71 protein-coding genes and 1 other RNA gene (1 of these 72 running past the window's edge) are annotated in these 55,661 nt (G+C 40.7%); 18 read left to right on the top strand and 54 right to left on the bottom strand.

Annotation, left to right across the window (positions count from 1 at the left end):
* Nucleotides 1-155: 155 nt before the first annotated feature.
* The 38 genes from E0H94_RS14615 to E0H94_RS14805 form a co-directional block, all read right to left on the bottom strand.
* Complete coding sequence (locus E0H94_RS14615; RefSeq protein ID WP_131327178.1) at nt 156-530, bottom strand: hypothetical protein; 375 nt, start codon at nt 528-530, stop codon at nt 156-158.
* Entirely contained in the window at nt 527-967 is a 441-nt protein-coding gene (locus E0H94_RS14620) for a lysozyme (RefSeq protein ID WP_131327179.1), read from the bottom strand. Before E0H94_RS14620 ends, E0H94_RS14615 begins: the two co-directional genes overlap by 4 nt.
* Nucleotides 954-1,247, bottom strand: coding sequence for a holin (locus E0H94_RS14625; protein WP_131327180.1), 294 nt, complete (start codon nt 1,245-1,247; stop codon nt 954-956). The genes E0H94_RS14620 and E0H94_RS14625 overlap by 14 nt, the downstream gene beginning before the upstream one ends.
* 77 nt (nt 1,248-1,324) lie before the next feature.
* Nucleotides 1,325-1,552: a hypothetical protein gene (locus E0H94_RS14630; protein WP_131327181.1), complete on the bottom strand. Its 228-nt coding sequence runs from the start codon at nt 1,550-1,552 to the stop codon at nt 1,325-1,327.
* Nucleotides 1,549-1,767, bottom strand: coding sequence for a hypothetical protein (locus E0H94_RS14635; protein ID WP_131327182.1), 219 nt, complete (start codon nt 1,765-1,767; stop codon nt 1,549-1,551). Before E0H94_RS14635 ends, E0H94_RS14630 begins: the two co-directional genes overlap by 4 nt.
* A 10-nt stretch (nt 1,768-1,777) precedes the next feature.
* Nucleotides 1,778-2,710: a hypothetical protein gene (locus tag E0H94_RS14640; RefSeq protein ID WP_131327183.1), complete on the bottom strand. Its 933-nt coding sequence runs from the start codon at nt 2,708-2,710 to the stop codon at nt 1,778-1,780.
* Between the two features lie 82 nt (nt 2,711-2,792).
* Nucleotides 2,793-3,161, bottom strand: a complete 369-nt coding sequence (locus tag E0H94_RS14645; protein WP_131327184.1) for a hypothetical protein — start codon at nt 3,159-3,161, stop codon at nt 2,793-2,795.
* Nucleotides 3,161-3,592 (bottom strand): Sbal_3080 family lipoprotein, encoded by a 432-nt coding sequence (locus E0H94_RS14650; protein WP_131327185.1) that lies wholly within the window; start codon nt 3,590-3,592, stop codon nt 3,161-3,163. The genes E0H94_RS14645 and E0H94_RS14650 overlap by 1 nt, the downstream gene beginning before the upstream one ends.
* A gap of 39 nt (nt 3,593-3,631) precedes the next feature.
* Entirely contained in the window at nt 3,632-5,860 is a 2,229-nt protein-coding gene (locus E0H94_RS14655) for a hypothetical protein (protein WP_131327186.1), read from the bottom strand.
* Nucleotide 5,861: 1 nt separating this feature from the next.
* A complete protein-coding gene (locus tag E0H94_RS14660) occupies nt 5,862-6,479 on the bottom strand; it encodes a glycoside hydrolase family 104 protein (protein ID WP_205679304.1) in 618 nt (205 codons plus the stop codon).
* A gap of 8 nt (nt 6,480-6,487) precedes the next feature.
* A complete protein-coding gene (locus E0H94_RS14665; protein WP_131327187.1) occupies nt 6,488-7,816 on the bottom strand; it encodes a hypothetical protein in 1,329 nt (442 codons plus the stop codon).
* A 1-nt stretch (nt 7,817) separates the two neighbouring features.
* Nucleotides 7,818-8,486, bottom strand: a complete 669-nt coding sequence (locus E0H94_RS14670) for a DNA transfer protein p32 (RefSeq protein ID WP_131327188.1) — start codon at nt 8,484-8,486, stop codon at nt 7,818-7,820.
* 1 nt (nt 8,487) lies between these two features.
* Nucleotides 8,488-8,943, bottom strand: coding sequence for a GNAT family N-acetyltransferase (locus E0H94_RS14675; RefSeq protein WP_131327189.1), 456 nt, complete (start codon nt 8,941-8,943; stop codon nt 8,488-8,490).
* Nucleotides 8,940-9,515, bottom strand: a complete 576-nt coding sequence (locus tag E0H94_RS14680) for an aspartyl/asparaginyl beta-hydroxylase domain-containing protein (RefSeq protein ID WP_131327190.1) — start codon at nt 9,513-9,515, stop codon at nt 8,940-8,942. The genes E0H94_RS14675 and E0H94_RS14680 overlap by 4 nt, the downstream gene beginning before the upstream one ends.
* Nucleotides 9,516-9,632: 117 nt before the next feature.
* Nucleotides 9,633-11,033, bottom strand: a complete 1,401-nt coding sequence (locus E0H94_RS14690) for a packaged DNA stabilization protein (protein ID WP_131327192.1) — start codon at nt 11,031-11,033, stop codon at nt 9,633-9,635.
* Nucleotide 11,034: 1 nt separating this feature from the next.
* Nucleotides 11,035-11,649 (bottom strand): hypothetical protein, encoded by a 615-nt coding sequence (locus E0H94_RS14695; RefSeq protein WP_205679305.1) that lies wholly within the window; start codon nt 11,647-11,649, stop codon nt 11,035-11,037.
* A 33-nt stretch (nt 11,650-11,682) separates the two neighbouring features.
* On the bottom strand, nt 11,683-12,033 hold the full coding sequence (locus tag E0H94_RS14700; protein WP_131327194.1) for a hypothetical protein: 351 nt from the start codon (nt 12,031-12,033) through the stop codon (nt 11,683-11,685).
* Nucleotides 12,026-12,895, bottom strand: coding sequence for a hypothetical protein (locus tag E0H94_RS14705; RefSeq protein ID WP_131327195.1), 870 nt, complete (start codon nt 12,893-12,895; stop codon nt 12,026-12,028). The genes E0H94_RS14700 and E0H94_RS14705 overlap by 8 nt, the downstream gene beginning before the upstream one ends.
* Nucleotides 12,896-12,921: 26 nt before the next feature.
* Nucleotides 12,922-13,209, bottom strand: a complete 288-nt coding sequence (locus tag E0H94_RS14710) for a hypothetical protein (protein ID WP_131327196.1) — start codon at nt 13,207-13,209, stop codon at nt 12,922-12,924.
* Nucleotides 13,187-13,657: a hypothetical protein gene (locus E0H94_RS14715; protein ID WP_131327197.1), complete on the bottom strand. Its 471-nt coding sequence runs from the start codon at nt 13,655-13,657 to the stop codon at nt 13,187-13,189. The genes E0H94_RS14710 and E0H94_RS14715 overlap by 23 nt, the downstream gene beginning before the upstream one ends.
* A 4-nt stretch (nt 13,658-13,661) precedes the next feature.
* The gene (locus E0H94_RS14720; protein WP_131327198.1) at nt 13,662-13,958 is read right to left on the bottom strand and encodes a DUF2829 domain-containing protein; all 297 of its coding nucleotides are present in this window, start codon (nt 13,956-13,958) and stop codon (nt 13,662-13,664) included.
* Between the two features lie 62 nt (nt 13,959-14,020).
* The gene (locus tag E0H94_RS14725) at nt 14,021-15,247 is read right to left on the bottom strand and encodes a P22 phage major capsid protein family protein (RefSeq protein WP_131327199.1); all 1,227 of its coding nucleotides are present in this window, start codon (nt 15,245-15,247) and stop codon (nt 14,021-14,023) included.
* A 3-nt stretch (nt 15,248-15,250) separates the two neighbouring features.
* Nucleotides 15,251-16,078 (bottom strand): hypothetical protein, encoded by an 828-nt coding sequence (locus E0H94_RS14730; protein ID WP_131327200.1) that lies wholly within the window; start codon nt 16,076-16,078, stop codon nt 15,251-15,253.
* The gene (locus E0H94_RS14735) at nt 16,068-18,329 is read right to left on the bottom strand and encodes a portal protein (protein WP_131327201.1); all 2,262 of its coding nucleotides are present in this window, start codon (nt 18,327-18,329) and stop codon (nt 16,068-16,070) included. The genes E0H94_RS14730 and E0H94_RS14735 overlap by 11 nt, the downstream gene beginning before the upstream one ends.
* 3 nt (nt 18,330-18,332) lie before the next feature.
* Nucleotides 18,333-19,664, bottom strand: coding sequence for a terminase (locus E0H94_RS14740; RefSeq protein WP_131327202.1), 1,332 nt, complete (start codon nt 19,662-19,664; stop codon nt 18,333-18,335).
* Nucleotides 19,648-20,175, bottom strand: coding sequence for a DUF2280 domain-containing protein (locus E0H94_RS14745; protein WP_131327203.1), 528 nt, complete (start codon nt 20,173-20,175; stop codon nt 19,648-19,650). Before E0H94_RS14745 ends, E0H94_RS14740 begins: the two co-directional genes overlap by 17 nt.
* 58 nt (nt 20,176-20,233) lie before the next feature.
* Nucleotides 20,234-20,875: a putative metallopeptidase gene (locus E0H94_RS14750; protein WP_131327204.1), complete on the bottom strand. Its 642-nt coding sequence runs from the start codon at nt 20,873-20,875 to the stop codon at nt 20,234-20,236.
* On the bottom strand, nt 20,835-21,311 hold the full coding sequence (locus E0H94_RS14755) for a hypothetical protein (RefSeq protein ID WP_131327205.1): 477 nt from the start codon (nt 21,309-21,311) through the stop codon (nt 20,835-20,837). Before E0H94_RS14755 ends, E0H94_RS14750 begins: the two co-directional genes overlap by 41 nt.
* A 55-nt stretch (nt 21,312-21,366) precedes the next feature.
* Nucleotides 21,367-21,975: a DUF2335 domain-containing protein gene (locus tag E0H94_RS14760; RefSeq protein WP_131327206.1), complete on the bottom strand. Its 609-nt coding sequence runs from the start codon at nt 21,973-21,975 to the stop codon at nt 21,367-21,369.
* Nucleotides 21,956-22,195: a hypothetical protein gene (locus E0H94_RS14765; protein WP_131327207.1), complete on the bottom strand. Its 240-nt coding sequence runs from the start codon at nt 22,193-22,195 to the stop codon at nt 21,956-21,958. The genes E0H94_RS14760 and E0H94_RS14765 overlap by 20 nt, the downstream gene beginning before the upstream one ends.
* Nucleotides 22,196-23,172: 977 nt before the next feature.
* Nucleotides 23,173-23,586, bottom strand: a complete 414-nt coding sequence (locus E0H94_RS14770) for an antiterminator Q family protein (RefSeq protein WP_131327208.1) — start codon at nt 23,584-23,586, stop codon at nt 23,173-23,175.
* An 11-nt stretch (nt 23,587-23,597) separates the two neighbouring features.
* The gene (locus E0H94_RS14775; protein ID WP_131327209.1) at nt 23,598-23,987 is read right to left on the bottom strand and encodes a hypothetical protein; all 390 of its coding nucleotides are present in this window, start codon (nt 23,985-23,987) and stop codon (nt 23,598-23,600) included.
* A complete protein-coding gene (locus E0H94_RS14780) occupies nt 23,988-24,401 on the bottom strand; it encodes a DUF1064 domain-containing protein (protein WP_131327210.1) in 414 nt (137 codons plus the stop codon).
* Entirely contained in the window at nt 24,398-25,351 is a 954-nt protein-coding gene (locus E0H94_RS14785; RefSeq protein WP_131327211.1) for a helix-turn-helix domain-containing protein, read from the bottom strand. Before E0H94_RS14785 ends, E0H94_RS14780 begins: the two co-directional genes overlap by 4 nt.
* Complete coding sequence (locus tag E0H94_RS14790; RefSeq protein WP_131327212.1) at nt 25,348-25,656, bottom strand: hypothetical protein; 309 nt, start codon at nt 25,654-25,656, stop codon at nt 25,348-25,350. The genes E0H94_RS14785 and E0H94_RS14790 overlap by 4 nt, the downstream gene beginning before the upstream one ends.
* Nucleotides 25,653-25,967 (bottom strand): hypothetical protein, encoded by a 315-nt coding sequence (locus E0H94_RS14795; RefSeq protein ID WP_227548652.1) that lies wholly within the window; start codon nt 25,965-25,967, stop codon nt 25,653-25,655. The genes E0H94_RS14790 and E0H94_RS14795 overlap by 4 nt, the downstream gene beginning before the upstream one ends.
* Nucleotides 25,968-26,028: 61 nt before the next feature.
* Nucleotides 26,029-26,349 carry an XRE family transcriptional regulator gene (locus E0H94_RS14800; protein ID WP_131327214.1) on the bottom strand — a complete coding sequence of 107 codons (321 nt, stop codon included), beginning with the start codon at nt 26,347-26,349 and terminating at the stop codon, nt 26,029-26,031.
* An 8-nt stretch (nt 26,350-26,357) separates the two neighbouring features.
* Entirely contained in the window at nt 26,358-26,588 is a 231-nt protein-coding gene (locus E0H94_RS14805; protein WP_131327215.1) for a hypothetical protein, read from the bottom strand.
* Between the two features lie 132 nt (nt 26,589-26,720).
* Here E0H94_RS14805 and E0H94_RS14810 point away from each other — a divergent pair, with 132 nt between their 5' ends.
* The 9 genes from E0H94_RS14810 to E0H94_RS18775 all read left to right on the top strand — a co-directional run bounded on the left by E0H94_RS14810 (nt 26,721) and on the right by E0H94_RS18775 (nt 31,719).
* Entirely contained in the window at nt 26,721-27,392 is a 672-nt protein-coding gene (locus E0H94_RS14810) for a LexA family protein (protein WP_131327269.1), read from the top strand.
* Nucleotides 27,393-27,605: 213 nt separating this feature from the next.
* Nucleotides 27,606-27,857, top strand: a complete 252-nt coding sequence (locus E0H94_RS14815; protein WP_131327216.1) for a hypothetical protein — start codon at nt 27,606-27,608, stop codon at nt 27,855-27,857.
* Nucleotides 27,854-28,123, top strand: a complete 270-nt coding sequence (locus tag E0H94_RS14820; RefSeq protein ID WP_131327217.1) for a DUF3820 family protein — start codon at nt 27,854-27,856, stop codon at nt 28,121-28,123. Before E0H94_RS14815 ends, E0H94_RS14820 begins: the two co-directional genes overlap by 4 nt.
* Nucleotides 28,124-28,135: 12 nt before the next feature.
* Entirely contained in the window at nt 28,136-28,897 is a 762-nt protein-coding gene (locus E0H94_RS14825) for an ERF family protein (RefSeq protein ID WP_131327218.1), read from the top strand.
* Between the two features lie 20 nt (nt 28,898-28,917).
* A complete protein-coding gene (locus E0H94_RS14830; protein WP_131327219.1) occupies nt 28,918-30,180 on the top strand; it encodes a hypothetical protein in 1,263 nt (420 codons plus the stop codon).
* 139 nt (nt 30,181-30,319) lie between these two features.
* Nucleotides 30,320-30,592: a hypothetical protein gene (locus tag E0H94_RS14835; RefSeq protein ID WP_131327220.1), complete on the top strand. Its 273-nt coding sequence runs from the start codon at nt 30,320-30,322 to the stop codon at nt 30,590-30,592.
* Nucleotides 30,592-31,134, top strand: coding sequence for a hypothetical protein (locus E0H94_RS18770; protein WP_227548654.1), 543 nt, complete (start codon nt 30,592-30,594; stop codon nt 31,132-31,134). Before E0H94_RS14835 ends, E0H94_RS18770 begins: the two co-directional genes overlap by 1 nt.
* A complete protein-coding gene (locus E0H94_RS14845; protein WP_131327221.1) occupies nt 31,127-31,498 on the top strand; it encodes a hypothetical protein in 372 nt (123 codons plus the stop codon). The genes E0H94_RS18770 and E0H94_RS14845 overlap by 8 nt, the downstream gene beginning before the upstream one ends.
* Nucleotides 31,498-31,719, top strand: a complete 222-nt coding sequence (locus E0H94_RS18775) for a hypothetical protein (RefSeq protein ID WP_131327222.1) — start codon at nt 31,498-31,500, stop codon at nt 31,717-31,719. Before E0H94_RS14845 ends, E0H94_RS18775 begins: the two co-directional genes overlap by 1 nt.
* Here the strand turns inward: E0H94_RS18775 and E0H94_RS14855 are convergent.
* Nucleotides 31,629-32,930, bottom strand: coding sequence for a tyrosine-type recombinase/integrase (locus tag E0H94_RS14855; RefSeq protein WP_131327223.1), 1,302 nt, complete (start codon nt 32,928-32,930; stop codon nt 31,629-31,631). The two genes, E0H94_RS18775 and E0H94_RS14855, sit on opposite strands and share 91 nt — an antisense overlap.
* A 218-nt stretch (nt 32,931-33,148) precedes the next feature.
* Here E0H94_RS14855 and E0H94_RS14860 point away from each other — a divergent pair, with 218 nt between their 5' ends.
* From E0H94_RS14860 to E0H94_RS14875, 4 genes are all read left to right on the top strand, one after another.
* Nucleotides 33,149-33,823, top strand: a complete 675-nt coding sequence (locus E0H94_RS14860; protein ID WP_227548655.1) for an HAD-IA family hydrolase — start codon at nt 33,149-33,151, stop codon at nt 33,821-33,823.
* Complete coding sequence (locus E0H94_RS14865; protein WP_131327224.1) at nt 33,816-34,256, top strand: RNA-binding S4 domain-containing protein; 441 nt, start codon at nt 33,816-33,818, stop codon at nt 34,254-34,256. The genes E0H94_RS14860 and E0H94_RS14865 overlap by 8 nt, the downstream gene beginning before the upstream one ends.
* 148 nt (nt 34,257-34,404) lie before the next feature.
* The gene (recA, locus tag E0H94_RS14870; protein WP_131327225.1) at nt 34,405-35,451 is read left to right on the top strand and encodes a recombinase RecA; all 1,047 of its coding nucleotides are present in this window, start codon (nt 34,405-34,407) and stop codon (nt 35,449-35,451) included.
* A 75-nt stretch (nt 35,452-35,526) separates the two neighbouring features.
* Nucleotides 35,527-36,120 (top strand): regulatory protein RecX, encoded by a 594-nt coding sequence (locus tag E0H94_RS14875; protein WP_131327226.1) that lies wholly within the window; start codon nt 35,527-35,529, stop codon nt 36,118-36,120.
* 35 nt (nt 36,121-36,155) lie between these two features.
* Here the strand turns inward: E0H94_RS14875 and ffs are convergent.
* Nucleotides 36,156-36,252, bottom strand: an RNA gene (gene ffs / locus E0H94_RS14880) — signal recognition particle sRNA small type.
* Nucleotides 36,253-36,537: 285 nt separating this feature from the next.
* Between ffs and E0H94_RS14885 the strand changes: the two genes are divergently transcribed.
* A complete protein-coding gene (locus tag E0H94_RS14885; protein ID WP_131327227.1) occupies nt 36,538-37,422 on the top strand; it encodes a YbgF trimerization domain-containing protein in 885 nt (294 codons plus the stop codon).
* Between the two features lie 39 nt (nt 37,423-37,461).
* Here the strand turns inward: E0H94_RS14885 and lpxA are convergent, their stop codons facing one another.
* The 12 genes from lpxA to rimO all read right to left on the bottom strand — a co-directional run bounded on the left by lpxA (nt 37,462) and on the right by rimO (nt 49,762).
* A complete protein-coding gene (lpxA, locus tag E0H94_RS14890) occupies nt 37,462-38,250 on the bottom strand; it encodes an acyl-ACP--UDP-N-acetylglucosamine O-acyltransferase (protein WP_116758994.1) in 789 nt (262 codons plus the stop codon).
* 7 nt (nt 38,251-38,257) lie between these two features.
* A complete protein-coding gene (gene fabZ, locus E0H94_RS14895) occupies nt 38,258-38,734 on the bottom strand; it encodes a 3-hydroxyacyl-ACP dehydratase FabZ (RefSeq protein ID WP_104442206.1) in 477 nt (158 codons plus the stop codon).
* A 7-nt stretch (nt 38,735-38,741) separates the two neighbouring features.
* Nucleotides 38,742-39,812, bottom strand: coding sequence for a UDP-3-O-(3-hydroxymyristoyl)glucosamine N-acyltransferase (gene lpxD, locus E0H94_RS14900; protein ID WP_131327228.1), 1,071 nt, complete (start codon nt 39,810-39,812; stop codon nt 38,742-38,744).
* 3 nt (nt 39,813-39,815) lie between these two features.
* Nucleotides 39,816-40,310, bottom strand: coding sequence for an OmpH family outer membrane protein (locus E0H94_RS14905; protein ID WP_131327229.1), 495 nt, complete (start codon nt 40,308-40,310; stop codon nt 39,816-39,818).
* 47 nt (nt 40,311-40,357) lie between these two features.
* Nucleotides 40,358-42,829, bottom strand: a complete 2,472-nt coding sequence (gene bamA, locus E0H94_RS14910; RefSeq protein ID WP_131327230.1) for an outer membrane protein assembly factor BamA — start codon at nt 42,827-42,829, stop codon at nt 40,358-40,360.
* A 37-nt stretch (nt 42,830-42,866) separates the two neighbouring features.
* Entirely contained in the window at nt 42,867-44,222 is a 1,356-nt protein-coding gene (rseP, locus tag E0H94_RS14915) for an RIP metalloprotease RseP (RefSeq protein WP_131327231.1), read from the bottom strand.
* Between the two features lies 1 nt (nt 44,223).
* On the bottom strand, nt 44,224-45,420 hold the full coding sequence (ispC, locus tag E0H94_RS14920) for a 1-deoxy-D-xylulose-5-phosphate reductoisomerase (RefSeq protein ID WP_131327232.1): 1,197 nt from the start codon (nt 45,418-45,420) through the stop codon (nt 44,224-44,226).
* Complete coding sequence (locus tag E0H94_RS14925) at nt 45,421-46,245, bottom strand: phosphatidate cytidylyltransferase (protein WP_131327233.1); 825 nt, start codon at nt 46,243-46,245, stop codon at nt 45,421-45,423.
* Nucleotides 46,246-46,248: 3 nt separating this feature from the next.
* Entirely contained in the window at nt 46,249-47,001 is a 753-nt protein-coding gene (gene uppS, locus E0H94_RS14930) for a polyprenyl diphosphate synthase (RefSeq protein WP_131327234.1), read from the bottom strand.
* A 5-nt stretch (nt 47,002-47,006) separates the two neighbouring features.
* Nucleotides 47,007-47,561 (bottom strand): ribosome recycling factor, encoded by a 555-nt coding sequence (frr, locus tag E0H94_RS14935; RefSeq protein ID WP_116758987.1) that lies wholly within the window; start codon nt 47,559-47,561, stop codon nt 47,007-47,009.
* A 79-nt stretch (nt 47,562-47,640) separates the two neighbouring features.
* Nucleotides 47,641-48,369 carry a UMP kinase gene (gene pyrH, locus E0H94_RS14940; protein WP_016167716.1) on the bottom strand — a complete coding sequence of 243 codons (729 nt, stop codon included), beginning with the start codon at nt 48,367-48,369 and terminating at the stop codon, nt 47,641-47,643.
* 49 nt (nt 48,370-48,418) lie between these two features.
* Nucleotides 48,419-49,762: a 30S ribosomal protein S12 methylthiotransferase RimO gene (gene rimO / locus E0H94_RS14945; protein ID WP_131327235.1), complete on the bottom strand. Its 1,344-nt coding sequence runs from the start codon at nt 49,760-49,762 to the stop codon at nt 48,419-48,421.
* Between the two features lie 351 nt (nt 49,763-50,113).
* On the opposite strand from rimO, the gene glnL reads away from it, so the two are divergent.
* Nucleotides 50,114-51,223, top strand: a complete 1,110-nt coding sequence (gene glnL / locus E0H94_RS14950; RefSeq protein ID WP_131327236.1) for a nitrogen regulation protein NR(II) — start codon at nt 50,114-50,116, stop codon at nt 51,221-51,223.
* A complete protein-coding gene (gene glnG, locus E0H94_RS14955; RefSeq protein ID WP_131327237.1) occupies nt 51,210-52,685 on the top strand; it encodes a nitrogen regulation protein NR(I) in 1,476 nt (491 codons plus the stop codon). The genes glnL and glnG overlap by 14 nt, the downstream gene beginning before the upstream one ends.
* 35 nt (nt 52,686-52,720) lie before the next feature.
* Here glnG and E0H94_RS14960 read toward each other — a convergent pair whose 3' ends face one another.
* Nucleotides 52,721-53,047, bottom strand: a complete 327-nt coding sequence (locus E0H94_RS14960; RefSeq protein WP_131327238.1) for a hypothetical protein — start codon at nt 53,045-53,047, stop codon at nt 52,721-52,723.
* 137 nt (nt 53,048-53,184) lie between these two features.
* On the opposite strand from E0H94_RS14960, the gene E0H94_RS14965 reads away from it, so the two are divergent.
* Nucleotides 53,185-54,090, top strand: coding sequence for a LysR family transcriptional regulator (locus E0H94_RS14965; RefSeq protein WP_131265420.1), 906 nt, complete (start codon nt 53,185-53,187; stop codon nt 54,088-54,090).
* A gap of 248 nt (nt 54,091-54,338) precedes the next feature.
* Here the strand turns inward: E0H94_RS14965 and map are convergent, their stop codons facing one another.
* Complete coding sequence (gene map / locus E0H94_RS14970; RefSeq protein WP_131327239.1) at nt 54,339-55,136, bottom strand: type I methionyl aminopeptidase; 798 nt, start codon at nt 55,134-55,136, stop codon at nt 54,339-54,341.
* A gap of 324 nt (nt 55,137-55,460) precedes the next feature.
* On the opposite strand from map, the gene brnQ reads away from it, so the two are divergent.
* Nucleotides 55,461-55,661, top strand: partial view of a branched-chain amino acid transport system II carrier protein gene (brnQ, locus tag E0H94_RS14975; RefSeq protein ID WP_131327240.1) — the 5' portion only. The gene runs 1,092 nt beyond the window's last position; the window shows 201 of its 1,293 coding nt (coding positions 1-201); it begins with the start codon at nt 55,461-55,463; the stop codon falls past the right edge of the window.

A 55,661-nucleotide genomic window follows, 5' to 3' on the forward strand; every position in this document is an offset into this window, starting at 1 on the left:
TCTTGTCCAACTTTTTGGGGTTAGATCACTTGAGAGCTTTCACAATAGCACCATGTTTCGCCTTACAGTCATTATATTTAGCGACTGTATCAATCGACCAAAGCAAAACTTCTTTACCTTGTCCAGACTCTAACTTTTGCAAATCTGGACAGCCCTCAAGGAGGTTCGCTGGAATCACTGGTGATAAGTGAGTTGATTGCTGACACCCCGTCAACGTCAAAACACACATTGTTATACACAGGACGATCAATGATCTTTTGCACTGTACGTGTAACCGTTTCGACTTGCACACGCTGTTCTGATTTTGCTTTTTCATAGTCTGCACTCACCTGATTAATTGCGTTTTGTTTTTCAGTCAGAGCTTTTAGTTGCTTCTGTTCAATTTCCTGAAGTTTGGCAATACACTTAGAATCTGCATCTTTAAGCTTTCCGCCCAAGTGGTTGGTGTAAGCCAGCTGCCCAATGCAGATAGATAGAAGGATTCCGATTGCGATCCAATATTTGAACTTCCAAAGTAGGGTTAGAATCATTTTAAAAATAACTCCATTTCCGTTTCCCGACGTTTAACCAAGCCGCTCATGACTTTACCGCCAGCTTTATTCCATTTTAAAAACTCTGCCGCAGCACCTTTATAGTCTTTAGCATTGAGCTTTTTAAGTAATGTGGAGCTACGTAGGTTTGTTTCACCCAAGTTATAGGTAAATGAAACCAAGGCATCAAACTGGTTTTGATTAAGTGGAGCTTTTACCAATTGATTCACAGCATTTTCAAAAGTGATCAAATCATTACGCAAATATTGCTCAGCCTGTACTTTGGTGCATTTTTCACCGCGCTTTACTCGCACACCATTTGGGTATTTAATGGTGCCAAAACCGATGGTCCACACACCCACACCATCGTCATAAGCACTTAAGCGCAACCCCTCAAAACCCTTGATTAATTCAACGCCATCATTACTGGTCTTCATTCGCTTCCACCTTGTTTTTAATGAACCGTTCTGCCTGAGCTTCAACAAATTGACTGCCAAGCGTTCCTAAAAATGCCCCCAAGCCCAAAATGGCAAGCATGTTTAAATCCGATATCCAGATGAGCGCCCCGCCCGCCCCCAAGGTTGTGAAACCGTTCAAAATTGCACGACCAATCACGATGCGCCATGTTAGTTTTTCAGTGCTTACAAGTACCTTAGCCATCGCAATTACGAACCCCATCAGAATTAATTGAAGTGCCACTTTTTCATGCTCTTGCATGTAACCCCCTTTAATTTTTTGGTAATAAAAAAGCCCTAGGCTTATTAGGCACTAGGGCTTGTGGTTGTTTGCTGTGTTTAAAGTTGGGTAATTATTTCTTTTAGCTGATCAACGGTTTCTGCGTTATCAATTTCGGTTTGAATCACTGCAAACTCATCACGAATAATCTGTCGTTGTGCTTCCGCTTGCTCTGCTAATATTGGAATTGTTGCTTCAATATCGAGTTGTCTAAATAGATCTGCTCGTTTATTTCTGCGCTTGTCGTGTGATATTTCTTTTGCTTTGTCTAAGTTGACCTGAATCATGCACCCACCCCACCTGTTAGCAATGAATCTTCAATAGTCCAAGCATCACGAAAAGTTCGATCTTCAGGAATTTCTGAATCTTCAACGATGGCAAAAGCTAAACCTGTTGGAACGTCTTTTAATGCTATTTTTTCAATAGTCATAACCTTAAGAGCTTCTGGAGATGGATGAATAATCGAAATACCACCGTTGTCATTTTTATAAATAATCTTCATTAACTCATCCTTATCTAAACACTGTTACTGAAACTGTTGGGAAATCCTGAAGTGCGCTTGAGCCACCGGAGCTATAGCCTGTCTTAACTTTGAAAGATGTTGTTGTATTCACATCAGCAGTATTAGAGAACGCTGAACGAGCAAATCCGACAGCATCACCCTGAACTGTGCCATCCCACACATAATTTGCATCTGGCATTGCTGTTGTTAGGTTGACTGTGTAATCCCCAACACCATTGTCTGTAATACTTGAAACATTACCACTAGCTCTAATTGATACTGTACCTGTGCCGTTAAAGTTTACCCAAGCTCTGCAAGCATGCATTGGAGCATCGCCGGATGCATTTAAATGGTTTTTAACACCTGCTAGCAGTTTCTTTGGTGTAACTGTGCGTAGGTCGTCTGTCGCTGTGTTGGTTTCTGCTTGAGTTGCGATTTCAGCGACACCAATTTGCGTTTCAGTTGCTTGTGGAACGCCTGTATGAGGTAATTCAGGAAAGTAAACCGGATCAATCTGCACATTTTCATCAAGTGGAGCAACTCCACCTGCATAACCTTTTTGATTGCCAAGAGCTGTGTCCACATAAACATCAATTTGCTCTTTGATTTCGGTTAATTGCAGAACACCATCACTTACAGTTTGCTGAAACGATGCAAACTCGGATTGTGTGACATAGCGCGAAATCTGATCAATATCATCAACTATGGCGTTATTGCTATCAAGAATTTGAAGGCGATAAGCGCCATCACCCAGAAAGATTTTAGCCTTTCCGTTTTGATCAAGAATGACCGGATTAGGGTTTGCTACCGTTCCAGCCATGGTGGTGTATGTGGTTTTTGGTGTTGTGGTGCCTGCTGCATAGGTGTAAATTTTGCCACCTGCTAACGGCTTGCCATCAAAACCAAGACATTGAAAACTGACGTTTGTTGCGAGTGTTGCCATGTTTCACCTGTGAATAAAAAACCACCCGAAGGTGGTGGATATATGATTTAATTTTGTAATAAAAATACTGCTGGTGTTTTCCCTATTCTTGCTTGAATATAACTCTATGCTCGTTAATATTGTCAGGAGTTGAGCGCAATTCACCACCATCAGCTCTAGGATCATCTTTATCAACCAAGCGAAATTGATACTCAAAGCTTGGCATTCTTCCTGGAATAGCGGGTTGTGTGGTCGATGTAATTGGTATGGCAATCTTATTCTTACTTTCAGCAAAAGCATTAGCTCTTAAAATTACATCTGATTTAAGTTTTGATGTATTGGTAAATACACCACCTGCTGACATTTGAGAAATCATGTAGGTGTTTGTCCCAGTTGGAACAATGTTAGCGGTTGCGCAACCAGTTAAAATCAGCACACTAATAACCAGCACTTTGATTTTCATGAATTTCATTATTGAATTTCCCCAATCAACTGATCAACCAATGGCTCTATTTTGGACTCATTGCTTTTATATTTTGTCGGGTTTAATAATCCACCAGCATGTAATTTATATTCGGCTAAGCCAATCTTTTTGTCACCCTTATAGATGCTTAATTGCGCGCTAGTAAGTACCATTGAAAAGTCCCATTTTTGATATGCCACATACCTTAATGAGTATTCGCACTGTTCTGGCTTTTCACCACTATACACATGGGTTGCTATATTGTGATATTCCAAGCGAGAGGTGATAATTTCCTCAAGATTTTGAACTATGACTTTTGGATTGTGCTTTACACAAATTTTCCGAATACTCTCTCCAGCAGTTAGTTTTACAGGCGCAATGTTTGTTGTTGCACACCCAGCAAGAGACGAAACAACCAAAATTAAGAATATTTTTTTCATAAAACCCCCATAGTTATGAGGGATTTTATAGCACAAATATTAGTCTTTTGCTGCGTTGGCACCACCAATCAAGCCAAGCTTGGTTAATTGCTCAATCAGGTTTTTATCACCATCACTTAATAAAACCTTATTTACCACTTCAGTGGATGCTTTCGCGTCGCTGGTGATATTAGATTTTAATGCTCGACTCACTTTTACAGAGTCAGCAACATCTTTAAGCGGAGATAAAAGAACACGTACACCAGGCTTATTAATGATTCCTCCAAGGAAGTTCATTAATGCTGCTGAGGTGTTTGAGTTATTCACATAAGAGTGAGCTGGCTGTGTCACTAGGTACTGACCAGCCATGCCAATATCCTTGATTTTTGCCACCTCATCAGGGGTAAATAAGGTATTGAGTCGACGATCCCCGATTGCATCAAGTGCACGCTTCATACCTGCGGGGCTAAACTGCCCATTCTGATTAATTGCTTTTTCAGAAATATGCTTGATCACTTGCCCTTTAATGTCTGCAACTGACTGTGGATTAACATTGTTAAGCAGATCTACTGTGCGTTGGATTTCATTCACATTTCCATTTAGAAAATGCTTTTGAAATAGCTTATCCGGTTCAACGCCTTTTATCGCATCTTGAAGCAATGGGATTCCTTCAATCTGCTGAGCATTAAATTTATAAGCATCACGTGCAAACTGATAGCCTTGTGCCGCATCATTACCACCACCAGAGAGCAATCCTTGCATAGCTTCATTTTGCCGACCTTCTAGTGCATCACGGACCAAGCCAATCGAATGAGTTGAGCTAGATGGCTGACCGTTCATAAGTGATGATTTGTACTCACGATTGAGAATTTTGATAAGCTCCTCAGATTTACCTAAGGTAAATGCGTTTGGATTCTTTTCAATATCACCAATAATCCTCTTAATGCTTGGCGGCAAACTAGACATAGCATATTGCTCATCTAGTCGTGTAATTGCGTCATTTGTAAATCCACGCCCATCAAGAATCACATCATTGCCAGCCGACTTTCTGGCCGTATCATAAGCAGCACCAATAAACTCTTTATTTTGAGCTTGCTGGCCTCTTAATGCATCAATGGCACCACTTGTAGCACCATAAGCATCATCAGCTTTTCCACCAGTTTTAAGCGCCACATCGTCAAGCAATCCCGACAATACTTGATTGTCTTGAATAAGCTTGTTACGTAGTGGATCACCAGCACCTTGAATTTTTGCGAGTTCAGCTTCTTTTTGCCATAACTGCGGGCTACCAGTAAGCTGTGCTTGAGTTGGTCGAATACCAAGTCGATCAAATACTACTTTTCTGGCCAATGCTTCTTTGTTTACAGCTTTGCCAGATTTTAATGCCGCACCAACATCCTTGCGAAGTCCAGCAACAATATCATCAGACAGATCACTGATTTTTACATTACTTTGCTTTAATGCAATTTCGATTTGGTCGTCAATGGCTTGATTTACTCGAGCCTGCGTTGCAGCTTTAGCACTTGGAACGGTGTTTCTAGCAATCTTTGATACAGCCTCGCCAGCTTTTTGCCCAACCGCAGCACCTAAAGCACCACCAATAGCACCGGATCTCATGCTTTTTAAGCGCTCAGTATTATTTTCATGAATACCAGTTGCGCCAATCAATCCGCCTACGGCGGCATTTTTCCCAAGGAAATCAGCTCCAGCTTTTGAAATTAGCTTTGCGCCTGAAGGCAATGTTCCGCCCGCTGCCGCCAGTGGTGCAGTCATTACCATGTTTGCTCCAATACGACCAACATCAACACCTTGGTTATTTGCCTTACGTACAGTGTTGTGAGCGTCATTAATGTTCTTATAGGTCTTGGTTACACCTTCGTAAGAATCGGTTGGCAGGTTGGTTCCAGCAACCGCATTAATGCCTTGGTTTACTTTGTCTTTCGTGTACTGAGCAGCTTGAACGAATGGAATGCCGATATCAGCCATACCAAGCAAGCTAGATTCCCAAAATTGGGTTGGTCCTTGCTTTTTAAGTGCCTCTTGCTCACGTTTTTGGCGTGCCTCTTTTGTATTGTCGAATGGCTGATAGTTGCTTTTGGGTTTTGAGTCGACAAACTTAACCTTTAAGCCAAAATTTTGAGCAATCTCGTTTTGGCTATATCCAGCTGCTCTTGCTTGCTTGATCTGCCCAGCGGTTTTTGGATCTTTGATAATGTGATTCCAGATCTCGGAATCTTTGTACCCAGCTTGCTTTGCACTGGCGATTTGATTTTGAATTTGTGAAGCCACATTAACCTCCGGCTATATCATTCCATGCGACTAATGCAGGGCGTGAATCGGTTTGTGGTTGCTCTCCGGTAATCTCGGAAAACTTTACTGTTTGTGGTCTGGATGGCTTGGTGGATTGACCCGATATCTCTTTCCATGCCACCGCTTGCACTCGTTGCGGCTGTGATGAAGATCCACCAAGAAATTTATCAATTTCCGCTTGTGAGCGTTTGGGTTGGGCATATGGAGATGATGGGAGTGATGCCCACGTGCCACCAGACTTTCGCACCGCTGTTTGAAAGTCGCCTTTTAAGACGTATGGAAGTACACCATTCTGCATAAGCAGTCCGATTGCTGCGATATCCTGAGATTGAGGGGAAAAGTCCCTCAATCCATAACGCCCAGAAGCATCATCCCATGTGTCTTTTATGAATTGATAGCGACCAGCAGCCGTGGTGACATTCATCCTCCCATTGGTCTGCTTGAACTGTTTTCTCACATTTGGGTGTGCTGATAGATTTCCAAAGCGCTCGTTTCCAAAAATTGTGTTATAGCCATGCTTTACACCCTCAGCACTAGCAATCACATCAAGCATTTTTCGAACATTTGGATTGTTTAAATATTGCTGAGGGCTTGCCATGTTTTCACCTATTGAAAGAACGACGATAAGGCTGGTCTATTGCTAGCACTACTTGATGGGATCTGGCCTTGTTGTAACTGGTTTCCAGATCGGCTATTGATTTCACGGTACTTATTGGTTATCTGCTCAATCATCTGTAATGCTGCAAGTCGTGTTTCGACTGGTTTGGTATCATCTGCTAATTCACCAGCCATCTCACGATACATTTGCACGTCTTTGTCAGATTGCGGACCCGACATTTTTGGTTGTAATGCAACTAACTGCCCAGCCAGTGTTTTTAACTGTGCTGTAGCTTTTGACCCCTCTGTTGAGTAGCCAACTGCATTACCAAGAAAATCAACACCAGCACCGGCATAACTTCCGGTTGCCTTTGGAAGCAGCTTTTTAACTTCTGGAAGAATAGTGTCAATCCGGCTAATTCGCATTGTTTCCTCATTCTGCGCTTGTGCTTGCGGATTACTTTTGCTTGATGTTAATTGGGTTCCACTCTGATCTACGGCTGGGCGCGCAGTACCATCCTTGTAGACAATCCATAACTTACCATTCGCCTCTTTAATTTCACCTTGACCAGCTTTAATTTCTGCTTGCTGCTGATCAAACTCAAGGCGTTGCTGCTGAATTTCACGATTTTTGTCTGCGGTTGCGGCATTAGTGTCTGTGTTGTAAATACTCGCATTAGTGGTGCGAACATTATTGTTTTCAGATGTAGTGTTATCGCGGATATTGTTACCTACTGAGGTCTCATTATCTAATCGATTATCAGCACTTGTAAAAACAAGGCTTGCTGGATCCTTCGCATTTGCAAATGTCACACTTTGCGCATAAGCCTTAACCTGCTCTGGATTCATGACGCTGAGCAATTGATATTGCTGGCTATACTCATTGTCGCCAATCAATCCGACTCGTCTTGCCGCATCAAGACCAATGATTGCTGCGCCTTTATCCCCAGTCATTGCAGCTTGTTGAACCGCAGACTGAATGGCACTAAGTTGCTTTTGAGAGTTTTCTAGCTTAAAACCACCACCCTGCTGATTATTCTTGAATGCTTCGCTATCAGTCTTACCAATCTCAGAAATGTCTTTTTGCTGCTTAATCGCGGCATCAATCTGGGCTTGTTTTTGAGACTGTAATTGCGGCATTACATAGCGAGCGAATGGCGATTGCTTTCCAATTTCAAGCATCTTATCCAGATCGCCACTGGCCTCTTTATAAATTCGAGACAATTCACCATCAGTTTTATTTTGGGTGTAGAACTGAGCGAGCTTAGAGCCTTGATCGAGCATCCCCATCATGTCTGGGGATTTGACCTGTAATGGTAATGTGTAATCAAGAGCCATATTAAACCACCCCGTTGTTTTTCATCATTGCGTAGCTTGTTGCTAAGCTGCCAAGATTATTTGCTGTGTTTGCCCAGTTGTTTGCATTTGCAACTTGCCCAGCGGCAATAGCATTTGCTCCAGCCATGGTGTTATTTGCCACTGCTTGGCCAGTCTGCATGCCGGCATTTCCTGTTTGTGCAGCTGCGTTTTGACCCATGCCGATGATGTTAGACAGTCGGTTGTATCGGTTGGTCTGGTCGGCATTGAATCGGTTGTATGCATTGCTATACTCTTGGCTTGCTGACTGCTGACCATAATCCTGCAATGCTTTTAATGTGGCACCACTTAATAAGCCACCCTTAGCGGCTGCACTCGATTGAATTGAATCCTCACCTTGTTGCAGTCGGAATTGATAACTCGGGTCGTTGTAAATATCTTGCCCAGTGTAGGTTTGGTTGAAATAACCATTAGCACCCATCTGATCCATCATTTGAGAAAGTGATGTTGTGCCAGCCTGTTTGTAGGGATCTAAATCTTGACGGGTCTGGTCATACATATCCCATTGAATTTGACTCGCTGCATCCGCCGATGCTGCTTGTGTTTTTGCTGCTTTGCTGGCTTGTTTACTTGAATAAGCCGACCCAGCAGCACCAACTACTGCTGCGCCAACCATTGCTGCTGCTACCATATTAATCTCCAAGCCATGTCGAGTAATAAGTCTCAACAGGCGCATATCCTAATTTTTCAAAAAGCCAGGATGCATCTTTATGCATTTTTGAACCAACAAACATGCGTTGAACACCACGCTGCTTAAGCTGCTGCTCTACAAATTTAAATAGCTGGAATCCTGCACCATCACCACGATGTTCAGGCAGCACATAGAAGATATCCATCTGACAAGTTAGACAGGTTGAGTAATGCAAGCCGGGTGCAATAAACCCAATGAAGTAGCCAACCAATTCGCCCGCTTTGCGCAAAGTCACGAAAAGCAATCCACCTTGATGCTCTGCTGCAATGTATTTATCAAATTGCGGGGAAAGCGGCACTTTGTCTTGATTAAGCGCTAATTCTTGGTAATGAATTGGTAGTAATGGTTTTAGGTAATCAAGGTTTTGCTCAAAGCTCTCTACATGTGCTGTAATCATTTTTTCACCTTAATATCCACAACCATTGAGATTCGATCAAAAGCTGAATTGTTGATTACTTCATGCTCGAGCTTGTTGTTAAACCAAAATACATCACCAGTGCGCATATCAATTTGCTCATCATCAGCACGTAAAATACAACCTGGTGCAGACTGCAAGACAACATGAAAACGAGTGTAATATTCAGTATGCTCAGGCGTGTCGGCATGTGGGTAAATTTGACCACCCGGAGCAATTTTATTAATCATTACTCGGCCTAATCGCTCACCCTGCACCAATGCCATCAAGCCAAACACCAAAGAGCGTGCCTCATGCAAAATATCAAATGCTGGGTAATTGATACTTTCATGCTGATCAAAATGAGATTCACCTTGTTTGTATTTTTCCAGTTCTTCTTCTTGATCAAATACGCGTTTTTCAGGGAATCGAAGCATGATTGATTCAATTTCACCAAATGGACCCTGTGGGTAATCACGAAGATAGGTGTCTTCTTTCCATAGATCGGGGCGGCGCTTAATTGCTAGAACAAGTGCATTCACATCTGCTGGTGGTAAAAAATGGAAGTGCTTCATATTAATATCCGTTCAGCTTATTGATTGCTGTTGCTAGTTCTGAAAAAAATAAAAGCCAGACTTGTGAGATCTGGCCATTAACAATCATTGGTTGATTTATAGGGGGTTCTAATTTCTTCATCGTATCCTCGCTTTAGCACCTGTAATCACAAGTCGAACTGGATCACTCATGCGAATACGGAAAACTCGCCCAAATGATTGTCCAAGCCTTCTAAAAATTACCCGGTTTGTGTATTGGCCAATCTTTCCAAGTGATTGCTGTCGGCTGAGTGACCACGTCTTCCCACGATCATCAGACCAATCCAGAATAACCTGCGGATCAATATTTGATTCCTGCCCAACCTGAGCAATCAATTCCAGCTCATCAAAAATCAGTCTTGATGTGTGAGGATTGATCACCGGTGTTATGCGCTCTCGCAGGATTGATGCACCATCATCAGTCTGTGAATCTGGCGTGAGTTGGTAAATATTTCCATTCAGTCGATCGCCAACTAAATGCATATTCATAAAAAAACTATAACTTGATGCCCTGTGATGCTCATGATTGAATGTTTCTGGATTGTGATAGCTACGCTCATGCCACATGCTTGTTGTTAGGTCAAAACACCATGTTTTTTTTGCGGTTGGGAATGTCATCAATAAAAATGAGTGGCCATGTTCCTGATATGCAAATGAGTATGCGTCATCAATCCGTGAATATGATGCAATTTCATATTCAATTGCATGATTTGAAATGCGCTGTGCCTGATAGCCATTTGTCATGATGATTTGACCACGGCCGGCATCTGTTTGAGTCAACCAAACAAGACTTGCACCAAACTGGCAGACGGAATCCTTAGCAATACAGCCAATTGGCAGGAATGCTCCAGACATGCGCTGAAATGGCATGTTTGCATCACCAGTACTTGACCAGATTTCTGTGGTTTTTTCACCAATTAACCAGAGTTGACCGCTGCTTGTAACCGTGCGAACGAGATCGTCTGACTTGGTTTCTGCTGTAGCGTAATTAAGTGCAGTGGTTTCCGTATTAAGCAGCCCAGACCATTGGATCTTCCCAGACTTTGGCACAGTCCAAACAAAACGAGAATCCAGAACAGTGACATCTGCTGCTCCAAAAAACTCACCGCCTATTATTTCTGTAAGCGTGTTGTTTGCTATGGTGTATTTATATGCCTTGCTTGCCACGATCATGACATGCAGTGAGTTATCAGCAAATGTGACGCGATTTACACCAGCAATATCACCAATCATCAAGATTGCGCCAATCTTATTAATCGTATAAAGCTTACCGCCAGCAACAACTAGGATCCGATCTGTTAAAGCGTACATGCCACGAATTGAGCCAGTTGCGAACTCATATTTTTTAATAAGCCCGGGGGTCGGTATGAGTGCTGAAACTTGCGGTGTATTTCCACTTTCAACTGCTTGTGGATATAGATTGATTGTGCGCTGACAGTCAATTGACCAATCTTCTAAGTGATATGACTGACCAACAATAGGGATATCAACAGAAGCCATATTAAACCCCTACTGGTAAATCATTCTTTGCGTAAAGTGGAGTCACATTGCTGCGTTTTAGCATTTCAACTGCTTGTCGCTGATTGATAATTAGCATTTGTGTTGGCTCAATACCAAACATTGGCACCAGCTCAATAGCAAGCGTGAGAATCAATGGTCGCTGATAATTAGACGGAATAACCAATTCATCTTGAGCCACCAACTCAGACGGAAGCGAGTAAGTCTTAATTTTCAACTCATTGCCATCTGCAAAAACATTGAATGTCCAATTTGGAGATCCAATGGAATAAGTCACTTCAGCATCAGTTTTACTGCTATTTGTATCCCGAACAAGCGTGATCTCTCGATCATCAAGAAGTGCTTTTTCTTGCACACCTTGAATATTTGCAAGTACCGCACCAGATGGACCCACCACATATGCACCGGTGCCAGATAGCGGAATCACAACATCAGTCGCTTTGTAGATATAGAGTCGCTGAGTTGCCCACTGTGAAAGCAACCCCTCCAAGAAAATCAAAGCATCAGCAAGCTCATCACCCTGTATACTTTCGCCAGCAGCAAGAACACCAAGCTGTTTAAGCGACATTTCAATAATTCTGCCAACCAGCATTTTCATGCTCCATAAAAAACCGCCTTTCGGCGGTCATGTTCAATTTGATTCGGTTATGACTTCACTCAGTCCAAGTTCTGCTAACTTGGGTGCCCAGTGATCATTTACAGCGTTGTATTCACTTGTCAGAGTCACAACAGACTCAATCAGTCGATCCAGCGCTTCAAGTTGTTCTGTTGTTAGAATCTGATCAAAACCTTGGCGTGATTTGAATGCTTGATAATCTTCTTCCACCCAAGCCCATGAATGTCCACCAAGGTATTTCCTACCGTTAGAATCTTGCAATAAAACTGATAGACTATCAGGGCCTTTGCCAAGAATTTCAGCTATACCATTTATGATTGGAGCATCTTCAATTGTAGCGATGTGAATAATAGCTAAATTAGACATATTTACTAAACTCCGCTGTAATTCGCGCAATCTCAGAATCAGATAATGCTTTATTGATCATCAGATAATGCGAAAAATCTTGAGTGATTGTGTGATTTGCAGCAATGCTTTGATTCTTTAAAACAGTTACACCACTCGAGCTTGCTCTAATAATTGTCGCATTGCTTAAAGCTGTATTGCTGAACTGCAAAACATCATCAACAGCATCAAATTTTGCGTATTTTGATTTTGCGCCTTGTGTAAGGGTTGGGCGTTTTATAGATGTGGTTTGGTATGCGTGGTTACCTGCAATTTCTTTGATTGAAATGTTTGAAAAAGTACATTGGTTTGTGCTTCTTGTGAAAAAAGTTATAGCTGCTGATGTGATAGCTGTAGCAAAAAATCTAGCTGTACCATTTCCAGCCAAGGCACAGTTTGCTGCAGATGATGGGTTGAAAATCCACTGCGAAGAGCCGCCATTCAATGAAACATTGCCACTTCCAGAGAAATTACTAACGGTAAATTCAACAATATATGTTTTTCCAGCTACTGAATTAGCACCAGTCGCATAACTATTAAAAGCCTGCCCACCTATTGGTACAGAATCAAATCCATTTACTGTGTTTAGTTTATCGCTAAGTTTTAAGTCTTTTGATTTATCTAAAATCAATCCCTCAGCCTGACCAACTGCTCCAGCAATTGTTCCTGCTGCATCCTGATAAACCGTACTTAAATCATTGTTGTCTAGATATGCACCCTGACTCCCATCACTAAACAGCGATTTGATGAATTGGTGGATGTTGTTTGGTGCACCTATTACAGCGCAACCGGGTGTCCAAATTCCTGCACCGCCAATGACGGTGCTTGACGGCGTTTTGATCATACAAGACCTTTAATATATAGATACTCTTACTTGAACATTTGCAGATGATTGACTACAAATCCATAATTTGGGACCAATCCCAACCGACACTGATGAATTTTGATGCCAATAATCAGAGTTTGGATCTGGAGCAGTATCACCAACTGCATAGCTAAAGTCACCGCCAATCGATGTAACATGCGCTGAGTTTGTGCCGTCTGTGATTGACACTGGTGTTCTTGATAGTGTGAGTTTGCGCCATATCTATTCGTCCAGCTTTTAATGATTAATGACTGAATGATGATTTGCTCATCAGTTTGGATTAGCAGTTTCATGATCTAGAAGAAGCTTCGCTAATACTGGCTTTCTATCACTTGCTTGATAAGTCACTTCGGCATCGTCAAGAAGCTTTTTGAGTTCATCTGCCGATATGTCTTCGAGTTCTTTGAGTCGAATCTGTTTGCGAAGCTCGGTATTTTCAGCCATGCCATCTGTAATGACTTGATTAAGACGTTTGATTTCAGTGTTTGCGGTAACAAGCTCTTGCTTAACCTCAACCAGTTCTTGTGTGGCCAACTCAAATCGCTCTTGAGTGATGAAGCTGTCAGGATTTACTTCACTTGTAGATCCAAGCTCAACACCAATTTCACGCTCAGGTAAATCAGCAAAATCAACAGCACCCTGCTCACGTAACTCACGCTCTTCTTCTACATTTTCCACTACGATCATTTCGTAGTTAGTCTGGTTGCCTGTGTATAAGGCTCTTGGGAATTCTTTAGGCATTTTATTACTCCAATACAAACCAGTCTTCAGCAAGCATATCTGTTTGGCTCGCAAGCCAACCAACTACCATTGAACCATCAGCGGCGTTCATATCAATATGGCTTGTAATAGTAACTGGAGCCTCAAAGCCACATTTTTCATAAAAACTATTTGGCTCTATATTATTAACTACACGACCCGGTGTTAGGATTAACCACATTCCCTTCCCATTCCAGCCACTACGTGCAACCTTCTTGCCTTGCTTTAAAGCCCAGATTGCAGAACCAAAATCAATCGTTGCTAGCTGTTTTTCATTTGACATTTTCATTACTCCAAAAATGACGACGCCCGCATATAGTGGGCATTTTGTCGTCATGGTTTTAATTATTCAGTGATACGGCATGCAAAGTCACGAACGCGTGTGAAGCCCCACATGATGTCGATACGAGTCTGAGTAGATAGGGTGTTGAAGTTGCCAGATGATTGGACAGTGAAACGTAAGCCATTTGCAGAGTATGAATAACCAAACTCTTTAGGCGTTACGATTTTCGCTGGAACAAATGCAGCTGTGAATGCTGATTCTTGGAATAGCAAGTTTTGCACATAGCCTGTGCTTGCTGCGCCATAGAAAGTAATTGCAGCACCATCAACAGCACTCGCATTTACTGTTTTGTTTGGCATTACTGGTGTGATTTCTGGATAAATATCAATATCCGCTGTAGCACCAGCAGAGGTCACATCTGCAACAATAACGAACTGCTGTAAGTCTTTGGTTAATTCACCAGTAAGCGGATGAGTTTTATAAACACCAGCAATAGTGAAAATCTGACCTGCTTTAAATGTATCCGCAGCAGCCAAGCCTTTGATCGACAATTTGCTGCCTGTTTGACTCGCGCCATTCACAGTTACGCCAGTAACCTTGTTACCGTTGTACAGTGTAGGCAGGTTAATTACTTCATCCCAATCTGCACCAGATGCACGACCAAGATTGGTTTCACGGTACTGGTCACTGATGTTCTTCGGCTGGAATAGTGCCTTGCTTGAATCAATCAATTCCATGTTGAGATCGGTTGAGATCAAACCTTGACGATTGCCTTCAGGCGCTAATGCTTTTTGCAGTTTTGCGCGTGCTTGGTTTAAGGTTTTGATTGAGTTCGGCGTTGTACCCGGTGTACCAACAAGATAAGGCGTGCGAATAATTGCATCCTTAATCATGCGCGCTTCAATGCTTGAACCGAGCGTTTGGATTTGCGGTTTAAATACACGCTCAACATATTCACGACGGCGCGGATCTGAAGCATCCAGTTTAAACACGTTTTCAAGATGTGTGGCTTCAAATGCTGCATGCACATGGTTGCTAATTTTTAGCGATACCTTGCGCTCTTTCCATGCGTCAATGGTTCCACCTTCAGCAAGGACGTTACCATCATAGATGCGACTTACACCAGGAATGCTGATTGATACTTCATCACCAACATCATAACCATTTACTTTTTTATCAAACTCACTCTCTCGTGAGCGATTGACTGCCATCACAAACGGGCAAGATTCTTCAAGGATTGCTGCGGCTTCTTGTGCAAAAACCTGAGCTGTATTGACTGTATTAGCCATAAATTATTTACCTTTCTTAAGTGTTTTTAAGTGTGCAACTGCTTCGCTGTCGCTCATCGTTTGCATGTCGCGTGAAGCTGGCGCATTTGCTTTAACTGGATTGATTGGTGGTGGTGCTTTGCTGGTTTTTGGAGCAGTAGACGTTTTGCTGAATGAGTCGACTTTTTCACTTAAAAGACGAGCAGCTTTAAGTTTTGATGACTCAGATACAAGTTCATGAAAGCTTTCATCTTTAGCCAATTCATACAGCAATCGTGTTTGAGTTTTTGCGTCATACCCAAATTCTGCAGCAAGCTCATCAAGAGAAATCGGCATAGGTAAATCACGAGCAAGCCCACTTTGAACAACCTTGTCAAAATCTGGTAATTCTGTGGATGCTTCAATTAGAGCAGACTCAAATGCCGCCTGTTTCTCTACTTGTGTTTGCTGTGTTTTATCCTGCTGAAGTTTCGCCAAAACACGATCTTCAGCCTGCTTGACGTAATATTCTTGCTGGGCTTTTTGGAATTCTGAGTAATCTTCAAAATCCTCAATTTGTGGAGCAGTGGTGCTTTGTGGTGCGCCTTGCTTAGCTTTAAGCTCTTCAAGTTCACGCTTATATTCCGCACGCTCACGAGCCAATTGCTGAATTCGCTCTTGTGCTCGATTGCGCTTCTTCTCACCCTCTTTTTCAGCTTCCTGCTTGGCTTTTTCTTCATCTGATAATTCAGTGTTTTGCCCGCCTTCAGGTTGCTGATGAGTCTGCTCAGTTTCTGTTTGTCCTGTTTCGACTTCTGCGGCTGTGTTTTGCGTAGCGCCTGTATCTACGTTGTCGTCAGTTTCAAACGTCATTTTGTTGCTCCATATTTGGCAATAAATCGCCACCATTTTTGATCAATGCGCTTTCCTTAATCTGATCAGGATTAAGAGCGAAGTTTGGTTGAGCACTTTCTTCAGGCATTAAAAAACCCTGCTCAGTGGCAGGGCTTTCAATTCCTTGTTGCGTCATGTCTGGTGGTGGCTCAAGCCCTCCAGACTGCGGGTATTCGTTATCATCAATGGCTTCGGTTGGTGCATATTGATCAACATCCTCGCCTTGTTGCAACCAATCTTGTGGTGCATTACTTAAATCGATTTGTTGTTTCATTAACTCAACCATGCCGCGCAACTCCTCAACATCAGCACGACCAGAGTTATTGATTTGAGCAACCTTGATTGCCTGCTCAGCATTCATTATTGCTTTTTTAATCTCAACCTCTCGATCAGCCTTTTTATCATTTAACGCTGCTTGAGTTGCCTGTAGATCCTGTGTGAGTTTTTGAATCAACTGATCCATCTGCGTGACTTGTGCCTTGATGTGTGGTGGTAACTCTTTACCATCATCAAGCAAAGATGGGTCCATACGCTTCTTCACGCGCTCAGCAATTGCTTTAGCGTTCACCAGTGGAGAATCCTTCAGGATTAAATCACCAGCAATCTGCGCCAATTCAGGGTTGAATTGCAGAAGTTGCAACATAATCTGGAATGACTGTTCGCGTTGAGTGTTGAAGCTTGGACCAGTATCCATTCGAACATCATAGCGACCTACAGTTAAGTCATTTAGCAGTTTGCCTTCGGCTTTCTGATACTCATCGGGACTGTTTGGCTGTGCATTCAACTTAACAAGCTCATCTTCACCATCATTGCCCACAATACGGCGTGTTATTTCCGTGTCGTACAGCAATGGGTATAAACCAACTAAAATACGGCCAGCGTGACGCAAGGCCTTATTTAGATTGTCTTGAAAGTGGAAATGCGCTGTATCAGCTTGACGCTGCAATAAACCAATCGCACGACCTGATTGCTGATTTACATCCTGCCCCATTTGCGGCGAATGCATATTTAACGTATCTGCAATCAATTGCTGCGATGTAACGGCGGCATTTAAAATACCAGATGGCGGTTGAGCTGCGCCGAGTTTAAATGGCGCCGGTCTTTGATTGCCCTGATCATCCAAGAAATTATAGTAAACCGCAGCATATTTACTCGGGTTTTCCCACTGATCCTCAAAACCATTCACACCTTGAGCATCTGCAACAGTAATATCATCTTGGTTCTTTTGCAGAATATGTGCTTCTGTTGACTTCCAGTAGTTGAATAGCCGCTGAGCATCTTTGGCAAAGTGAATCAATGAGAATACATTTCGATTCTCACCAATCCATGTGACCTCGCCATAAACTGGAATGATGGGGATATACTTCCCTGGGAAAACACCAGTTTCAAGCACTCGACTACCAGTCAACTTAGCCCACTTGATTTCAGTACGATATGTTGCACGTGATTGCACAACAAAATCATCAAGCACACCATCAAACTGATCTTTTAATTCGGATCTAAAACCTATAGTTCCATCATTAAGTAGTAAAAGCTCATCTTTTACTTGCTCAATATAGAAATACTCAGCAATCAACAATGAATCTTTGGTTTTGTCATTCCAGTCAAGATCCTCATCAAGTTCAAAATCAACAGGATCCTTTCCGTATTGATCCTCAGTGACTGATTTTTTAACCCATTCACATACCAGGCATTTCGTCATGTCTGAACCATCAAGACGACGACTCATAGGGTCAATCAACACAGCCTGCGGGTTTTCCACTGGTATGAATTTAGGTTCCTGATTAAACGAATCCTCACTCACATAATCGGTGGCTAGACGCAAGAATCCAATACCACCAAAAACAGCATTTTCCGCTGCCTGATCGTATGTATCCTCCGCATTGGTTGCTTCCTCGGTGTCTTTGATTAAGCCACCGAGGATCTTAGCAACCTCCAAATCAGCGTCACTATCAACAGGTACAACCTGAATCTGCGGTCGGTTCTGCCGCATGGTGTTGATTTGCTGACGCACAAAAGTTCGAGCAAGATTGATCTCAAGTGTTGGCTTGCTTTCAGCTTTGCGCTTGGCTTTCGCATCATCATCCCACTGAGCACCTTTTATGGTGACAAACTCTTTATCCTCAGTGGCACGGTCATACGTTTCTTTCCAGTAAGCTTTCGCCTCCTTCATGAATGCCTTTGCATCAGCCAAGATCTTCTCATGCTGTTTTTTATCATCTGTTGCCATGTTTTATCCTTGCCAACTACCTTGAGTCCTAGTGATTGGTTTTGCTTTCACCACAGGTGCTTTAATTGGGAATAAATAAACGATTGGGTATGTGCCGGCATCATTCATGTGGTCAAATCCAGCCTTCTTATCTGGCTGTCCATGCTCATCATAAATTTGACGTTCTTGACACTTAGCAAAGTGCGAGCACTTATTCACATTCACATACAAACGCCTTTCACTAAATGTATTACACAACATGCCATTCATTGAGTTGATGCGGTCTTTTACGGCGGGGTTTGATGCATTTACATAAACCTTAAAACCTGCTTGTTTCAGCATCGAGATATCTGACTTATTTGCACCAACCGTTTTTCGGTTATCGCCAGAGGCATCTGGATAAATGCCAATCTCATAATCTGGATAACGCTCCTTAATCGCTTCAATCATTGCGGGTGTATCAAACAGATTCACAAACTCATCAACTGCATGCATGGTGTCACCACGACGCACATAAACCACCGCAGCCATTTTGGTGACGTTAAAGTCCATGCCAATGTGAAGCGTATCGCCTTCTTTTACTGTTTCATCTGAGCTATTTAAAACCCGGTTAAAACAGTAGTAGATAACACCCTGATAACTCTCAAAGCTAGCCTCATATTCCTGACTGAATGTTTTCGGATCCATCTTGCGCTTAGCAACAATGATTTCCGATTCAGGAATATTCCCACCTTGTAGTGATGTGTAAGAAAAGCTGCGGCAGTCAGGTTCGTGTTCAGGCTGACCATCCATAAATGTGTCATAGCAATGGTTAAATCCTTTCGGTGTGCCAATTCTTAAAACATGACCACCAACACGCTGTTCACCATTGATAATGTATTTGCAAGTTGAAAGCATTGGACGAAGTACTTCCTCCCACGCCGCCCATTTACAGTCTGCCCACTCGTCAATAATTAGAAAAAATAGACCAGATCCACGGAGGTCATCATAGTTATCTAAGCCAACAACACGCATAACGTGACCACTTTTTAAAGTGATCGTGCATTCAGTTTCGTTTGGCTTTCCTGCACGCCATGATGGTGGAATTGCTTGTTTTAATCGCTTCCAGAAAACACGCTTGGCCTGTTTGAAGGTTGGAGCTGAATACCAAATTTCATCCTCAACAGATACGTTCCACTTAGCAGCCAATCTCGCAGCACGGCGCATTTCGGCTTTTGCTAAAAAAGTCTTACCAAAACGACGTCCACATACAGCATCACGAAAACGTGCTTCAGGTTGCCATCCCCATAAGTAAATGTTTGCCTGCTTTGGTGTGAGCTTTACAGCACCGTTATTTGGCTCAAAGAATTGGCTCATTTGGAATTTCCTCATCAGGGTTCAGGCTGATTTTGTAATCTTCCTCTGGAGGTCTGCTTTCAGGTGGATTTACTTCACGCTTGAGTTTTTCAAGCTCAAGACGTTTCATCTCAATTTCAATCTGCTCTTTTTCAGATAGCTCGCTTGTTCCAGTGGTGCTCCCCATTTGAATCAAGCTTTGAGCCTGTTTTAAGACTTTAGCTCTCATGACTTTATTTTTTGAATAATCCTCATACATCCCTTGAAGCTCTTTAAAATGGAAGGCCTTGTTAGCAATAGGGATGTTTTCAGTATTTTCTTTAAAGTCTTTGCGCGTTCGATCAAAAAGCTCTTTTAATTTCTTGCTTAGATTCTTGCCCATTGATTTTGTTGGGTCGTAAGCCGAGACTTGTTGACGTTCGATCTCAATACCAAATTCTTGTTTTACAGCATCAGCTACCTGTTGAGGTGTATCAAAGCAAGCAAGAGACTGAACTATAAAGATTTTTATAGGCTCCCTTAGTGTTGCCATAAACACCCCTTTGTAAAACTACGTAAAACAAGACAGGCAAAAAAATGAGCCATCAGGCTCAGTTAATTAGACAAGTCCCGCAACACGCAGCGATATTCTTCTCTGATACAAACGGCGCTTGCTTAGCAACCTCAACAAGCCTTTTTACGTTCTCGTTTGCTCCCCAGCGTTTGACCACGCCGATAAACTCTTCAACGTCATGACCTGCTAAGTAATGCTTAGGCAAGCCAGTGTGGTCGCTATAGATGATTTCACCATCTTCATCACGCTCAACACCAATGTGATAAAGCTCATGCTCGATCAAAGCACAGAAGTCACGGTCATTAGAGTTTTCACAAAAGCTTGCATCAATGGTGATTAGATAAACTGGAACATAACCAAACCAGTCACGCATCTGTTGCTCCTGGCGTGCTTTCTTCCACCCACCTTGGTTAAACATCACCTTTTCACACTGACCAAGCACCATGCGTTTCTTTGCCATGCATGCAGATGATGCCCAAGCAAAGGCTAGGAAAGTTTCGTCATCATGAAGTAGCTCAGCAATATGGTCATGATCTGGATTATGAAGTTCACCGCCCGGCGTTAAGAAATTTTTAATCACCCAGTCTTTTAATTCCACGGCGGGTGCAAGTCGAATTGCTTCTTCTTCCTCCGCCTGATCAATCAGATCCGTTGGCGGGAATGGTCTGATCTGGTCCATTGAATGATTCTCTCTTTAAGTTTTTGAGCCATTGAGATGCAAATTGAGCTTCTATCTGTAATGGGCCAAATTCATCAATCTTGTATCTATTGGCAGACTCTAAGCGAACAACGGTAAAACCCATTTCGGCAGCATGATCATATCGATCCATACTCCAAGCTTTATTTGCTAATTTGCCACGGCGACCACCCGACCAAGGACCGCCAGATATTTCAACCAAAATTCGATGCTCAATTAAATGGAAATCAAACCGCCAATGCTTAGTAGATTTGAACTGGAATTTCTTCTCGTACTTGATACCTAGGATATTTAAAGCCTGTTCAAATTCTTCTTCTGCTTCTAGATATGTATCTTTGGCCTTAGGTAATGGTTTTGCTCTGGGTTTAGTTTTAGGTGGGCGCTTTTTGGTTTTCCAGAAGTAGTCGTTTTCGTTCATAAATTGCGCCCATTAAAAAACCACCCGAGGGTGGTTTGCATTTTGCTCATTTGTTTTAAGGTGTATCAGGTTTTGTTGCTTCCGCTGGACTCTCACTCTCAGCAGTAACAGCTTTTTCATGAGTAGGTGTTTTCTGAAGAAACAAAACACTGGCCATTGCAACCATGATCCCAACACAAGCTCCAGCTATAATAATATGGCCAAGGATGGCAAAAAGAATTGCAGCACACAAAATTAAAATTGAAATAATAAATGCAAAAATTTGACCCCTGCTCTTAATATCAATTTCACGCGACCTAGCTAGGTTAAGAGCATCTTGCTCACGAATATTTGCATCATTGACTTTTACAGCTTCGGTAATTTTTTTATCAGTTAAATCAATCTCAGACCGTTTAACTTCCATCTGAAATAGCTGATTCTGAATTATAGCGTCCATGAGCTTTTCACCAACACCAGGTAAGATTCGCTCATAAGCCTCTAAATAATCAGGAGGAATAAAGGGTGATTCAACTCTCTTCTGTTCTATTCGAAGAAGCGCCCGCCCTATCTCCGGTTTAGGTATTTTTTCTGCTTTATCAACTTTTGGATTTAAAATTATTTCAGGCTCAGGGACGTCTGTTGCTTTGTAGTCTACGTCCCCATCATTATTCTGCGTATTTGGCATGCGTTACCGATCTATCATTTGGATTTTGACAAAGTTGATTGAAAGCAGAAGTCTGGGTATCAGCAATAGTCTTCCAACTCGAAGCCATATCTAGAGTTGCCCCCAATCGCACAACCTCAACAGTAGCAGGAGTGATAAAGTGTGCTGTATGTTTAGTCTCTTCCGGTGACATTTCATAAGCACTGCGCATACCTAATAGGAATACCTTAGCAAGACTCATGACATTTTCTCCTTAGACAAAAATACCCTATATGTCTTTCAACACTAGGGTTATCCACAACTATATTCACTATTTACAGTTGCGTCAATATGGAGTAACTACGATACTTGCGGTTTGTTTGGTAGCGGTTTCGCCTGAAGCTACGTTGTGACGCGCTTTACATGCGGTAATATTTTTTGATCGCGAATATTCACTATTTACAGTACAAATACATTGTTACACTTACATAATGAATTACGTACGGTCTTTGTCAACATCACCACCAATAAGAAAAGAAAAACCCCTCAACATCTAGAATGCGAGTGGTTTTTATATGCCGTAATACGTTCGGCTAATCTTTAACTTCTTTCAAACATTCTCGACACACTTTGACTTCTTCATCATCAACCGTGTAATCAACTTCAGTCGCACCATGCAAGCCAAATAAACACATTAAAAATCGGAGCATTACTTTTCTCCATGCAAAAAAAAGCCCACTTCAGCAGTAGATTGATGTGGGCTTAAACTAAGGACCTTGGAGGGTCATTTGGAAACTACAGCTGTTTCTAGAAGTGATCATGCATACTTGTTCGTGAATTTTTTGTGAAAAATTAAAACAAACCAGTATTAATGAATTATCCCTAATTAGAATCTGGGTGGCGGCATTCAACTTAAACCACTACGAATAAGGGTACCGCCATAGGTGCCCCGCTATTGCTTACACAAAAACATTTCCCAAGGCATAAAAAAAGCCCACAAATTATATTGTAGGCTATTAAAATTTAAAAAGATTAGTCAGGGAACTATCAACTAAATCTGACGCGCATATTGCAGAAAATCTAAACAGATTGCAATACCCAAATGCATATAAAATACATATTCATAGAAATTTATATTTCAGAATGCAAAAAGCCCACCTTTCGATGAGCTTTTATATACTGGTGAAAGCATAACAACTTGCCACCATATCAGAAATTTAAACCAAGTGTGCTGCACTGTCAAGATTGCAATACATCTATCTTCCCATCTAAATACGCAAGCCCCTTATCAATCTCTGATCTTACTAATGCCTTACTGCATTTATGAGCATTTGCGATTGAGTTATAAGACCATTCATTTTCATAATAAAGTATTAAATACCATGCTCTTGAGGCTAAATATTCACGGCTATCATTGTGCATTGATGAGAGTAATTGGCTTACCTGCACTGCCTCAAAATCATTAATCTCGCATGCTATAGATACGCGACTTGCACGAACTCTGCTTTTGTCATTTTGGTCAATTAGTATTGCTAATGGATTGGCTGTTACATTGAATTTTACCGATCTTACCCACAACCCATACTGTTCCAACCATTGATGGGCAGAACGCTTTGACCATGCCATCACCCCTGCTTTGACTGCTACATTCATACGATCACCCCCTAGAAAAGCAAAATTAAAAGCAACATCACAAAAATTAAAATAGATTGTGAAATAATTATTGCGAGGTTCAGATCCTTAATAGCTTCACTCTTAACTTTTTTTTCGACCACTACCTCAACTTCTTTCTCAACAGCAATACGCAAAACCCCTACCTGCCTAATCACAGGCTTCACCCCAGATTTAGGAATGATCACCAACTTCCCATCATCGAGAGCACAAGTCACACTATCCTTCATATCAAGCAATACCCTTGCACTCCTGTACCTTGGCTTCTGCGGGATATACCCAACCAACACTAATGGCGAGATAAGAGGAAGGCCATCCATATTGACATCCACATAAACGCGATCATTTTTTTTATAAATAACATCTGATAGATCAAATCTCATTCAAACCTCTCTTACATCTATGTTGTGCACTGTTTTCATCAAGTGTTTTTTGTTGCGATAACTCGCTAATTTTCTTGTCGCTACTGACTTCACATCTTCCACTACAAACTCTCCAGTAATGCGGTAATACGTGAAATCAGCAAAATATCGTAATGCTGGTTTTGCTCTTTTCTCCCCTTCAATCTTTGTCTTCGGTGCCAATTCAAATTTGGTGTGATGTTTTAAGTCTCGGATCTCACCACGTTGCTGCATTACCTTAAGTTCGATGTACCGCCGATGCTCCTTTTTGCTATCAAAGGTCATTCCATCTAATTCAACTTTTTCTGCTTTAAACTTGTTCCCTTTGCCTTTCCCCTTCGACTGGTTGGGCTTTGGGAACATTTCACGGTACTGGGCAACGCTGATTGAACTCATGCCACCTCCAGCAAGGAGCCAGAGAAACCAACCTGTTTTAGATATGATTCCCATTTTTTAGCTTGGGTTGGATCTTCAAGTTTCACGGCGATGCGTGCTGCGAGTTTTTCAAAAGACTCACCTGGTTCGCTGTACTTGCCTGCAAACTCTGGATGGTATGCAAGTTTCTGTGCGAAGGTCGCAATCTGTTTTTCAGAAAGGTGTCTTGGATTATTCGCTGCAGGTGTTTTGCTGTATCCCATTTTGGTGTCTTGCGAGTACTTGTTGCGATATGCGTTCAGCAGCCAATCAGCAAAGTGGAAGTTCATGAGTTCATCACAAAGGGATTTGTCTTGGTTGTAAAACTCGAATGCTCGTTTTTCTCGTTCTGCCCATTTCGCAGTCAAGATGGTTTTTGGATCGATGCTGTCATCGGCCAAAGAAATTTCTTCTCGAAGTTTTTTGAAGCAAAGCCAATCTTTTTTATTTTTAGATTCATCTGGAAGATTCTTTGGTAGATTCCGTGTCCCATTGTTGGGACTGTTAGGTGGGATTGTTGGGACTGTTTCAAGGGAACAATGGAACTGTTCCGTTGTTGGTACTGTTCCATTATTGGGACTGTTTAAATCGGGGCTTTCCTGATTAAAGTGTTCCGTTGTTGGGACTGTTTTATTTTCTCGTCCAGAAACACCACACAAGCGGTAAACCTTAACTTGTTTGGTTGCACCTTTGCGTTCCCCCGTATCTTCAATTAAGCCATCCTCAATGAGTTCAGCAATAATCTTTAATACGGTTTTACGGTCAAGAGTGGTGTCATCTCTTAAACGGCTAACACTTGGGAAGCATGTGTGGTCTTCTCCAGCACGATCAGCAAATGACAAAAGCACCAATCGTTTTAGTGCTTTTAGACTGCCACTTTTGCGCTCTGGAAATTGAACGCCCCATGCCCATTTTGTTGCATCTAGGCTCACGCTTCACCTTCCTTTTCAATAATCTGTATAAACCGACCAAACATCATAATTCGCTCAGCACGTAACAGGCTGGCAATGATCTCTCCTGCATACCAAGCTGAGATTCGGTGTTCATTCATCAACATCTCTACAAATTCATCACGCATAACTGCTGCATTGGTTTCATCACGATTAATCTTGCGCAAATTCGCTCTTCGAATATCCAGTAAGCCATCTAGGGTGCGAAGTGCTGGCTCATACCATGACTGAAGGCCTTGAACATATTTATGCTCAGGCTGTTTCTTAAGTACCTTGTTGGTAATCATGGAACCTCCGCTATTGAGTGTTCAGCTTCGGTTAAGCGGCGCTTGGCATTGAGTTCTGAAACCGTGGCTGTACGTATGACTAATCCAGACACACGACCAATGCGGTGGTCTGTATGCCAAAACTCCCCATCAAAGCCTTTCAAAGTAAACAGCTCTGTCACTGACAGTAGGTCTAGGGTTTTAAGCACTACAACATCACCAGTTAAAAAGTCTGCCTTAGGCTCAAAGCTCACTAAGCAGGTTGAGCATTGCTCTTCTTTAAATTTGGTGCATTTGCCAGCACATGGGTGTTGTGTTAAATTTGTAGTCATATTCATCTCCGCAAGTAGTTTGAATTACCTAAAAAAGCCTGATTCGCGAGATCAGGCTTTTTTATTTGAATAAAATCCGCATGTAGTCAGGTGAACTAAAAGAATTACTAAGGAATACACGCGTAGCCTCTGCCACCTCAGGAGAGCAATACACGTCATTTGCGTTTACAACCTTTAAACCAATAGCGCTCAACAAACCGCTCAAAAGCTCAATGTCTGTCAAGTCATTGGATTTCTTATCATTTTTCATACGTGAAAGTGTGCTTGCATCTATTCCCAAAAGCTCAGCGATCTTACTTTGGTTGCTTGCATTAATTGCTCTCAATATGAGCGATGCATCATTGATGGCGCTTGCAGGTAATTCGATTGATACTTTGCTCATAGGTTCTCCTAAGCTGCTAAATGTTTTGGATTTGCCTTATCGAGTAACCAAGCTTCGCTAACCTCACCTTTACTGTTTTCAGCAAGGATGTGCGCGTAGTTTGTTTCCCCTGTGTAATCAGTACGAGGAAGAGCACCTTTTTCAGCCATCTTTCTAACGGCTACATAGGAAATTCCAAGTAATGATGCTGCAACTGTTCGCCCACCAACGGCATCAATTGCCTTTTGAATAGGATTCATTTTTAAACCTTATTTATACCAGTTTTATTTTTTTATTAAACCATGAGTTAAAACCAATTTCAACCTATGGTTGCTTCACAAATATATTTTTTTAAACGAAAATTTAACCAAAGGTTAAAGATAATGATTGTTATGACTACGCTGGTTGAGAGAATTCAAGAAGCTTTAGATGCAAAAAAAATGTCATGGTCGAAAGCGGCGGTCAGCATCGGCTTATCACCGCAAGCACCTGCTAAATGGAAAAAAGGACAGATCGGAAAGGAAACGCTTGATAATCTAGCTAAACTTTTGGAAGTTGATGTTGGCTGGCTTTTATCAGGACAAAGCGAAGGCAAACAAATTTCAACTAAAGAGACAAGCAACGTCTCTTCTATAGGTAGGAATCTGATAACAATTCCACTTTTGGATTATGTTCAGGCTGGCTTGTTTCATGAGGTTGGTTATGATGGTTTAAATCCAATCAGCTCAACATGGACAACATATGAAGGGCATAAACCTGAGTGTGTTTTTGCCTTAAGAGTTGAAGGGATGAGTATGTCACCAGAATTCATGCCGGGTGATGAAATTGTGGTTGATGGTTCTCTTGAAGCAAAACCCGGTTCATTTGTGATTGCTCAAGAGGTAAAACACGGAGTAGCCAGTACGACATTTAAAAAATATAGAGTGATAGGCGTGAATGAATTTGGCATTGATATTGTTGAACTTGTGCCTTTAAACCCAGACTTCCCAGTACTCAACTCCACCCAAATAGACATTTCGATAATTGGTGTAGTTGTGGCTCATAATAGGCCTTTAAAATACTAAAGCAAAAAATTCAATCAAAACCCAACCCATCCATGTGATGGGTTTTCTTTTGTCCATTAAACCAATTTAAACCTTAGGTAGAAAATATTTTTCACCTATGGTTAAAATATGGTTGCAATTAATTTATACCTTTGGTTTAATTATTTCACCAGATAACAAAAAAGCACACCGACCGTCAAACCTGTGTGCTTTTACTCAAAGAGTGAAGTAAGTATGAATCAAACAATCAAACACAGTCAAATGCCAGAGTTCGAAAAGAACCAAAGCAATACAACTCCATTTCTTCACCAACCCCCTACTCCTGAAAACACGGTGCAGTACAAATCATCGGGTTTAGCTACTGCTGCATTAATTGCTATCACTATATGCACCGCAATCCTTTCAGGCATCACTAGCTGTTCTACTGATCGTCATCAAACTGCCGCTCAAGTTGAACACATCGTTAAAGCGGGAGTTAAGCCATGAATACAAAACCAAATGCTGAAACTCCAGAAGTTATTAACTTCGGCAAACACAAAGGCACCGCTCTTATTGATTTAGACCAACCATATGTGCGCTGGTTGCTCAAGCTGGAAAATCTGAACAGCGATTTACGTAAAAGCTTGGAAGCATTGCCATGGGTTAAAGAGGCTCAACGACGCAAGCATCTTGCCGAAGTTCTACAGCGTACACACATCCCATTACATGAACGTCGTGCATATAAAAAACGCATGGGCTGGGTTGGGGCTTAAGGAGTAGCGGATATGACAAATACAAATCAACAAAACACAAATGCTGTAGAGCAACCAGTGAACGTATTGCAGCTTATTCAACTTGAACTTAAAGCTCCAAAAAGTAAGCGCAATACCTTTGGCAACTATAACTACCGTAACTGTGAAGACATTCTTGAAGCAGTTAAACCTCTACTGCAAAAATACAATGCTTCACTGATCATTACCGACGAAGTTCAGGAGGTTGGACCTGTTGTAGTCGTTACAGCAAAAGTTATCTTTACTGATGCCAATGGCAAAGAAACGACGGTTCAAGCCCATGCAGGTGTAGAGATCAGTAAGAAAGGTATGGACGTTGCTCAAACTTTTGGTGCATCCAGTTCTTATGCACGCAAGTATGCCCTGAATGGCTTATTCCTGATTGATGACACCAAAGACTATGACTCTGATGAATATCATAATCAGGTCAACAATAATAATGCCCGAAATAATACACAGCAGAACAACAACCAGTCTCAACAGGCAAACCGCAGTGCTAGCAATCAACAAAGATCCAACCAGCAAAATGGTAATGGCCAACAGCAAAAGCCGATTGGTGAACGCTATAACGATGCCCTTGCAGCGATCCGAGATGCTAAAAAGCCTCAAACGCTGGATAAAGCGATTAGTACTTTTGCTAATACTCAATACAACGATGCGATTCTTCGTGCATGCCGTGCTCGAGCAGATCAAATGGGTTGGAAAAATAACCCACCTCAACAAAATCCACAGCAGCAACAAGCATTACGTCATTAACAGTACAGTAGGATAAGAACATGAATATTTTAAATGGTAATGAAGCTTTTGCTGCAATGATGGCTGGACGAAACATTATGTGTCGCTTAGCAGGTGAACTCATTGAGTTCAATGATTTAGATCAGTTCCCTGCTACTGTCTTTGTTAAACCTGGTTACGAGTTTTGCATCAAGATTGATGAAATTACAATTAATGGTTTCACATTCTTAAAACCCTATTCTCTAGATGAGTTAGAGGAAGGACAAGACATATTTCTCATTGGAAATACTGGCAGTATTGTTAAAGGTCAATTCATTCCTGAATATGAAGAATTAGTGCTGGCTGTTAAAAATGGTTCAGTTCAACGAGATCTAGCTAATGCGGAATTACAAGCTAAAGCTTTTCAAAGCTTGTTAGGTGTCAAAAACGAATTGGTTATAAAGGTTGTAGATTTTCATACATACATGAAACCATCTACTAAAACTAAAAAAGCATCCCGTAAAAAGGATGAGACGCCTTCGGAAAAAGTAGAAACGGTCCAACATTCAGGTGAAATGCCGAGTGATTCTTCAAGTAAAGAAATTGAAACTGACCCATTGAAAATTGTTGAGTCATTCACTTCTCAGATTAATGAGTGTGTAAAAGTTGAATCTGTTTTAGCACTTCGCTACTCATTCTCTGCAAACGGATATCTGGATCGAGAACATATTCACCATCTATTTAACTTAGTTGAGACCAAGCTAATTGAATTAGATCCAGAGCAGTATGCGCCAAAAACCGAGAATGCAGATTTGAGTGTTGAGGCGCTTAAGAAGTTGCAACAAGATGCTGAGAGCCTAATAAAAGCTGAGCAAGATCATATTGAGGCTGGTGATCAACCTCCCCTCATTTTAGTTGAACCGCAGACCGCGCAGACAGAAGAAAAGAATGTCGAGGTTATTGTTCAACATGCTCAAGACGAGCACTACCAAAAACTTTTAGGAGAGTTGCTTGAACGTGCCTCAATAGCCAAGACCCCAAATGAAGCAAACGCTCTATACAAGTACACAGTGCGATGGACTGAAGAACAACGCAAGCCATTAATGAGTGCAATTCACGCACGCTTGGATGAGCTGAATCCACTGGTAAATGACTCATCACTATCGGTTCGTATTTCTAAGGCGATGGATCTCACTGAATTAGATGCTCTTGAGATTGATGTATCTGCATCCGATGAGTTCATTCAACCGCAGTTGGTGGAATTGGTGAATAAGCGTCGAGCTGAGCTGGACCCATTCTTCAATCCATTGGGGAATGCATCATGAAATTCAAATACTCAACTATTACCCGAACACTCACAGTGTTCGGGGCAAAGATGGACCACATTTTCCACAATGTAAGTGTCGGTGAAATCGAAGAACTTGTAATTGATGCGAAGTTTAAAGAAGCATGCTGGAGAAAGTGATGAGTATTAAAGAATTAGAAATTAAAAAAATTGATGTGGGTTTAGCTCCAAGTGCCATAGCTCAAGATATTTTCACTAAGGCAGTTTCACCAGTAATGGGCATTCTCAAGCAAGAAGGCGGTGATGCCGTAAAAGAATTTTCATTTTGCGCAATGTGGTTAGCCATGGGCTTGTATGTAAATAACTTAAGCACCAAAGATGCCGAGAAAGCTCTAAACCATGCGACTACCAACATAATTATCCAATTAAAAAAATTGCGGGGTGAAGTTTGATGGATATTAAAAACTCAGCTATTACAGCAAAAATGGTTATTCATTCTCTTTTGGCACTTCTTGAAAATGAGAATGTTGATATTTCATCCGTGAAATTCAAAGTTGGTTCTGATGGTAATGGGCGTGAAAGCCCTGAATTTGAACTGGAAAAGTTGGTTAGCTTAGCTATTGATGGGCTTGTTGAAATAGAAGAAGCAAATGCAGTGCCTGAAGGTTTTGTTTTGGTTCCAACTGAAAAAGTTAAATACTTTAGCCATGATGGTGAAAATTACGAAATTCACGACACTTTGTCGGAAGCAAAACATGAAGCTGAATGCGCAATTGAGAATTTCAGTGAACGTCTCGCTGATCAATTGTGTGATCCACGATCTGATGGGAATTTTCAAGATGTTGGTTACGGAGTAATTTTAGCCCAGTCCGGTTATTCGATCGATCATATTGTTACCCAAGAAGACATTGATAACGAGGACTACTCTTACGAAGTAGGCACTGAGATTCTGTCGCTATTCTTGGTTGAAGCACAGGAGCAAAGTCATGATTGAGAAAACTTTTCAAATTAAACCTGCTGCTTTGCCAGATGACCTCGATAGTAATTGGTTTCATCCTGATATCAAGGAACATGACACCATTGAAGATGGTGTTGAATATTATACCAAGGAGCAGTGGGAGCAGCTTAAAAAGAATCTTGGTGTAGAGATTCTTTATGAGCGATGGGATTACCAAGATATTCCTGAAATTCCAGAAGATGACTGTTCAGATTGGTCTAAATGGAAGCCCATCCCATCAGAAGAAGGTTTATTTTTAATAGCAGCTTACGATACTGAAGATGGTCCCGTTTTATGGTGGGCAAAGCCAAGACCTGATCCAATAAAAGAAGTTAAGGAAAGTTTGAAGGAGGTGAAGTGATGGGATTGTATATATCAACTCCTGAGTTGTTGGATCGATACAGTATTTCCAAGGGCACTTTGATTAACTGGCGTAGTAAAAAGGATTTTCCTAAACCATTAATCAAAGCACATGGTAAATCAAGCAGTCGCTATGGCATTAAAGCTGTAGCATTATGGGAAGAGAGAAATGGATTGCTTGAGTCGCTTGATATACAGCCTTTAATATCAAATCGTTCATGATTATCCAATATGGCGCAAAGCTTATAAAACCATTTTTCATAAGCTTGCGCCTGATCACTTAAGTATTCATGTAAGTCATATGTCCCCCATACTGCTGGTAACCCATGACCAAGCATAATTTCACAAATATGCGGTGGTGCAAGTTCCGAGATATGTGTCCGCATTGTTCTGCGCAAATCATGTGTCGACCACTGATCAATACCAACATCAAATATCTTTTTAATACTATTGTTAACATGCACTGGAATAGTTGTTTGAAAGCCCTTCTCTAGTCTGGTGTATTTCTTTCCCTTTAAATTTGGGAAAGCATATTCGCAACTGTCTGGCGATAATGAAAATACATACTTTAAAAATGGCACAACCTGAGGAATGATAGGGCGAATAATTGGCTTATTTGTTTTATCACCCATCTTGTGGTTTTCAGGCGGGATATACCAAATATTTTCTTGAAAGTCGAAGTCTGACTTTTTGGCCAAACGTAATTCAGAAACACGGCACCCAAAAAATAGCAGCATAATAATTATGGCTTTGTTTTTTGGTGACATGGCATTATTTCTGAGTGATGCGTGAACCACCCAAAATACTTCTTGTTCTGATAAGTAGCGTGACCGCTTTACTTTCTTTACATTCAGGTCTGCAGCTTTCAGATGTTGGATAGGTTGATTATTTAACTTACCGTGGATACATCCCCAGCGCATAATCATTTTTAGATTACCTAGAATTTTTACAGCCACTGTTTTTGCATTTGTTGTAATCGTAAATAATAATTCGGACCACTCTTGTAGAGACACTTCATCACAGATACGCTTTCCAATACGTGGATAAACATGGATTTCAAAAGCTCTATAATCATCCTTACATGCCACCTTATTTACACCAATCGTATTAAACCAAATATCGCAAATCTCCTTTACTGTCGGCTGTTTTACATAGTCATCTTCACGCTTAAGCTTCAACTGAAGTGGATCCTTGCTTTGATCTAACTCTATTTTATATTTCTGTACCAATATTCTGGCATCTTTCAGGCTCATTAATGGGTATGTTCCAACATCTATGCGCTTGGCTTTTCCATTAAAGCGATACCGGTACTGGAATACTATTTTTCCTTTTGGTGATATGCGAACAGACAAGGCATCACGATCAGTTATCACTTCAACTTTATCGCGTACCTTACCGTTATTAGATTTTAACCATGAATCACTTAAAGCCATGTTACGTACCATCCAATGCGCTATAATTCTCACGCTCATGTACAAGACAAAAATATGTACACAGATTTGTACATAATTTTTCTTGAAACGTAAACAAATTTGTTGAACTTTGAAAATATTTAAAAAGCATTGATGAATGTAAAAAGTGAATATTTTCAGTGGTTATATGGTTTTTCTATGTACCTTGTTGAACTTTGAAAAACATTGGAGATTATTGATTGGAAAGACCGATTATTATTTTTGACATGGATGGAACCTTACTCGATCTTGCTTATGATGACCTGATTTGGAATCAGCTTGTGCCCATTCAGTATGCTGAAGTGCATCAATGTTCGATCGAACAAAGCAAAGAAGTCCTATTCCAATTCTATCAAGAACATAACCACACTTTAAACTGGTATTCTTCACATTTTTGGTCGACTAAAGTCGGCTTTGATGTGCTTGCATTACAACAAAAGCAGCAACATAAAGTGAGCCGCCGTGAAGGCTGTATTGAATTATTAGAATATTTGAAAGCCAATCATTATCCGTGTTGGTTAGCCACCAATGCGGACTGTGCCAGTCTAGAATTCAAACTTGCCCAAACAGGTATTGGGCAATATTTCGATGTAATTTTCAGCAGTGAAACACTAGGCCACGCCAAAGAATTTACTGCATTCTGGGAAAAGTTACACCAGTTGCATCCTTTTGATGTACAGCAAACTTATTTTGTTGATGACACTGAAAAAGTTTTACTGGGTGCACAAAAATTTGGATTAAAGCATTTAATTACGATTCAACAGCCCTCATCTACAGGTTTAGTGCGTGAGAAATCTAACTTCCCAATGCTTGATAGACTCACCGACTTAATTCCCTTACTTGAACAAGCCGAGGAACAAAAGCAATATGCCTAAAGCAGAGCAAAATCTTCCTGCTGAAACTGTACGTATCGATAAATGGCTATGGGCTGCACGTTTTTTTAAAACTCGAAGCATTGCCAAATCTGCAATTGAAGGTGGTAAAGTCCATTTCGATGGCGAACGTGTCAAAGTTTCTAAAGAAGTTCGTGTAGGTATGGAACTTACCATCCAACAAGGTTTTGAGAAAAAAACGGTCGTTGTTAAAGCAATTTCTAATGTGCGTGGCCCCGCCCCCATTGCTCAGCAATTATATGAGGAAACTGAAGTCAGTTTAGCAAAAAGGGAATTGCTTGCATCACAAAGAAAATTGCATAATCTTGCTCGACCTGATCATCGACCTTCGAAAAAAGATCGTCGGCAAATCAGTAAATTTAAACAAGAAAATGATCAGCAATTTGGCCAAGATTGGTCATATAATGATGATTAAATTAGTCGCGTCATGTTGTGTCGCACAAGATACAACAGGCATAGAATAACAGAAATAATTCTGTCACTATACTGAAGTGGAAAACGTTTGTAATGTAAGACATCCACTTTAGGTTAAAAGTAAAGTGACAAAGTTTTGAGGTTGTAAGATGGATGAGAATAAAAGTAAGGCACTCAATGCTGCCCTAAGCCAAATTGAAAAACAGTTTGGTAAAAATACAGTTATGCGCCTTGGTGACAATACAGTACAAGCTGTTGAAGCCGTTTCAACAGGTTCATTGACACTTGATATTGCACTAGGTATTGGTGGCTTACCAAAGGGTCGTATTGTTGAAATTTACGGTCCAGAATCTTCAGGTAAAACCACCATGACATTACAAGCCATTGCGCAATGTCAAAAAGCGGGTGGTACGTGTGCTTTCATCGATGCTGAACATGCACTTGATCCGCAATATGCTCGTAAGCTTGGTGTTGATATTGACAACCTTTTGGTTTCTCAACCCGACCATGGTGAGCAAGCACTTGAAATTGCAGACATGTTAGTCCGCTCTGGCGCAATTGACTTAATCGTAGTCGACTCTGTTGCTGCACTTACACCACGCGCTGAAATTGAAGGTGAAATGGGCGACTCACATATGGGCTTGCAAGCACGCTTAATGAGCCAAGCCTTACGTAAAATTACAGGGAATGCCAAGCGTTCGAACTGTATGGTGATCTTTATTAACCAAATCCGTATGAAGATTGGTGTAATGTTCGGTAGCCCTGAAACTACAACAGGCGGTAACGCATTAAAATTCTATGCTTCTGTTCGTCTTGATATTCGTCGTATTGGTCAAGTTAAAGAAGGCGACGAAATTGTGGGTTCAGAAACCAAAGTTAAAGTGGTTAAAAACAAAATGGCACCGCCATTTAAAGAAGCACTTTTCCAGATTCTTTATGGCAAAGGCGTTAACCAGCTAGGTGAATTAGTCGATCTTGCAGTTCAGCAAGACATCATCCAAAAAGCGGGTGCTTGGTATTCATATCAAAGTAACAAAATTGGTCAAGGTAAAAACAATGTCATTCGCCACCTTGAAGAAAATCCACAATTAGCACAAGAAGTGGAACGCATTATTCGTGACCAGTTATTAACAACGGGCGGTGTTGTAGAAGATAAAGAAGAAGAGGATGAATCTGACCTCTTGCTCGATGCTTAAAGCGTCTGCTTCTTAGAATATACCTGTTACACTTAAACGCCCTTCGGGGCGTTTTTCAATCTAGATTATAGAATTATGAGCCAATCTAAATTTCCCAAATTGCTTGACTACAACAGCTTAAAACAAGAGCTTGGAACTTCTCACCCTGAGCATACACTGCCACCAGATGCAAGCAATCACAATAATGCTGCTATAGAGGCTGAACCTCCTCAAAATACAGGGCTAACAGGCTCACGCTTACGTTCTTATGCCTTTGCTGTACTTACCCGTAAAGAATTCTCCAAAGCCGAACTGATCGAAAAGCTCGCAACCTATGCAGCAAATCGCGAGGAAGTCATTAATCTTGTAAATGAACTATCAGAGCAAAACTATCAAAGCGATCAGCGTGTAGCAGAAATTGTGCTATCGAGCCAAAAAAGAAAAGGGAAAGGACCACAACGCATCAAATTGGCATTAAAAAACAAAAAAATTAACAGTGAACTCATTCAAGACGAATTGAAAGAAATCGATTGGGCTGAACAAGCCTATCAACTGAAAATCAAGAAATTTGGTCATGCTGTTGAGAAAGATACAAAACTGAAAGCGAAACAGATACGCTTTTTACAATATAGAGGATTTGATATGGATGCAATTATGAAGGCAATTAACAAAAAGGAGTTTGAAGATTAATTATAATAAAATGTTATAAAAATAAATGGTGGCAACCCTACCAGCAAAGCTTCGGCACATCACAATTCTACTACCGTTGCTACCTTCCGGTCCTGGCGGGGTTCGCAGAGTGCAATTGCGAAGTAACCGGCAGGGCTACCATTGCAAGAACAGAGTATAGAGATTTTTACTCAAGTTGCAAGCCTTTAATCTAGTTTTATATGCCTAAGCTATTCATTTGATTATTTAAAATACAAAAATACAGATTTATCACAATTTATCTTCTTCATGTCGGATGAGTTTACTTTAAACATACGACAAGATTGCAAACACTTATTGCTTTTCCCTACCCGAACATTTTAAATGTGTTCAAGATGAAATGAATAAAGCCACAAAAACTCAAGGCTTTAAGCAAGTAATACAAAATGGATATGTTTTATGATGCAATATAAGCATGCAATTTATGCACTCACCTTACTCAGCAGCACTACACTATATGCCAATGTTCCTATCGAAACACGCGGCTTAAGTCAGGGCGATTCAGGTTCAAGTTATAACTCTACGAACACCAACTCATCAACACCAGAAGCAGCTGCGCCAACCAATCTAAATTGGCAACTCATGCAAAAAAATCAACAGCTTGAAAATGACATTCGAAGTCTACGTGGGCGTCTTGAAGAACAAGAAAATACCATTGAGCAACTTAAAAATGACCTCAACAACCGCTATACCGACTTAGATCAGCGTTTAGAATTATTACAACAAAAGGTTGACCCTGACAGTGCCACCCAAACGGAGGATAATCAACAGGATACTTCTCCCAGCTCCAACAGCACCACCTCAACCGCCACTCCAGCAGTAAACAATGCTAGCAACCCCACACCTGTAGCAACACCCTCAACCAAAGCCATAAACACGGATATAACAGCCACAGCAAATACCCAACAACAAACTACCGATTTAGAGAAAGCAGCCTATACAGTCGCATTAGATGCCTATAAACAAGGAGGTGCGAAAAAAGCGATTGCTCCAATGCAAAACTTCATCAAGAATCACCCCAATAGCGTTTATATTAGTAATGCATATTTTTGGTTAGCAGAATTCAATCTAGCCATCGAACCGACCAACTATACTGAAGCCAAGCGAAATTATAATATTGTGGTCAACCAATACTCTCAATCTTCCAAAGCAGCTCGAGCACTCTATCAACTATATAGCATAGCCAAAGATGTAGATCGTAATACAGCACTGGCAAATCAATATAAAGCTAAACTCTTAAAACAATATCCAAAAAGTGAAGAAGCTGGCTATTTTAAGAAATAAAAAAAAGACACCTTAAGGTGTCTTTTTTTTTACAGCAAATTAACGCACAATGCCGCGCTCAGACTGTTCTAGAGAGTCAAGTAACAATTGAGCTTCTGCCACCGTAGGCAAAATTTCCTGACGGATACGCTCAATCGCCTCAACTGTCGTCAAACCTTCTTTATAAATAAGTTTAAACGCTGTACGTAAACCCTGAATTACTTCTTTAGACCAGCCCTTACGACGCATGCCTTCAACATTCATTGCAAAAGCATGTGCAGGATTACCAGAAGCCATAACATAAGCAGGGACATCTTTCAAAATTAAAGATGCACCACCAATCATGCTGAATGAAGCAAGTTTACAGAACTGATGGATACCTGAGTTTCCACCAACAATAACGTAATCACCAATGTGAACATGACCCGCCACGCCTACATTATTAGCGAAAATATTGTGATCACCCACCATACAATCATGTGCAATATGGGTATTCACCATCAATAAGTTATGACTACCAATTTTGGTCAAGCTCTGATCTTGTACGGTGCCTCGATGTAAACTGCAATGCTCACGAATCGAGTTATGGTCACCAATTTCTAACCAAGTTTCTTCACCTTGGTATTTAAGATCTTGACATACTTCGCCAATACTCGCGAACTGGAAAATTTCATTATTTTTACCAATACGCGTGTAGCCTCCAACCACAACATGTGAGTGAAGTTTTGTTCCCGCTCCAATTGTGACCTGTGGACCAATAATACAATAAGGTCCAATTTGCACATCTGGAGCAATTACTGCCGATGAGTCAATAATAGCGGTTGGGTGAATTAATTCGTTATTGCTCATGCCTGCTCTATACTTTCTGATGATAAACCATAATTTCCGCGGTTGTTGCAACTACGCCGTCAACAGTGGCAATACAATTATATTTGTAAATACCACGTTTTTGCATAATTAACTCAGATTTTAATACAAGTTGGTCACCTGCAACCACTTGTTTTTTAAATCTAACCTTCTCTGCACCTGCAAAAAGGAACAAAGAACCTTCACTTGGTTTCTCATTGTTCATAATAAAGCCCAAAATACCAGACACTTGTGCCAAGGCCTCAACAATTAATACACCAGGCATAATTGGATAATTCGGGAAATGTCCTTGTAAGAACTCTTCATTTATTGAAACGTTTTTATAACCCACAATCCCATTATCAGTTACATCAACAATACGATCAACCAATAAGAATGGGTAACGGTGTGGTAAATATTCACGAATTTGCTGAATATGCATTGGCAATTCTGGTTTCGTAAATGATAGTAAAGTCGACTCAGTCATCATATTTCTATTTACGCAATTTAAAAGTTGATTCAAGGGACTCAATTTGAGTCTGCATATGATCAAGTCGTTTGACTAATTGGGTCAATGGCACATCTGCTAATTGTCGAAGCCTTACAACTGTACGCTTCCATTGCGGTGTTTCAAATAATCCTGTACCACCAGAATAACTTCCCGCTTCGTAAATATTATTTGTGACCATTGACATTCCAGTAATTGTCACATTATCCGCAATTGAAATGTGTCCAACCACACCACAACCACCAGCAAGGATACAGTTTTTGCCAATTGTTGTACTACCCGCAATTCCACTCTTTGCAGCAATCGCGGTGTTTTCACCAATTTTAACGTTATGCGCGATTTGCACAAGGTTATCAATCTTAACACCATGTTCCAAAATGGTATCATCCAAAGCACCACGATCGACACTACAATTTGAACCAATTCGAACATCATTTCCGATTTGAACAGACCCCAATTGAGCTATGCGATGCCATTTACCTTGATAAGGTGCAAAGCCAAAACCTTCTCCACCTATCACTGTATTGGCATGTATACGCACGCGATCACCAATTTTACATGCGCCCGTTAACGTAACATGCGAATCAATGAATCCATCCTTACCAATTTCAACGTCATCATCAATACGCACATGTGGTTGAATTACAGTGTTATCACCAACCACGCAATGCGCACCGATCACAACGTAATGACCAATATAAGCCGAATCCGAGACAATCGCGGAAGAATGAATCTGAGCAGTACTTTCAATACCAACATCAGTATGCTTTTTCTCAAACACATGAGTCAGAATTGCAAAAGCAAGATATGGATTTTGAACGAGGATAAAATTTTGATGGCTATACAATTTTTCCTGTAAAGCCTGAGTGACAATAAGAGCACCTGCTTTTGAGGCAAGTGCTTTATCTAAATACTTTTCATCTGTCACAAACGAAATATTGTTCACAGATGCTGCTTCTAGGCTTGCCAAACCTTGAATTACAAGGTTGGATTGACCTATACACTCGCCTTGCACAAGACGAGCTAGGTCTTCTAAACTTTTTTTGTTAAGATTCATTGATTACTTAATTGCATTAACCTTTTGAATCATTTTATCAGTTAAATCATACTTAGCGTCATAGGCAAGTGCAGAGTTTTTGTTCAACACCACATCTAAATTACCCTCTTTACGCAATTGCTCAGCAACTTGCTTAATACGAGAATCCAAGGTCTTGTTCATTACTTGCAAAGATGCCTGAACTTTACCCTGTAAACCCTGCTGAATACCATTTAGCTCGTTTAACTTAATTTGGTATTCTGCACTCATTTTCTGCATTTCAGCTTCTGAGAGTTTAGTTCCTTGAGCCTTCTGCTTCATCGCGTCCAGCTCTTTACTCAATTGTTCTAATCGAGTTGTTTGAGGCTTGATCGACTGCTGTAAACTTGCATTTTGTGCTTTTAAATATGTACTATTTTCAACCACTTGCTCTAAATCAACAACACCATAACCAGCCGCATGTACAACAGAACTGAGTAAAACACTCGAAACAGCTAAAGCTTTGATTATATTACGCATGAATTAAACCTTATTGTATATTGTCTTTGGTTTAAAAAAGATCGTACTTAGAAAGTACGACCGATTTCAAATTGAAGCTCTTTGGTTTGATCGCCTTGCTTGTCATTGAGTGGGAAGGCATAGCTTAACGACAATGGACCAATCATAGTAATCCAAGTAAAGCCAACACCCACGCTATAACGCATATTACCTAAATCAAAACCATATTCATCTTTACACGTTTGCTTTGCAGCTTCTGTGCTAAAGACATCACATTGAGTATCAAATACTTGTGCGCCTTCAGCAAACAACACTGGGCGAACTTGTCTTGTCCAATCACCTTTAAACGGTAAAGGCAATGCCAACTCAGTACCAAATTGAACTAGAGCATTACCACCCACTTCTTCTGGTGATGGGTCTGTTTGCCCCGTTTCACTATAGTAAACACCATCATACTTTGGACCTAAAGTACTGTTGTCATAACCACGTACCGACCCATAACCACCTGCATAGAAGTTTTTATAGAAAGGTAAGTCATTACCATAACCCAACTTACCATAGCCACGCAGAACAAAATCCTTACCTAGAGGTAGAAATGCTTGTGCATCGTAAGTAATTTTTTGGTATTCAACATCACTACCCGGTAAAGCAACTTCCGCATTGACACGGTGCGACTGACCAGTTGTAGGGAATACTGGACGGTTCAGTGTATTGTATGACCAACCCAAAGTTAGATTATAAGTGAGGAAATCACCTGTAAATTCAGATTCATAAGGATCAGAAGTTTGGCCATCTGGACAGGTATAATCATTATCTTCGGTCAAATCTACCAAACAATACGTCGCAGTATTTTTAACTTTTCCACCATGCGCCTTTAAATAATCACGCACATAAGTCGATACATAAGGACCTGTGGTCACTTCTGTTTGATCAATATTTAAACCAGCACTAACACTTTGATTTTCATCAATTGGATAACCAAAGTTAATCCCACCACCCAAACTATCTGTTACGTAGTTGTTAACGTTATAGTCACTATCCAACTTAGTTTTACGGTAGTACATGTTATAACCACGACGCACACCATCAATAGTGAAGTATGGATCGGTTACACTCAGGTTATAGTAATCTTGAGTTTCCGAGCGAGAAAGGTCAATTGCAACACTATTACCAGTACCCATAAAGTTAGTTTGGCTTAATCCCGCTTGGAATGTGATACCACCACTTTGTGAATAACCAACTGCCAAGGTACTTGTCCCTGAATGTTGCTCTTCAACATTCACATTCAAGTCCACCTGATCAGGCATATTCGGAATACGAGTTGGCTTGACCTCTACCGTTTTGAAATAACCGGTACGCTCTAAACGCACTTTAGACAAGTCAATTTTTTCATTACTTGCTAAAGCACCTTCCATTTGACGCATTTCACGACGTAATACTTCATCAGAAGTTTTGGTATTTCCTGTGAAATTAATACGACGTACAGTCACTTGCTGGCCTGGATTAATATAATAATTCAGATCAACTTGACGCGCTTCATTATTAATTTGTGGAACAACATTAACTTCTGCATAGTAATAGCCAGCATTGCCATATTTGCGTAATAGCAACTGCTTAACAGCATTTACTTTTTCTTGCGAATAGGTTGAACCATCTTTATAAATCTGCATTGCCTTCAATTCTTCAGGCTTATACAACGCATCTCCTAAAAATTTAGATTCACCAAACTTAAATTGCTGACCTTCACTTACTGAAACTTCAATAAAAATTCGTTTTTTGTCTTCACTCAAGTTCAAACTTGAGTTGGTAATATCAAAGTTGATATAACCTGCGTTTAAATATAAAGCACGCAATGCCTCTAAGCTTGCAGCCATCTTTTCACGTGCATAACGGTCATTACGTGAAACAATTGAACTCCAGCTACTTTCTTTTACAGCAAAAGCTTGTTGAATGTCACTATCGCTGAAAACAGTGTTGCCAATGACATTAATATCTACAACTTTAGCAGCTTTACCTTCATTAAACTCGAGCAATAGATCTACACGGTTATTTGGTCTTGCTGTAGTTGTCACTTTCACATCAGCATCGTAACGACCTTGCTGAACATATTGTTGCTCTAGTTCAGACTCAACTGTTTGAAGTGTTGATTTTTTTAACACCTCACCTTCAGCCAAGCCCATTTTCTTTAAGCCTTCTTCCAAAGCTTCCTTAGGAATAAGTTTATTGCCTTTTAGTTCAATTTTAGAAATAAGAGGACGTTCAATCACTTTAAATACAAGCGTATCACCTTCTTTTGATGCCTTAATGTCATCAAACATGCCTGAAGCATATAGTGCACGAATTGAATTCGAAATAGCCTGATCATCAACACGATCACCACTACTCACTGGCAACATGGTATACACATTGGCAGGAGTTAAACGAACGAGTCCATCAATTTTTATATCACGAACAATAAATTCATCCGCTGCATATACTTGTTGTACTGCTGCCATAGCACTAACCAGCGCCAAAGGCATAAATAAATGTGTGTGCTGCATGCCAGTCTTTTCCGATGTTAATTTCAAAGCAACGTTGTTATAAACGCATAAAGTCATTAAATAATGCAAGGAGCATCATGCTACCCAACAGTACCATACCAATTTTTAAACCAACCAATTGTATTTGTTCAGAAACAGGTTTACCACGAATCAATTCCACAAAGTAGTACACTAAATGCCCACCATCCAACATAGGAATAGGCAATAAGTTTAATATTCCCAGACTCACACTCATAAGCGCCATAAAGGAAATAAAGGTTTGCCATCCCATTTCAGCACTTTGTCCAGCAACTTTTGCAATCGTGATTGGACCTGATAAGTTTTCAAAACCAATTAAACCACGAACCATCTTAACGATAGAATTCAGGATCATGGTACTAATTTGCCCTGTCTTATCAAGCGCCTTACCAAATGCTTCTACTGGACCATACTGAATAGTTTGTTTGTATTCTTGAGGAATCACTACTTGACCAGGATTATTTTGCACACCAAGCACGCCAGACACATTACCCATGTTATCTCGCTTACCTTGAGGCATCACCTCCAAGTGCACCAACTGATTTTGTCGTAATACATCAATTTTGAGTAGTTTTTCAGGTGAAGCTTGTACTACCTCCACTACATCAAACCAATCCTTCATTTTAACGCCATCAATTGCAACAATGCGATCTCCAGCTTTCATTCCTTGACGAATTGCTGCGCCATCTTCATTTAATTTCATGACAGTTGCAGGAATGTGCGGACGATAAGGAATAAAACCCAAGCTATCTAATGGCGATTGATTCTGATCTTTTAAGAAATTCTGAATCGGAAGTGCAAAAGACCTTGCTTGACCATTCCGATCTGCATCAATGTGAATGACACCCGTTTCACCAGCACGATCAACCAAAGCAAAGTTTAATTGCTCCCAAGTCGATGTTTTAGCACCATCAACAGCCGTAATCTTATCACCAACTTGCATTTGTGCCGTTGCAGCCGGTGAATTCACCAAAACTTTACCAATACGAGTATTCAACTGTTCTTGTGCTGGTAAAAACAACACCCAGAACAATAAAACTGCAAAGATAAGATTAATTAACGGTCCAGCAACCACAATCGCAATACGCTTCCATGGATGTTGGCGATTAAATGCATAAGGTAAATCGGCTTCTGCCACATTCCCTTCGCGCTCGTCCAACATTTTGACATAGCCACCTAAAGGTAAAGCAGACAATTGATATTGAATACCTGACTTTTTTGATGTCCATTTCAACACAGTTGGACCAAAACCAATGGAATAAACTAAAACTTTGACGCCTAGTTTACGTGCTACAAAATAATGTCCGAACTCATGAATCGCAATGAGAGGCCCGAGCAATAAAATTGCCGCAACAATAATAAACAAGGCATTCATGTTAGCTTCCTTTACTGCTTACAAACTGCTGAGCAATAGATCTAGCAGTTGAGTCCGCTTGCAAGATTAAATCTATTGAATCCGCAGAACCATTTTCAACCCGATTCAACGTATGTTCAACTACTATTGGAATATCAGTAAAACCAATCCTTTTTTGCAAGAATGCTGCCACCGCAATCTCATTCGCCGCATTTAAAATTGCAGGAACTATGCCCCCCGCCTGAATGGCTTGCCGAGTCAAAGTTAATGCAGGAAAACGTGTTGCGTCTGGCTCTTGAAAATCAAGTTGATGATTGACAAATAAATCCAAAGCAGGAACATGGGTATTAATACGCTCAGGCCAAGCTAAAGCATGTGCAATTGGGGTACACATATCTGGATTCCCCATTTGCGCCAATGTTGAACCATCAACATATTGCACCATGGAGTGAATAATACTCTGTGGATGCACAACAATTGTTACAAAATGTTCTGAAATTGCAAAAAGATGACACGCTTCAATTAGCTCAAGCCCTTTGTTCATCAAAGTCGCAGAATCTACAGAAATTTTCTGACCCATTGACCAGTTTGGATGCTTACAGGCTTGTTCAGGTGTAACACTTCGCAACTCATCTAGAGAATGGTGAAGAAATGGACCACCCGATGCCGTTAGTAGAATGCGCGAGACACCTAGTTTAGGCTGACCATTACGCTCCACATTCAAATATTGTTCTGGTAAACACTGAAAAATTGCATTGTGTTCAGAGTCTACAGGCAATAATAAAGCTTGATGCTGACGTGCAGCCTGCATCATCAAGTCACCAGACATGACTAAAGCTTCTTTATTGGCAAGTAATACTCGTTTACCTGCCTTAACAGCCGCTAAGGTCGGCAACAAACCTGCCGCCCCAACAATGGCCGCCATAACGACATCGACATCAGGATGACGAGCAACAGCTTCTAAGCCTGCTTCGTCAAATAAAACTTCAATGTCGTTAATATTTTCTTGTGAAAAAAGTTGTAGTAACTCTGGCTCTTTAGCAGACGGAATCACCACAACTTTAGGACGAAACTGTTTGCAAATTTGCACCAATTCCTGAATTCGACTGTATGCCGTTATTGCAAAGACAGAATAGTCTTCAGGATGCTGTTGCAGTATTTTTAAGGTACTTTGACCAATAGAACCCGTTACACCTAAGATACAAACAGCTTGTGACATTTACAAATCTACGCCAATTAGTTTTAACACATACATACCCGCAGCAAATATAGGTGCTGCAGAAAGCAATGAATCAATACGGTCCAACACACCACCATGCCCAGGTAAAATACGACCTGAATCCTTAATACCAGCACGGCGCTTAATCATTGACTCAAACAAATCACCTAACACCGAGCTAAACACAGTGACTATAGAGAGAATCAGAAATAAAATATGTTGTGCTAACGTTAAGTCCAGATATAAAACCTCAACGACAACCACAATAAGCATTGACGTTAAGATACCACCGTACAAACCTTCTACAGATTTATTTGGACTCACATCTGGTGCAAGTTTCTTCTTACCCAATTTACGCCCAACAAAGTATGCACCGCTATCTGCTCCCCAAACCAACAAGAACAGATACATCAACCACCACGGTGAACTCACCCATAGCGCAAAAATTGCAGTCACAGCAGCGGAAATAAGAATAAATCCTGAGAAATACAGGCTATTATTATACCAACCATCGTATTCTGGATAGTTTTTTACCCAATAAACACTCACCAACCAAGACAAAATTGATGCACACCACAATAAAAGTGCAATATCTTTAAAATACAAAGCTAAAGTTGCTAATGCAGCAGTAACAATACCGTAGCACCATGCAAAAGGCTTAATAATATGATTTGTTTTTCTCGGCATGAGCTTAAACCACTCATAACCAGCAACCCCAGCGGCAACAATCATCAGCATCAACATTGGATACTGAGATTGAGTAGCAAACATACAACTAAGTACAACTGCCACCAATACCAAGGCGGTAATAATCCGCTCTAACATTTATTAATTCTCAAATTTATCTTGTTGAATTTGCTCAGATGTTTTACCAAAACGGCGCTCACGCCCTGCAAAAACCTCAAGTGCATGATCAAACTCTTGCACACCAAATTCAGGCCATAAAGTTTCAGTAAAATACAATTCTGCATACGCGGCTTGCCAAAGCAAGAAATTCGACAGTCGATAATCCCCACCTGTACGAATGAGTAAATCTACAGCAGGTAAATCTGACATACTAATATACTGTCCTACCAGATCAGCATTAATTTGTGGCACTTCAAGCTTACCAGCTTTAACTTCTTGAGCGATTTGCTGCGCAGCTTGAGCCATATCCCACATACCCCCATAACTTACCGCAATGGTTAAAGTCATTTGGGTGAAATTAGCAGTCCTTTGCTCAGCATACAACATTAACTCACGTAAATGCGGGGACAAACGTGAACGATCACCAATAAATCGTAAAGCGATTTCAAATTTTTCCATACGCGGGATTTGCTCATGAATTGTCTCTTCCAACAAATTCATCAGCAAATCCACCTCATACTGAGGTCTGTTCCAATTTTCACTTGAAAATGCAAAAACGGTTAAAGCCTGAATCTTTCTTTTTCGACAATGCTCAACAATTGGATCTAAGACATTTTTACCTTCACGGTGTCCCGCACCCTTTTGCATTTGCATTTTTTTGGCAAAACGATTGTTGCCATCCATAATGATGGCAACATGTTTTGGAAGATGTGTAGTGTCTTCAGATGTGGTCATTAATTTTAGACCTTCATCAATTCAGCTTCTTTTGCAGCTAGACGTTTTTCAACTTCAGCAACGAATTTATCGGTGATTTTCTGGATATCTTCACCTGCACGGCGCTCATCATCTTCAGAAATTTCTTTTTCTTTCAACAATGCTTTGATATCACCCAATACATCACGACGAATATTACGAATTGCTACTTTCGCATTTTCAGCTTCGTTACGTGCAACTTTCTGCATATCACGACGTGTTTCTTCAGTCAATGCGGCCATTGGCACGCGAATCGCATCAGCTGTAATAGGGTTCAAACCTAAGTCTGATTCACGAATCGCTTTATCAATTGCGGCAACCATTGTACGTTCAAATGGCTGAATTAATAGGGTGCGAGAGTCTTCAACACCAACATTGGCAACTTGATTTAAAGGTACATCAGAGCCATAGTAAGGAACCATTACACCGTTCAGAATGGATGGATGCGCTCGTCCAGTACGAACCTTTGCAAAACCATGTTCCAACGAGTCAAGTGACTTGTTCATACGGTCTTCTGCGTCTTTTTTAAGATCGTTAATCATATGATCTTCCTTACTTAATTCTAAAAGATATCATTACTAAAATAGCGTGTAGTATAAAGAGCTTTCTGGCTCACGTACATTAGTTCGTAACGTGAGTCCCTTCTTTTTCACCCATAACCACTGAAAGTAACGCACCAGATTTGTTCATATCAAATACCTGAAGTGGTACATGATGGTCACGGCACAAACAAATCGCTGTTAAATCCATAACACCCAATTTTTCATCCAATACCTGATCGAATGTTAAATTGTCATATTTAACAGCATCATCAAATTTGCTTGGGTCTTTATTATAGACACCATCAACTTTAGTGGCTTTTAAGATAAGGCTGGCTTCAATTTCAATACCACGTAAACAAGCCGCAGTATCTGTCGTGAAGAATGGGTTACCCGTACCTGCAACAAATACACATACCTCACCTTGAGTCAGGTGACGAATGGCATCCCGGCTAGAATAAGATTCCACCACAGTACCAATTGGCAATGCTGACATTAATCGTGTTTTAATGTTACGGCGTACTAATGCATCACGCATTGCCAAACCATTCATTACAGTTGCCAACATACCCATTTGGTCACCTGTTACACGGCCAACCAAGCCATCTTTTTGTAGCTGGCTACCACGGTATAAGTTACCACCACCGACAACAATACCGACTTGCACACCAAGTCCGACCAAATGTGCAATAGATAACGACATTTGATCTAGCACTTGTGCATCAATACCCATGTCTTTGTTGCCCGCAAGTGCTTCACCTGAAAGTTTCAGCAAAATGCGTGAATAGCGTGGATTTTTTGAATCTGACATTCCAAACTCCAAATTTACTTAATCTGTATTTTTCTATATATGGATTTACTTAAGCTGATTTCACTTGAATCAACTTTGCAAACAAGTCGTATTCGTCTGCATCGGTAATTTCAACTTCAAGCAGAGCACCTGGTTTAATCAGATTTTTATCAATATCTTCCACAAAGACGTTCCCATCAATTTCAGGTGCATCCGCATATGAGCGTGCAACTGCAACAGGAAACTCTTCTTCAAGATCATCAACCAATACTGTCATGACTTGCCCAATACGCTTTTGTAGCTTAGCGGCTGAAATTTCCTGCTGAACTTCCATAAAACGTTCATAGCGCTCTTGCTTAATTTCTTCAGGTACGTGATCTGGCAAATCGTTAGCCGTAGCACCTTCAACTGGTGAATAAGTAAAGCAACCAACACGGTCTAACTTCGCTTCTTTCAACCAATCGAGCAACATTTGGAAATCTTCTTCCGTTTCACCCGGGAAACCAACCACAAATGTTGAACGAATTACCAATTCAGGACATTTCTCACGCCATAACTTGAGGCGCTCTAATGTATTTTCACTATGAGCTGGTCGCTTCATCAATTTTAAGATGCGCGGACTGGCGTGCTGAAAAGGGATATCTAAGTACGGTAAGATTTTACCCTGAGCCATTAAGTCAATAACAGCATCTACATGCGGATATGGGTAAACATAGTGCAAACGAACCCAGATCCCTAATTGACCCAAGGCTTCACACATGTCATAGAATTTGGTCTTAACTGGCTGACCGTTCCAGAAATCCAGTTTATATTTGGTGTCGACACCGTAAGCAGAAGTATCTTGAGAGATAACGAGTACTTCTTTTACACCAGCGCGTTTAAGCGCAGCCGCTTCCTCTAAAACAGAACCGACTGGACGTGAAACCAAATCGCCACGCATACTTGGAATAATGCAGAAGGTACAACGATGGTTACATCCTTCCGATATTTTTAAATACGCATAGTGTTTCGGGGTTAAACGAATCCCTTGCTCTGGCACTAAATCAATAAAAGGATTGTGCTTTGGCGGTGCTGGAACATATTCATGTACCGCTTCCATAACATCCTGATAAGCTGCCGCACCTGTGACTTTTAGAACATTTGGATGCATTTCACGAATTTTATCTTCGTCTTTACCCAAACAACCTGTCACAATAACTTTACCATTGGCACTCATTGCTTCGCCAATTGCATCCAATGATTCTTGTACTGCAGATTCAATAAAACCACAGGTATTAACAACAACCAAATCAGCACCATCATAATCTGATGCCACATCATAACCTTCAGTCTTTAACTGAGTTAAAATTCGTTCAGAATCTACCAATGCCTTAGGACAACCTAAAGAAACAAAACCGACTTTGGGGGACTTCATGAATCTGCGCTCCACTAGAATCCGCGTATTGTAAGACTTTTCGATTGATAAAAATAGGTGGGAAGCCGACTCTTTGTGTAATGCACCAAAATTAATCCACTGTTTGCCTTGCATATTTACATTTGCACTATTTTGATACATTTTAAAAGTTAATTACTTTATATCTTCGGCTTACAATTTTAATAAAGTCCAATTTCAGCGCATTTTTTTAATAAAGGTTCAACTTTGATCACCTAGATTTAAAGTTGGCGTGCATTTTGCTTAATATGCATCAATTGCGTCCCAATATTGGACTATTAAATGCTTTTTGAAGATGCCATTGCGCCATTTTAATACAGGATACCCTCGCTAATGGATCAGCCACATACTATCGACTATCGCGTATTGGTGGACAATTTGACCACCGCGATTTTACTTGTCGACAGTAAACTTAATATTTTTTACTTAAACTCATCATGTGAATCTTTGTTTGATATGAGTTTATTACGAGCAAATGGACAACCCGTCTTAAATTTGCTGCATATGCCAAACGATGAATTTAATACAGAAGAAGCATTATTTAACACTTTAGCAACTGGTCAACCATATACACGTCGTGAAGCTACAATTAACGTCAACTTTAAAGACATTCATGTGGATTACACGGTTTCACAACTTAATGCTGGCAAACCTTACCACCCTTTACTTTTAATTGAGCTTAATCCGATTGATCGGATGCTGAAAATCTCCAAAGAAGAAAACCTGATTCAGCAACATCAAGTCGCACGACAATTGATTCGTGGGGTGGCACATGAAATTAAAAACCCTTTAGGTGGCATTCGTGGTGCAACACAGCTGCTAGCTCGCAGTTTAAACAATCCAGAATATTCAGAATTTACCGACATTATTATTAGTGAAGTTGATCGCCTTCGTAACCTTGCGGATACCATGTTGGGTTCTCGTCAATTACCGAGTTATGAGCCAGTCAACGTACATGAGCCTTTAGAACGTGTTCGCTCGCTCATTGCCAACCAGACCAAAAAGAAAATTAAGATCACACGCGATTACGACTTATCACTACCTGAAGTCAAAGCAGATCGTGATCAACTGATTCAAGTCATGCTGAACATCAGTGTTAATGCCGTACAAGCCATGATGGAAAATAAGGATTTCTTTACCGAACATCAACCAGAACTGGTTTTAAGAACTCGAATTCAACGTCTTGTTACTATTAATGGTGTACTCAACCGCTCTGCGGTTCGTATTGATATTGAAGATAACGGGCCAGGCGTTCCAGAAGAAATTTTGGAATCCGTGTTCTACCCACTTGTGACTGGTCGTGCCAAAGGCACTGGTCTCGGTCTAAGCATTGCACAAAACATTATGCACCAACATAACGGAATGATTGAATGCCAATCAGTTCCTGGAAAAACAGTATTTAGCTTATATTTACCTTGGGAGTCTAACCATGTCGCGAAATAAAATATGGGTAATTGATGATGATCGCGCCATGCGATGGGTGCTAGAAAAAACATTCAAAGAAGAAGGTTTTGATGTTACTAGCTTTGAAGAAGCACAATCTGCCTTAGACCAACTGCCAACTGACGCGCCTGATGTCATTCTTACTGACATTCGCATGCCAGGAATTGATGGTCTAACTTTTTTAGCCAAAGTTAAGAGCAACTATCCAGACCTACCTGTCATTATTATGACAGCACACTCCGATCTTGAATCAGCAGTGTCTAGTTATCAAACCGGTGCTTTTGAATATTTACCAAAACCATTTGATATTGATGAAGCGTTAGCATTAGTCAATCGTGCAATTTTGCACATCACTAAACTACAACAACAAGAATCTGCAAAAACAGTATCACCTATTCAATCTACAGAAATTATTGGTGAATCTCCTGCCATGCAGGAAGTTTTCCGTGCCATTGGGCGCTTATCACAATCACATATTACCGTATTGATTAATGGCGAGTCTGGCACAGGTAAAGAATTAGTTGCACATGCGCTACATCGCCATTCACCACGTAGTAGCAAGCCATTTATTGCCTTAAATATGGCAGCAATTCCAAAAGACTTAATAGAAACTGAACTCTTCGGTCATGAAAAAGGCGCGTTTACTGGCGCCAATACGCAACGTCAAGGTCGTTTTGAACAAGCCAATGGCGGTACGTTATTTCTGGATGAAATTGGTGACATGCCCTTCGAAACCCAAACACGTCTATTACGTGTCTTGGCGGATGGTGAGTTCTATCGCGTCGGTGGTCACATTCCTGTTAAGGTCGATGTCCGTATTGTGGCAGCAACACACCAAGACCTCGAAAAATTAGTCAATGAAGGACGTTTCCGCGAAGACTTATATCACCGTCTTAACGTCATTCGCATTCATATTCCAAAACTTGCGCATCGCAGTGAAGATATTCCGATGCTAGCACAGCACTTTCTTGCACGTGCAGGTAAGGAACTCGGGGTCAGTCCGAAGATTTTGCGCCTAGAAACACAAGAGTATATGCAGCAACTTCCTTGGCCGGGTAATGTCCGCCAACTGGAAAATACCTGCCGCTGGCTTACTGTCATGATTACAGGTCGTGAAGTTTACCCAGAAGATCTGCCTTCTGAACTTAAGCAAATTCCGATTGAGAAAGCATCAGAACACGCGACAACTCCACATTTTGATCGTATTTCACTACATCACTGGGATGAGTTACTGGGTCAATGGGCAATTCAAAAGCTCAAAAATGGTGAAATGAAGATTCTTGATATTGCGACACCAATGTTTGAACGCACACTTATTAATGCTGCACTACAACAGACTCGTGGTCGCAAACGCCATGCTGCTGAGCTTTTAGGTTGGGGGCGAAATACGCTGACACGCAAACTGAAAGAACTCGGTATGGATACCGCAGACGATGACATTGAAGAAGAAATAGAAGGTTAATCCTTAAAAAAACAGCTCCTTGATGGAGCTGTTTTTTATAATTCAGATGAAAACCCAGTATATCGATACATATTTTCTACCCCCAACGCTGAACGCACTAGAATGGCATGCTCAAAATCAACTTTCTGAATTTCTTCATATATATTTGCCACCTCATCACCATGAATTTCATCAACTGAACGGGGCATTTTTTCTTCAAAAGAATCCGATACGAACTCAAATCCCAAATCCATTGCAATAAATAATGTATGTTCACACGGCTGGATATATTGCTCTTGCGCCCAATCTACAACAGCCTGCTGACAAATTGGACAACTGATATTGCTTTCTGCTGAATCTATTTCAATAATTTGTTGGTACATCTTTTTTCAACTGTAATCACTTAATTGCAGTCTAATAGATTCAACAGCAAAATTACATGAAAGACTCACGATTAAAAATTGACAATATGCAACATTAACTCTAAATTTTAGAAATTGTTGCATAAATGGAATTATAAATGTTATCCGACCTCGATGATTTTTATTGCTTTGCTTTAGTGGTTGAACATGGAGGCTTTAGTGCGGCAGAACGCGCTACAGATATTCCTAAATCAAAACTCAGTCGTCGCGTTTATAATTTAGAAGAACACCTTGGGGTGCGACTTATTCAACGCAGTTCACGTCATTTTGCCGTGACTGAGATTGGCATGAATGTCTATCGACACGCTCAGGTCATGATGAACGCTGCACAGGCAGCCCATGATTTGGTGGATCATTTAAGTGTAGAGCCGCGCGGGGTAATTAAAGTCAGCCTACCCGTCTCGATTGCTCAGAATGAAATGACCAAGATCTTGCCCAATTTCCTCAAAAAATATCCAGAAATTAAGGTTCAACTTCTGGTGAGTAATCGTCGGGTCGATGTGATTAATGAAGGTATAGATTTAGCCCTTCGCGTCCGATCAAATCTGGATGACGATCCTAGCCTTATCTTGAGAAAATTTGAATTAATTGAACAGCATCTATTTGCGAGTCAGGCCTATCTCAATGAATTTGGCGAGCTTAAACAACCCGAAGATTTAGCACATCACCACATATTGAGCATGGTCGATGAGCATCTTGATCAGCAAATTATTGTACATGACAACCAGAATCATCAAAAGAAAATCAAGGTGAATCCTGTTGTCATGGGTTCAGACTTAATGATGTTGGCACAACTGGCCCGACAAAACTGCGGCATTGCTTTACTACCAGATTCGATTGCACAAGATTTTATTAAAACTGGAGAACTCGTGCGCGTTTTACCAGAATGGAAAGCACCTCATGGTATATTCCACGCGGTCTATCCATCTCGCAGAGGGCAACTTCCTGCTGTACGCGTTTTTATTGATTACTTAGTTGAGCATTTAGCACACAAACATAAGTAAAGATAAAAAAAAAGCTTATCCGAGAAGGATAAGCTTGAAATAAGAAACTACAGCGAGAATCTTGGAGTGCATTTTATAGACCGATCTTAATTCGATCAAAGACAAAAAAACGATTAATATTTTTGCTCAAAAATCACACAGCCTAGAAAAACTATAACTCAAGCAAAACAAAGATCGAAATTAACTATTAATATTCGCGAACAAACAAAAAACTTAGACTTAAGTCTAAATTCGATTTAATTGAGTGGTCACTTAATTTCTGGATAATCTCCAGTCCCTTCTGGCCAAGGCGTCAATAACTCAAACCCTGTATCTGTGACTGCAACCATATGCTCCCATTGAGCAGACAGTGACTTATCCGTAGTCACGACCGTCCAACCATCTTGAAGTTCTTTTACGCTGCCACGACCGATATTGACCATAGGCTCAATCGTAAACACCATGCCTGTTTTAAGCTTCAAACCTAGGCCTGGTTTCCCATAATGTAAGACGCTTGGCTGCTCATGATAAACTTTGCCTATACCATGACCACAATAATCTTTAACAATACTAAACCCTTCGCGCTGTGCAACGGACTGAATAGCAAAACCAATATCCCCTAATGTTGCATCGGGTTTAACTGCTTTAATCCCTGCTAACATGGCTTCATACGTGGTATCTACCAGTTTTTTAGCTTCTGGCTTAATACTCCCCACATAATACATACGACTCGTGTCACCAAAATAACCATCTTTAATAATTGCAACATCGATGTTGATAATATCCCCATCTTGTAAAATACAGGTTGCAGAAGGAATACCGTGACAAACAACTTCATTCGGGGAAATACATGTAGTTTTTGTATAACCGTAATAACCAATATTTGCAGGCGTTACATTTAAGGTATTTACAATATAATCATGACAAATATCATCCAAATATTCAGTACTGACTCCAGGCTTAACATACTCACCAATCATTGCCAAAACTTGCGCAGCCAAACGTCCTGACACACGTAGTTTTTCAATGTCTTGCTCAGTTTTAATCACTACTGAAGAAGCCAGCATATTCTCACCCTCTTAAATGATGCAGGCATTATAATCCTTTTCATTTAAAAATGTTGCGAGTGATAACTCAGAAATCAGAACACCATTAACAATATCAAAATTGAGACTCCCAAATAGTGTACAACACCTTTCCCATCTAACTTTTTTATAATTTTCTAAACAGACTCTTTAGTAATTTTTCATCAGTTTTCAGCCATATAATTCAACCATTAGTCAAACCACACAAAAGTTTGTATAAAAAAAATTCATATTACATATAAAAAATTTTCCAAAGTCCTTATTTTCTACTAGAATCGCCTGTTTTTAGTCAATGCATCTCTCCAAATGACGAATCTTCGTACTAGAGATATTATTGCCTTGGGTTTCATGACCTTTGCTCTGTTCATTGGAGCAGGTAATATTATCTTTCCTCCTATTGTTGCCCAACAAGCGGGTGAACATGTTTGGCTAGCAGCTGCTGGCTTTCTGGTCACTGCAGTGGGTTTACCTGTAATTACCATTATTGCACTTTCACGTGTAGAAGGT

Origin of the sequence: Acinetobacter sp. ANC 4173, from assembly GCF_004331255.1 — a bacterium.
Lineage (GTDB): Bacteria > Pseudomonadota > Gammaproteobacteria > Pseudomonadales > Moraxellaceae > Acinetobacter.

Excerpts from the sequence above, each read along its gene's own strand:
- E0H94_RS14615 (WP_131327178.1), bottom strand. The coding sequence starts at position 530 with ATGATTCTAACCCTACTTTGGAAGTTCAAATATTGGATCGCAATCGGA.
- E0H94_RS14620 (WP_131327179.1), bottom strand. The coding sequence starts at position 967 with ATGAAGACCAGTAATGATGGCGTTGAATTAATCAAGGGTTTTGAGGGG.
- E0H94_RS14625 (WP_131327180.1), bottom strand. The coding sequence starts at position 1,247 with ATGCAAGAGCATGAAAAAGTGGCACTTCAATTAATTCTGATGGGGTTC.
- E0H94_RS14630 (WP_131327181.1), bottom strand. The coding sequence starts at position 1,552 with ATGATTCAGGTCAACTTAGACAAAGCAAAAGAAATATCACACGACAAG.
- E0H94_RS14635 (WP_131327182.1), bottom strand. The coding sequence starts at position 1,767 with ATGAAGATTATTTATAAAAATGACAACGGTGGTATTTCGATTATTCAT.
- E0H94_RS14640 (WP_131327183.1), bottom strand. The coding sequence starts at position 2,710 with ATGGCAACACTCGCAACAAACGTCAGTTTTCAATGTCTTGGTTTTGAT.
- E0H94_RS14645 (WP_131327184.1), bottom strand. The coding sequence starts at position 3,161 with ATGAAATTCATGAAAATCAAAGTGCTGGTTATTAGTGTGCTGATTTTA.
- E0H94_RS14650 (WP_131327185.1), bottom strand. The coding sequence starts at position 3,592 with ATGAAAAAAATATTCTTAATTTTGGTTGTTTCGTCTCTTGCTGGGTGT.
- E0H94_RS14660 (WP_205679304.1), bottom strand. The coding sequence starts at position 6,479 with ATGGCAAGCCCTCAGCAATATTTAAACAATCCAAATGTTCGAAAAATG.
- E0H94_RS14665 (WP_131327187.1), bottom strand. The coding sequence starts at position 7,816 with ATGGCTCTTGATTACACATTACCATTACAGGTCAAATCCCCAGACATG.
- E0H94_RS14670 (WP_131327188.1), bottom strand. The coding sequence starts at position 8,486 with ATGGTAGCAGCAGCAATGGTTGGCGCAGCAGTAGTTGGTGCTGCTGGG.
- E0H94_RS14675 (WP_131327189.1), bottom strand. The coding sequence starts at position 8,943 with ATGATTACAGCACATGTAGAGAGCTTTGAGCAAAACCTTGATTACCTA.
- E0H94_RS14680 (WP_131327190.1), bottom strand. The coding sequence starts at position 9,515 with ATGAAGCACTTCCATTTTTTACCACCAGCAGATGTGAATGCACTTGTT.
- E0H94_RS14690 (WP_131327192.1), bottom strand. The coding sequence starts at position 11,033 with ATGGCTTCTGTTGATATCCCTATTGTTGGTCAGTCATATCACTTAGAA.
- E0H94_RS14695 (WP_205679305.1), bottom strand. The coding sequence starts at position 11,649 with ATGAAAATGCTGGTTGGCAGAATTATTGAAATGTCGCTTAAACAGCTT.
- E0H94_RS14700 (WP_131327194.1), bottom strand. The coding sequence starts at position 12,033 with ATGTCTAATTTAGCTATTATTCACATCGCTACAATTGAAGATGCTCCA.
- E0H94_RS14705 (WP_131327195.1), bottom strand. The coding sequence starts at position 12,895 with ATGATCAAAACGCCGTCAAGCACCGTCATTGGCGGTGCAGGAATTTGG.
- E0H94_RS14710 (WP_131327196.1), bottom strand. The coding sequence starts at position 13,209 with ATGAAACTGCTAATCCAAACTGATGAGCAAATCATCATTCAGTCATTA.
- E0H94_RS14715 (WP_131327197.1), bottom strand. The coding sequence starts at position 13,657 with ATGCCTAAAGAATTCCCAAGAGCCTTATACACAGGCAACCAGACTAAC.
- E0H94_RS14720 (WP_131327198.1), bottom strand. The coding sequence starts at position 13,958 with ATGTCAAATGAAAAACAGCTAGCAACGATTGATTTTGGTTCTGCAATC.
- E0H94_RS14725 (WP_131327199.1), bottom strand. The coding sequence starts at position 15,247 with ATGGCTAATACAGTCAATACAGCTCAGGTTTTTGCACAAGAAGCCGCA.
- E0H94_RS14730 (WP_131327200.1), bottom strand. The coding sequence starts at position 16,078 with ATGACGTTTGAAACTGACGACAACGTAGATACAGGCGCTACGCAAAAC.
- E0H94_RS14735 (WP_131327201.1), bottom strand. The coding sequence starts at position 18,329 with ATGGCAACAGATGATAAAAAACAGCATGAGAAGATCTTGGCTGATGCA.
- E0H94_RS14740 (WP_131327202.1), bottom strand. The coding sequence starts at position 19,664 with ATGAGCCAATTCTTTGAGCCAAATAACGGTGCTGTAAAGCTCACACCA.
- E0H94_RS14745 (WP_131327203.1), bottom strand. The coding sequence starts at position 20,175 with ATGGCAACACTAAGGGAGCCTATAAAAATCTTTATAGTTCAGTCTCTT.
- E0H94_RS14750 (WP_131327204.1), bottom strand. The coding sequence starts at position 20,875 with ATGGACCAGATCAGACCATTCCCGCCAACGGATCTGATTGATCAGGCG.
- E0H94_RS14755 (WP_131327205.1), bottom strand. The coding sequence starts at position 21,311 with ATGAACGAAAACGACTACTTCTGGAAAACCAAAAAGCGCCCACCTAAA.
- E0H94_RS14760 (WP_131327206.1), bottom strand. The coding sequence starts at position 21,975 with ATGCCAAATACGCAGAATAATGATGGGGACGTAGACTACAAAGCAACA.
- E0H94_RS14765 (WP_131327207.1), bottom strand. The coding sequence starts at position 22,195 with ATGAGTCTTGCTAAGGTATTCCTATTAGGTATGCGCAGTGCTTATGAA.
- E0H94_RS14770 (WP_131327208.1), bottom strand. The coding sequence starts at position 23,586 with ATGAATGTAGCAGTCAAAGCAGGGGTGATGGCATGGTCAAAGCGTTCT.
- E0H94_RS14775 (WP_131327209.1), bottom strand. The coding sequence starts at position 23,987 with ATGAGATTTGATCTATCAGATGTTATTTATAAAAAAAATGATCGCGTT.
- E0H94_RS14780 (WP_131327210.1), bottom strand. The coding sequence starts at position 24,401 with ATGAGTTCAATCAGCGTTGCCCAGTACCGTGAAATGTTCCCAAAGCCC.
- E0H94_RS14790 (WP_131327212.1), bottom strand. The coding sequence starts at position 25,656 with ATGATTACCAACAAGGTACTTAAGAAACAGCCTGAGCATAAATATGTT.
- E0H94_RS14795 (WP_227548652.1), bottom strand. The coding sequence starts at position 25,967 with ATGACTACAAATTTAACACAACACCCATGTGCTGGCAAATGCACCAAA.
- E0H94_RS14800 (WP_131327214.1), bottom strand. The coding sequence starts at position 26,349 with ATGAGCAAAGTATCAATCGAATTACCTGCAAGCGCCATCAATGATGCA.
- E0H94_RS14805 (WP_131327215.1), bottom strand. The coding sequence starts at position 26,588 with ATGAATCCTATTCAAAAGGCAATTGATGCCGTTGGTGGGCGAACAGTT.
- E0H94_RS14810 (WP_131327269.1), top strand. The coding sequence starts at position 26,721 with ATGACTACGCTGGTTGAGAGAATTCAAGAAGCTTTAGATGCAAAAAAA.
- E0H94_RS14815 (WP_131327216.1), top strand. The coding sequence starts at position 27,606 with ATGAATCAAACAATCAAACACAGTCAAATGCCAGAGTTCGAAAAGAAC.
- E0H94_RS14820 (WP_131327217.1), top strand. The coding sequence starts at position 27,854 with ATGAATACAAAACCAAATGCTGAAACTCCAGAAGTTATTAACTTCGGC.
- E0H94_RS14825 (WP_131327218.1), top strand. The coding sequence starts at position 28,136 with ATGACAAATACAAATCAACAAAACACAAATGCTGTAGAGCAACCAGTG.
- E0H94_RS14830 (WP_131327219.1), top strand. The coding sequence starts at position 28,918 with ATGAATATTTTAAATGGTAATGAAGCTTTTGCTGCAATGATGGCTGGA.
- E0H94_RS14835 (WP_131327220.1), top strand. The coding sequence starts at position 30,320 with ATGAGTATTAAAGAATTAGAAATTAAAAAAATTGATGTGGGTTTAGCT.
- E0H94_RS18770 (WP_227548654.1), top strand. The coding sequence starts at position 30,592 with ATGGATATTAAAAACTCAGCTATTACAGCAAAAATGGTTATTCATTCT.
- E0H94_RS14845 (WP_131327221.1), top strand. The coding sequence starts at position 31,127 with ATGATTGAGAAAACTTTTCAAATTAAACCTGCTGCTTTGCCAGATGAC.
- E0H94_RS18775 (WP_131327222.1), top strand. The coding sequence starts at position 31,498 with ATGGGATTGTATATATCAACTCCTGAGTTGTTGGATCGATACAGTATT.
- E0H94_RS14855 (WP_131327223.1), bottom strand. The coding sequence starts at position 32,930 with ATGGCTTTAAGTGATTCATGGTTAAAATCTAATAACGGTAAGGTACGC.
- E0H94_RS14865 (WP_131327224.1), top strand. The coding sequence starts at position 33,816 with ATGCCTAAAGCAGAGCAAAATCTTCCTGCTGAAACTGTACGTATCGAT.
- recA (WP_131327225.1), top strand. The coding sequence starts at position 34,405 with ATGGATGAGAATAAAAGTAAGGCACTCAATGCTGCCCTAAGCCAAATT.
- E0H94_RS14875 (WP_131327226.1), top strand. The coding sequence starts at position 35,527 with ATGAGCCAATCTAAATTTCCCAAATTGCTTGACTACAACAGCTTAAAA.
- E0H94_RS14885 (WP_131327227.1), top strand. The coding sequence starts at position 36,538 with ATGATGCAATATAAGCATGCAATTTATGCACTCACCTTACTCAGCAGC.
- lpxA (WP_116758994.1), bottom strand. The coding sequence starts at position 38,250 with ATGAGCAATAACGAATTAATTCACCCAACCGCTATTATTGACTCATCG.
- fabZ (WP_104442206.1), bottom strand. The coding sequence starts at position 38,734 with ATGACTGAGTCGACTTTACTATCATTTACGAAACCAGAATTGCCAATG.
- lpxD (WP_131327228.1), bottom strand. The coding sequence starts at position 39,812 with ATGAATCTTAACAAAAAAAGTTTAGAAGACCTAGCTCGTCTTGTGCAA.
- E0H94_RS14905 (WP_131327229.1), bottom strand. The coding sequence starts at position 40,310 with ATGCGTAATATAATCAAAGCTTTAGCTGTTTCGAGTGTTTTACTCAGT.
- bamA (WP_131327230.1), bottom strand. The coding sequence starts at position 42,829 with ATGCAGCACACACATTTATTTATGCCTTTGGCGCTGGTTAGTGCTATG.
- rseP (WP_131327231.1), bottom strand. The coding sequence starts at position 44,222 with ATGAATGCCTTGTTTATTATTGTTGCGGCAATTTTATTGCTCGGGCCT.
- ispC (WP_131327232.1), bottom strand. The coding sequence starts at position 45,420 with ATGTCACAAGCTGTTTGTATCTTAGGTGTAACGGGTTCTATTGGTCAA.
- E0H94_RS14925 (WP_131327233.1), bottom strand. The coding sequence starts at position 46,245 with ATGTTAGAGCGGATTATTACCGCCTTGGTATTGGTGGCAGTTGTACTT.
- uppS (WP_131327234.1), bottom strand. The coding sequence starts at position 47,001 with ATGACCACATCTGAAGACACTACACATCTTCCAAAACATGTTGCCATC.
- frr (WP_116758987.1), bottom strand. The coding sequence starts at position 47,561 with ATGATTAACGATCTTAAAAAAGACGCAGAAGACCGTATGAACAAGTCA.
- pyrH (WP_016167716.1), bottom strand. The coding sequence starts at position 48,369 with ATGTCAGATTCAAAAAATCCACGCTATTCACGCATTTTGCTGAAACTT.
- rimO (WP_131327235.1), bottom strand. The coding sequence starts at position 49,762 with ATGAAGTCCCCCAAAGTCGGTTTTGTTTCTTTAGGTTGTCCTAAGGCA.
- glnL (WP_131327236.1), top strand. The coding sequence starts at position 50,114 with ATGGATCAGCCACATACTATCGACTATCGCGTATTGGTGGACAATTTG.
- glnG (WP_131327237.1), top strand. The coding sequence starts at position 51,210 with ATGTCGCGAAATAAAATATGGGTAATTGATGATGATCGCGCCATGCGA.
- E0H94_RS14960 (WP_131327238.1), bottom strand. The coding sequence starts at position 53,047 with ATGTACCAACAAATTATTGAAATAGATTCAGCAGAAAGCAATATCAGT.
- E0H94_RS14965 (WP_131265420.1), top strand. The coding sequence starts at position 53,185 with ATGTTATCCGACCTCGATGATTTTTATTGCTTTGCTTTAGTGGTTGAA.
- map (WP_131327239.1), bottom strand. The coding sequence starts at position 55,136 with ATGCTGGCTTCTTCAGTAGTGATTAAAACTGAGCAAGACATTGAAAAA.